The organism is Nakamurella endophytica (assembly GCF_014646215.1).
GTDB classification, from domain to species: Bacteria; Actinomycetota; Actinomycetes; order Mycobacteriales; family Nakamurellaceae; genus Nakamurella; species Nakamurella endophytica.
Genome location: NZ_BMNA01000003.1, coordinates 1 through 57,671, shown reverse-complemented (window position 1 = coordinate 57,671; position 57,671 = coordinate 1). Strand labels below are relative to the sequence as shown.

The 57,671-nt window shown below is 75.5% G+C and carries 48 protein-coding genes and 1 tRNA gene (1 of these 49 running past the window's edge); 30 read left to right on the top strand and 19 right to left on the bottom strand.

Features of this window, described 5'->3' with window-relative positions; translation table 11 throughout:
• Positions 1-2,089, bottom strand: partial view of a type VII secretion protein EccCb gene (eccCb, locus tag IEY37_RS07400; protein ID WP_188940929.1) — the start only. 2,099 nt of this gene lie to the left of the window's left edge; only the first 2,089 of its 4,188 coding nucleotides appear in the window; its start codon is at positions 2,087-2,089; its stop codon lies off the left edge, out of view.
• 164 nt (positions 2,090-2,253) lie between these two features.
• Here eccCb and IEY37_RS22525 point away from each other — a divergent pair, with 164 nt between their 5' ends.
• The 3 genes from IEY37_RS22525 to IEY37_RS07385 all read left to right on the top strand — a co-directional run bounded on the left by IEY37_RS22525 (position 2,254) and on the right by IEY37_RS07385 (position 6,928).
• A complete protein-coding gene (locus IEY37_RS22525) occupies positions 2,254-3,594 on the top strand; it encodes an EsaB/YukD family protein (protein WP_188940928.1) in 1,341 nt (446 codons plus the stop codon).
• A gap of 180 nt (positions 3,595-3,774) precedes the next feature.
• The gene (locus tag IEY37_RS07390) at positions 3,775-5,958 is read left to right on the top strand and encodes an Hsp70 family protein (RefSeq protein ID WP_188940927.1); all 2,184 of its coding nucleotides are present in this window, start codon (positions 3,775-3,777) and stop codon (positions 5,956-5,958) included.
• 172 nt (positions 5,959-6,130) lie between these two features.
• A complete protein-coding gene (locus tag IEY37_RS07385) occupies positions 6,131-6,928 on the top strand; it encodes a lipase family alpha/beta hydrolase (RefSeq protein WP_188940926.1) in 798 nt (265 codons plus the stop codon).
• A gap of 64 nt (positions 6,929-6,992) precedes the next feature.
• Here the strand turns inward: IEY37_RS07385 and IEY37_RS07380 are convergent, their stop codons facing one another.
• The 3 genes from IEY37_RS07380 to IEY37_RS07370 are packed head-to-tail and all read right to left on the bottom strand — an operon-like array spanning position 6,993 to position 9,834.
• Positions 6,993-7,802, bottom strand: a complete 810-nt coding sequence (locus tag IEY37_RS07380; RefSeq protein WP_188940925.1) for an ABC transporter permease — start codon at positions 7,800-7,802, stop codon at positions 6,993-6,995.
• Complete coding sequence (locus tag IEY37_RS07375; RefSeq protein WP_229674122.1) at positions 7,799-8,731, bottom strand: ABC transporter ATP-binding protein; 933 nt, start codon at positions 8,729-8,731, stop codon at positions 7,799-7,801. Before IEY37_RS07375 ends, IEY37_RS07380 begins: the two co-directional genes overlap by 4 nt.
• Positions 8,728-9,834: a sigma-E factor regulatory protein RseB domain-containing protein gene (locus IEY37_RS07370; RefSeq protein ID WP_229674120.1), complete on the bottom strand. Its 1,107-nt coding sequence runs from the start codon at positions 9,832-9,834 to the stop codon at positions 8,728-8,730. Before IEY37_RS07370 ends, IEY37_RS07375 begins: the two co-directional genes overlap by 4 nt.
• Positions 9,835-9,934: 100 nt before the next feature.
• Here IEY37_RS07370 and IEY37_RS07365 point away from each other — a divergent pair, with 100 nt between their 5' ends.
• Positions 9,935-10,885, top strand: coding sequence for a DNA polymerase domain-containing protein (locus tag IEY37_RS07365; protein ID WP_188940924.1), 951 nt, complete (start codon positions 9,935-9,937; stop codon positions 10,883-10,885).
• 129 nt (positions 10,886-11,014) lie between these two features.
• On the opposite strand, the gene IEY37_RS07360 is transcribed toward IEY37_RS07365, so the two are convergent.
• On the bottom strand, positions 11,015-11,272 hold the full coding sequence (locus tag IEY37_RS07360; protein ID WP_188940923.1) for a hypothetical protein: 258 nt from the start codon (positions 11,270-11,272) through the stop codon (positions 11,015-11,017).
• 131 nt (positions 11,273-11,403) lie between these two features.
• Between IEY37_RS07360 and IEY37_RS07355 the strand changes: the two genes are divergently transcribed.
• The 8 genes from IEY37_RS07355 to IEY37_RS07320 all read left to right on the top strand — a co-directional run bounded on the left by IEY37_RS07355 (position 11,404) and on the right by IEY37_RS07320 (position 25,092).
• On the top strand, positions 11,404-13,065 hold the full coding sequence (locus IEY37_RS07355) for a dynamin family protein (protein ID WP_188940922.1): 1,662 nt from the start codon (positions 11,404-11,406) through the stop codon (positions 13,063-13,065).
• Positions 13,066-13,182: 117 nt separating this feature from the next.
• Complete coding sequence (locus IEY37_RS07350) at positions 13,183-15,891, top strand: dynamin family protein (protein ID WP_188940921.1); 2,709 nt, start codon at positions 13,183-13,185, stop codon at positions 15,889-15,891.
• A gap of 123 nt (positions 15,892-16,014) precedes the next feature.
• Positions 16,015-17,796: a DUF6802 family protein gene (locus IEY37_RS07345; protein ID WP_188940920.1), complete on the top strand. Its 1,782-nt coding sequence runs from the start codon at positions 16,015-16,017 to the stop codon at positions 17,794-17,796.
• Complete coding sequence (locus IEY37_RS07340) at positions 17,793-18,221, top strand: hypothetical protein (RefSeq protein ID WP_188940919.1); 429 nt, start codon at positions 17,793-17,795, stop codon at positions 18,219-18,221. The genes IEY37_RS07345 and IEY37_RS07340 overlap by 4 nt, the downstream gene beginning before the upstream one ends.
• A 160-nt stretch (positions 18,222-18,381) precedes the next feature.
• Positions 18,382-19,650 (top strand): DUF6802 family protein, encoded by a 1,269-nt coding sequence (locus IEY37_RS07335; RefSeq protein WP_188940918.1) that lies wholly within the window; start codon positions 18,382-18,384, stop codon positions 19,648-19,650.
• A gap of 108 nt (positions 19,651-19,758) precedes the next feature.
• A complete protein-coding gene (locus IEY37_RS07330) occupies positions 19,759-21,321 on the top strand; it encodes a TldD/PmbA family protein (protein ID WP_188940917.1) in 1,563 nt (520 codons plus the stop codon).
• Entirely contained in the window at positions 21,318-22,763 is a 1,446-nt protein-coding gene (locus IEY37_RS07325) for a metallopeptidase TldD-related protein (protein WP_188940916.1), read from the top strand. The genes IEY37_RS07330 and IEY37_RS07325 overlap by 4 nt, the downstream gene beginning before the upstream one ends.
• 361 nt (positions 22,764-23,124) lie before the next feature.
• Positions 23,125-25,092, top strand: coding sequence for a phosphoenolpyruvate carboxykinase (GTP) (locus tag IEY37_RS07320; protein WP_188940915.1), 1,968 nt, complete (start codon positions 23,125-23,127; stop codon positions 25,090-25,092).
• Here IEY37_RS07320 and IEY37_RS07315 read toward each other — a convergent pair whose 3' ends face one another.
• Positions 25,093-25,812: an SRPBCC family protein gene (locus IEY37_RS07315; protein WP_188940914.1), complete on the bottom strand. Its 720-nt coding sequence runs from the start codon at positions 25,810-25,812 to the stop codon at positions 25,093-25,095. It abuts the gene before it with no gap.
• 324 nt (positions 25,813-26,136) lie between these two features.
• Between IEY37_RS07315 and pdhA the strand changes: the two genes are divergently transcribed.
• The 12 genes from pdhA to IEY37_RS07255 all read left to right on the top strand — a co-directional run bounded on the left by pdhA (position 26,137) and on the right by IEY37_RS07255 (position 38,023).
• Positions 26,137-27,417: a pyruvate dehydrogenase (acetyl-transferring) E1 component subunit alpha gene (gene pdhA, locus IEY37_RS07310; protein WP_188940913.1), complete on the top strand. Its 1,281-nt coding sequence runs from the start codon at positions 26,137-26,139 to the stop codon at positions 27,415-27,417.
• Positions 27,414-28,457 carry an alpha-ketoacid dehydrogenase subunit beta gene (locus IEY37_RS07305; protein ID WP_188940912.1) on the top strand — a complete coding sequence of 348 codons (1,044 nt, stop codon included), beginning with the start codon at positions 27,414-27,416 and terminating at the stop codon, positions 28,455-28,457. Before pdhA ends, IEY37_RS07305 begins: the two co-directional genes overlap by 4 nt.
• 31 nt (positions 28,458-28,488) lie before the next feature.
• The gene (locus IEY37_RS07300) at positions 28,489-30,105 is read left to right on the top strand and encodes a dihydrolipoamide acetyltransferase family protein (protein ID WP_188940911.1); all 1,617 of its coding nucleotides are present in this window, start codon (positions 28,489-28,491) and stop codon (positions 30,103-30,105) included.
• A gap of 39 nt (positions 30,106-30,144) precedes the next feature.
• Positions 30,145-30,993 (top strand): alpha/beta fold hydrolase, encoded by an 849-nt coding sequence (locus tag IEY37_RS07295; protein WP_188940910.1) that lies wholly within the window; start codon positions 30,145-30,147, stop codon positions 30,991-30,993.
• A 22-nt stretch (positions 30,994-31,015) separates the two neighbouring features.
• Positions 31,016-31,660, top strand: a complete 645-nt coding sequence (locus tag IEY37_RS07290) for a TetR-like C-terminal domain-containing protein (protein ID WP_229674118.1) — start codon at positions 31,016-31,018, stop codon at positions 31,658-31,660.
• 143 nt (positions 31,661-31,803) lie between these two features.
• Entirely contained in the window at positions 31,804-31,953 is a 150-nt protein-coding gene (locus IEY37_RS07285; protein WP_188940908.1) for a hypothetical protein, read from the top strand.
• Positions 31,954-32,340: 387 nt separating this feature from the next.
• On the top strand, positions 32,341-33,156 hold the full coding sequence (locus IEY37_RS07280) for a trans-aconitate 2-methyltransferase (protein WP_188940907.1): 816 nt from the start codon (positions 32,341-32,343) through the stop codon (positions 33,154-33,156).
• Positions 33,153-33,575 (top strand): pilus assembly protein CpaE, encoded by a 423-nt coding sequence (locus IEY37_RS07275; RefSeq protein ID WP_188940906.1) that lies wholly within the window; start codon positions 33,153-33,155, stop codon positions 33,573-33,575. Before IEY37_RS07280 ends, IEY37_RS07275 begins: the two co-directional genes overlap by 4 nt.
• Positions 33,576-33,687: 112 nt before the next feature.
• Positions 33,688-34,008, top strand: coding sequence for a GroES family chaperonin (locus IEY37_RS07270; RefSeq protein WP_188940905.1), 321 nt, complete (start codon positions 33,688-33,690; stop codon positions 34,006-34,008).
• A gap of 268 nt (positions 34,009-34,276) precedes the next feature.
• The gene (gene sthA / locus IEY37_RS07265; RefSeq protein ID WP_188941460.1) at positions 34,277-35,701 is read left to right on the top strand and encodes a Si-specific NAD(P)(+) transhydrogenase; all 1,425 of its coding nucleotides are present in this window, start codon (positions 34,277-34,279) and stop codon (positions 35,699-35,701) included.
• Between the two features lie 11 nt (positions 35,702-35,712).
• A complete protein-coding gene (locus tag IEY37_RS22520) occupies positions 35,713-36,660 on the top strand; it encodes a TerD family protein (RefSeq protein WP_268237985.1) in 948 nt (315 codons plus the stop codon).
• Positions 36,661-36,691: 31 nt separating this feature from the next.
• Positions 36,692-38,023: a vWA domain-containing protein gene (locus tag IEY37_RS07255; RefSeq protein WP_188940904.1), complete on the top strand. Its 1,332-nt coding sequence runs from the start codon at positions 36,692-36,694 to the stop codon at positions 38,021-38,023.
• 157 nt (positions 38,024-38,180) lie between these two features.
• Here the strand turns inward: IEY37_RS07255 and IEY37_RS07250 are convergent, their stop codons facing one another.
• Positions 38,181-38,780, bottom strand: a complete 600-nt coding sequence (locus tag IEY37_RS07250) for a GNAT family N-acetyltransferase (protein ID WP_188940903.1) — start codon at positions 38,778-38,780, stop codon at positions 38,181-38,183.
• A 167-nt stretch (positions 38,781-38,947) separates the two neighbouring features.
• Between IEY37_RS07250 and IEY37_RS07245 the strand changes: the two genes are divergently transcribed.
• Entirely contained in the window at positions 38,948-40,156 is a 1,209-nt protein-coding gene (locus IEY37_RS07245) for an MFS transporter (protein WP_229674116.1), read from the top strand.
• 102 nt (positions 40,157-40,258) lie between these two features.
• Here the strand turns inward: IEY37_RS07245 and IEY37_RS07240 are convergent, their stop codons facing one another.
• The 3 genes from IEY37_RS07240 to IEY37_RS22645 all read right to left on the bottom strand — a co-directional run bounded on the left by IEY37_RS07240 (position 40,259) and on the right by IEY37_RS22645 (position 44,008).
• On the bottom strand, positions 40,259-41,179 hold the full coding sequence (locus IEY37_RS07240) for a hypothetical protein (RefSeq protein WP_188940902.1): 921 nt from the start codon (positions 41,177-41,179) through the stop codon (positions 40,259-40,261).
• Positions 41,180-41,252: 73 nt separating this feature from the next.
• The gene (locus IEY37_RS07235; protein ID WP_373298296.1) at positions 41,253-41,933 is read right to left on the bottom strand and encodes a uracil-DNA glycosylase; all 681 of its coding nucleotides are present in this window, start codon (positions 41,931-41,933) and stop codon (positions 41,253-41,255) included.
• A 71-nt stretch (positions 41,934-42,004) separates the two neighbouring features.
• Positions 42,005-44,008, bottom strand: a complete 2,004-nt coding sequence (locus tag IEY37_RS22645) for an acyl-CoA dehydrogenase (RefSeq protein WP_308426367.1) — start codon at positions 44,006-44,008, stop codon at positions 42,005-42,007.
• A gap of 165 nt (positions 44,009-44,173) precedes the next feature.
• Here IEY37_RS22645 and IEY37_RS07225 point away from each other — a divergent pair, with 165 nt between their 5' ends.
• Positions 44,174-45,856: a bifunctional 3'-5' exonuclease/DNA polymerase gene (locus tag IEY37_RS07225; RefSeq protein WP_229674104.1), complete on the top strand. Its 1,683-nt coding sequence runs from the start codon at positions 44,174-44,176 to the stop codon at positions 45,854-45,856.
• A 54-nt stretch (positions 45,857-45,910) separates the two neighbouring features.
• On the opposite strand, the gene IEY37_RS07220 is transcribed toward IEY37_RS07225, so the two are convergent.
• Both IEY37_RS07220 and IEY37_RS07215 read right to left on the bottom strand, forming a co-directional pair.
• On the bottom strand, positions 45,911-46,945 hold the full coding sequence (locus IEY37_RS07220; protein ID WP_188940901.1) for a class F sortase: 1,035 nt from the start codon (positions 46,943-46,945) through the stop codon (positions 45,911-45,913).
• Positions 46,946-47,089: 144 nt separating this feature from the next.
• Positions 47,090-48,163 (bottom strand): hypothetical protein, encoded by a 1,074-nt coding sequence (locus IEY37_RS07215; protein ID WP_188940900.1) that lies wholly within the window; start codon positions 48,161-48,163, stop codon positions 47,090-47,092.
• Positions 48,164-48,335: 172 nt separating this feature from the next.
• On the opposite strand from IEY37_RS07215, the gene IEY37_RS07210 reads away from it, so the two are divergent.
• Positions 48,336-48,863, top strand: coding sequence for a DinB family protein (locus IEY37_RS07210; RefSeq protein ID WP_373298295.1), 528 nt, complete (start codon positions 48,336-48,338; stop codon positions 48,861-48,863).
• Positions 48,864-48,873: 10 nt separating this feature from the next.
• Here IEY37_RS07210 and IEY37_RS07205 read toward each other — a convergent pair whose 3' ends face one another.
• The 3 genes from IEY37_RS07205 to IEY37_RS07195 all read right to left on the bottom strand — a co-directional run bounded on the left by IEY37_RS07205 (position 48,874) and on the right by IEY37_RS07195 (position 50,836).
• Positions 48,874-49,770 carry a hypothetical protein gene (locus tag IEY37_RS07205; protein WP_188940898.1) on the bottom strand — a complete coding sequence of 299 codons (897 nt, stop codon included), beginning with the start codon at positions 49,768-49,770 and terminating at the stop codon, positions 48,874-48,876.
• 203 nt (positions 49,771-49,973) lie between these two features.
• Positions 49,974-50,047: transfer RNA gene (locus tag IEY37_RS07200), tRNA-Gly, on the bottom strand.
• Between the two features lie 42 nt (positions 50,048-50,089).
• Positions 50,090-50,836 (bottom strand): N-acetyltransferase, encoded by a 747-nt coding sequence (locus IEY37_RS07195; protein ID WP_188940897.1) that lies wholly within the window; start codon positions 50,834-50,836, stop codon positions 50,090-50,092.
• Positions 50,837-50,887: 51 nt separating this feature from the next.
• On the opposite strand from IEY37_RS07195, the gene dcd reads away from it, so the two are divergent.
• Positions 50,888-51,469, top strand: a complete 582-nt coding sequence (dcd, locus tag IEY37_RS07190) for a dCTP deaminase (RefSeq protein WP_188940896.1) — start codon at positions 50,888-50,890, stop codon at positions 51,467-51,469.
• A gap of 191 nt (positions 51,470-51,660) precedes the next feature.
• Here dcd and IEY37_RS07185 read toward each other — a convergent pair whose 3' ends face one another.
• From IEY37_RS07185 to IEY37_RS07175, 3 genes are all read right to left on the bottom strand, one after another.
• Positions 51,661-51,972: a winged helix-turn-helix transcriptional regulator gene (locus IEY37_RS07185; RefSeq protein ID WP_188940895.1), complete on the bottom strand. Its 312-nt coding sequence runs from the start codon at positions 51,970-51,972 to the stop codon at positions 51,661-51,663.
• Positions 51,969-52,373, bottom strand: a complete 405-nt coding sequence (locus IEY37_RS07180; protein ID WP_188940894.1) for a VOC family protein — start codon at positions 52,371-52,373, stop codon at positions 51,969-51,971. The genes IEY37_RS07185 and IEY37_RS07180 overlap by 4 nt, the downstream gene beginning before the upstream one ends.
• Before the next feature lie 354 nt (positions 52,374-52,727).
• Complete coding sequence (locus IEY37_RS07175; RefSeq protein ID WP_229674102.1) at positions 52,728-53,579, bottom strand: tryptophan 2,3-dioxygenase; 852 nt, start codon at positions 53,577-53,579, stop codon at positions 52,728-52,730.
• 388 nt (positions 53,580-53,967) lie between these two features.
• On the opposite strand from IEY37_RS07175, the gene IEY37_RS07170 reads away from it, so the two are divergent.
• Entirely contained in the window at positions 53,968-56,169 is a 2,202-nt protein-coding gene (locus IEY37_RS07170) for a (Fe-S)-binding protein (protein WP_229674100.1), read from the top strand.
• A 22-nt stretch (positions 56,170-56,191) separates the two neighbouring features.
• On the opposite strand, the gene IEY37_RS07165 is transcribed toward IEY37_RS07170, so the two are convergent.
• Positions 56,192-56,569 (bottom strand): CU044_2847 family protein, encoded by a 378-nt coding sequence (locus IEY37_RS07165; RefSeq protein WP_188940891.1) that lies wholly within the window; start codon positions 56,567-56,569, stop codon positions 56,192-56,194.
• A gap of 261 nt (positions 56,570-56,830) precedes the next feature.
• Here IEY37_RS07165 and IEY37_RS07160 point away from each other — a divergent pair, with 261 nt between their 5' ends.
• Positions 56,831-57,610, top strand: a complete 780-nt coding sequence (locus IEY37_RS07160; protein WP_188940890.1) for a magnesium transporter CorA family protein — start codon at positions 56,831-56,833, stop codon at positions 57,608-57,610.
• Positions 57,611-57,671 lie beyond the last annotated feature (61 nt).

Genomic DNA, 57,671 nt, shown 5'->3' with positions numbered 1-57,671 from the left:
GCGGCAGCTCGTAGGCGTCCGGCACGCCGAGCACCGTCCGCGACTCCGCGGCGTTGAAGGTGCGCAGGCCCAGCCGGTACGACAGGAACGACTCCAGCCCGCGCAGCCGGCCCTCTTCCAGGCGCTGGCTGGCGAGCAGCAGGTGGACGCCGATCGACCGGCCGACGCGGCCGATCGCCAGGAACAGCTCGATGAAGTCGGGCCTGGCGGTGAGCAGCTCGCCGAACTCGTCGACGACCACCAGCAGCGCGGGCAGCGGCGCCGCGCACGCCGGGTCGCCCCGGTCCCGGCGCCGCTGGTACTCCGTGCGGTGCGGCAGGTTGCCGGCGTCGGCCAGAACCCGTTGCCGCCGAGTGATCTCGCCGAACAGGGCGTCGTGCATCCGGTCCACCAGCCCGGCGTCCGCGGACAGGTTGGAGATCATCGCGGCGCAGTGCGGGAGCGCCTCCAGCCCGGCGAAGGTCGCACCGCCCTTGTAGTCGACGAGCACGGTGGACAACAGCTCCGGCGGGTGCGCACACGCCAGCGAGAGCACCAGCGTGCGCAGCAGTTCCGACTTGCCGGACCCGGTGGCGCCCACGCACAGGCCGTGCGGACCCATGCCGCCCTGCGCCGGTTCCTTGAGGTCCAGCACGATCCGCTCGCCGGCCGGGCCGCGCCCGATCGGCACCCGCAGCAGGTCCGCCGGGTCACGGGGGCCGGACCACCCGGCGCGGGGATCCAGCGTGCCGGGGTCGGCCAGGTCCAGCAGGTCGGCAACAGGGGTCGGCCGGGTCGGGGTCGGTCCCGACCCGGCGGCCGGCGCCGGGCCGGTGGACAGCCGGACCGCGGACAGCTCCGCGCGCAGCGCCTGGACCGCCCAGCCCGGCACCCGGTCCGGCGTCCCGGCGGTGGCGCCCGCCGCCCGGCGGCGGACGTCCGCCAGGTCCGGATCGGCCGCCCGCCGCAGGTCCTCGACGCGGACAGCGTCGCCGGCCACCGACAGCCGGACGTCGACCCGGCCCGGCTCGTCCTCCCGGCGGTGCACCAGCGTCAGGACATGCACGCCGAGATCCGCGGGTGAACGGGCGGCCGGGAACTCGGCGAACGGGTCCGGCGCGGGGCCCGCCGTGCCGTCCAGCAGGACGACCAGGGCGGGGCCGAGAGCGGCCGGATCCGCCGGGCGTCCGCCGCCCGACCGCGCGACGGCGGCGGCGCGGCGGCGCAGCTCCGGCCCGAGCAGGACGGCCAGGTCGTCCGGATGCTCGGTGGCCAGCCGGGCCGGGGCGGCGCCGTCCGTCCGGGACTCGGACAGCTGGTGCGGCAGCCATTTGAGCCAGTCGAGCCAGCCGGCCGCGCGGCGCGGCACGCAGGTGACCAGCCGCACCTCGTGCGGTCCGTGGGTGGTGACCAGCTGGGCGAGCGCGGCGGTCACGGTCGCCCGCAGCGGCTCCGGCGGACCGATCAGGCTGACCCGCCCGGCCAGCGGCAGGCAGACCGGCATGCCGGGGACCAGGCGGGAGCGGTCGACGAGACGGCGCAGCGCCGCGCCGGTCACCGGGTCCGGCTCGGCCACCGGGTCCCGCGTGGCGGCCGTGGTCACCCGGGCGAACAGCGGTGCGGTCCCGGTCCCGACCCGGACGACGAGGTGGTCGGGGTCGCCGGGACGGCGTTCCCAGAGCCGCCGGGGGTCCGCGGCGAGCAGCGGCAGGGTCTCCGGGTCGGGGTGGCGGTCGACCGCGGACCTGCGTTGCGCCGCGACCGCGGTGACCAGCTCGCCGCGGATCCGGTCCAGGTAGTCCAGGTAGCGGCGCCGCAGGTCGGCGGAGCGCCGGGCGGCACCCGTCCGCTGCGACAGGTACAGCACGACCGCGCCGAGCACGGTCGCGGCCAGCAGGACCCCACCGGCGATCAGCATCAACGGGCTGCGGTTGGCGACGACCACCACCAGGGAACCGGCCCCGCCGAGGACGGGCATGAGCACCTGCAGGACGCCCTGGCCCCCGCCGCCGGGCTGCGGGAGGACGGGCGGCGGCAGCACCTCCACCGGCCGGTCCGCCGGTGCCTCGGGCAGGCCGCGCGCCGGCCGGTGCACCAGCCGCTGGGTCACGTCCGCCTCCCGCCGGCTGTGTGGACAACGCCCCCGGCTGGGACGTCGCCCGGCCTACGCTACGGCCCGACGGCATCCCGCAACGGAACCCACTTCTCTTTGTGGACAACCTTTCTCGGGTCGCCGGCGCGGGCTCTGTGAGGTGCGGTCCGAGGACGGGAGAGGTGCGGGTGGGGACGCGGTTCACCAGGGTGACGGTCGTCGGCGACGGGCGGCAGGTCGACGTCTCGCTGCCCGCCGACGCCCGGTTGGGCACGCAGATGCCGTCGCTGCTGCGGCTGCTGTCCGTGGCGCCCGCGCACCGTCCGGTCGCCTGGCGGCTGGCCGGCCCCGAGTACGGGGTGTTGTCGCCGGGCCGCTGCCTGGACGAGTACGGCGTGCTCGACGGCGCGACGCTGCACCTGACGGACGGCGCCACCGGACCGGCGCCGCCCTTCCTCGACGACACGGACGGCGCGGCGGAGGACGACGTCCAGGACGGGATCGCCCGGGCGGTCGCGGAGATCGCGCCGTCCTGGTCCGGCGCCGCCCGGCGCTGCGGCGCTGCCGTGCTCGCGGCCGGGCTGCTGCTCGGGTGGATCGCCGTCGGCCTGGGCAGTGCCGGTCCCGCACGACTGTGGGCGCCCGCGGTCGCGCTGCTGGTCGCCCTGCGGCTGGCCGCGACGCCGGGAGCCGGCGGCTGGGTGGCCGGTGCCACGGCGGTACCGGCGGCGGCGGCGCTCGCGGTGGGTCTCGGCGCCCGGTTGCCTGCGGCGGGACCGGTCGTCGTCGCGGCCGCCGGCGCGCTGGCGGCAGTGGCAGCGATCCGCCGGTCCCCGCCGGCGCTCGCGGGTGCGGCCGTCGTGGCGGTGCAGGCGGTGGCGGCGCTCGTCGCCGACCGGGCCGGGATGCCGCCGGAGCGGACGGCCGGCATCACCCTGCTGGCGGCGGTGCTCTCGGTCGGCCTGGCCGGACAGCTCGCGGTCGGCGGTGCGGGGGTGCTACCTCTACTGGTCGCCGACGAATCCGGCGCCCCGGTGCTGCGACGGTCCGTCCGGTCGGCCGTCCGGCGCGGTCTCGGCGTCGCGACCGGGGTGCTGTGGGCCGCGGCGGCGACGGGCGGCGTGGCGGTGTGGCAGCTGGTCGCGCGCGGCAGTGGAGGCTGGGCGGCGATGGCCGGTGTGGTCGGCGGGGCGGCCTGCGGGTTGCGGTGCCGGATGTTCAGCCGGGCGCGTCACGTGCTTCCCGCGCTGGCCGTCGCGGCCGTCACCGCCGCCGCCGTGGCCGTCGCCCTTCCCCGGTGGTTCCCGGGCTCGCCTCTGGGCCCGGCCGGGTCCACGCTCGCCGGTCTGGCGGTGGCGACCGCGGTGGTCGTGGCGGCCGGCGCGCCGAGGCTCTCGGACGTCGGCCGCGCCCGGTGGGCGTGGCTGTGCGACCGGTTGGAGGTGGCGGCGCTGGTGGCGTTCGTGCCCGCGCTCGTGCTGCTGTTCCGGGTCGTGCCGGCGGTACAGGGGTGGTGGAGGTGAGCGCCGGGTCCGGCCGTGCGGGGGTCACCGGGCAGCTGCCGGGCGCCGCCCGGTCGTCCCCGTCCCGGCGCCGGTCCCCGTCCCCGGTTCCGGCTTGTGACGCGGCGCGCGGCGGTCCGGTGCGGACGGCGGTCGTCGGTCGGCGCGACCGCCCACGGGCGGTGACGGTGCCGTGTCACCATGGGCGGCCGGGCCGAGGGCGCCGGGTCACCGGCGGGACGGACGGGCATGCGGGTACTGGCGATCGACTTCGGCACCTCCAACACGGTGGCGGCACTCGCCGTGGACGGGCAGGCGCCGCGGACCGTCACCTTCGACGCGTCGCCCCTGCTGCCCTCGTGCGTGTGGCTGGCCGCGGACGGGGACGTCCACACCGGCCGGGACGCGCTCCGCCAGGCGCGGCGGGATCCGACCCGCTTCGAGCCCAACCCCAAGCGCCGGATCGACGACGGCGAGGTCCTGCTCGGCGACCGCGTCGTGCCCGTGGTCGAGCTGATCGCCGCGGTGCTGCGGACGGTGGCGCAGGAGGTGCGCCGGCAGTTCGGCGGGCTGCCGCCGGACGAGGTGCGGCTGACGCACCCGGCGCCGTGGGGAGCGAGCCGGCAGAACACCCTGGTCGCCGCGGCTCGGGCGGCCGGGTTGGGGTCGTCGCACCTGGTGCTGATCCCGGAGCCGGTCGCCGCGGCGGCGCAGTTCACCCGGCTGCCCGGCCGTGCGCTGCCTCCGGGCGGCACCGTGGCGGTCTACGACCTCGGCGGCGGCACCTTCGACGCTGCGGTCGTCGGCCGCACCGGCGACGTGCCGACCCGGCCGGGCGAGCTGCCCGGCGAGTTCCACGTGCTGGCCGAGGGTGGCCTGACCGACCTGGGCGGGCTCGACCTGGACCAGACCGTGCTGGACCACGTCGGTCGGGACGCCGCGGCCGTGGACGCCGACCGGTGGCAGGCGCTGCTGCACCCGGTCGATCCGCTGGGCCGACGGGCGGCCAGGGCCGTGGTCGAGGAGGTGCGCGCCGGGAAGGAAGCGCTGTCCCGGCACCCGCAGACCGACGTCGCACTGCCCGAACCGTGGACGGACGCGCACCTAACCCGGCAGGAGTTCGAGGCGCTGGTCCGCCCGCAGCTGTCCCGGTCGGTCGACGTCCTGCAGGCCACCCTGCGGGCGGCCGGGGTCGCACCCGATCGGCTGACCGGCGTCTTCCTGGTCGGCGGCTCCTCCCGCATCCCGCTCGTGGCGCAGCTGATCCAGGCCCGCACCGGCGTCACGCCGGTGGCGCTGGACCAGCCGGAGACGGCGGTGGCGCTCGGCGCCCTGCTGGTTCCGGTGCGCCGCGACGGCCAGCGCACCGTCGCCATCGTCGACCGTCCGCCGGCCGACCTGGCTCCGGCCGGCCGTGGCGTCACCGGCCCCCTGCCGGCGGCCGGTCCGCCGTCGACGGGATGGGCGCCCGGGTCGGTGGCGACCGGTCCGGGACCGGTGGGTCGCGGCGGGCAGCCGGGCGGGCAGCACGGTGGGCCGGTGCCGGGCCGTGCCGGCGCCGGCCCGGGCGGTGCAGCCGGTGCCGGCGCGGTGGGTGGCCGCGCCGGCCGGCGCGGACGGTGGGTGGCCGCCGCGGTCGCGGTGGTCGTGCTCGCCGCGGCCGGCGTGCTGCTGGTGTTGCGGCCGTGGGCCGCGCCCTCCACCGCGTCCACGGTGTCCACCGTGTCCTCGGCGTCCACGGCGTCCACGGCGTCCACGGTGCCCACAGGTGCGTCGGCATCCGGGTCACCGTCCGGCACGGCGGCGTCCTCGGCCGGCGGTACGGCCGCCGCCCCGGGATCCGGCGGCTCGCCCGGTGGTGCGGGCAGCTCCGCCGCGACGTCCGGACCGGCCGGGCAGCCGTTCACCGCGGGGGAGTCGGCGTTCCTCGGCGCCTCCGCCGCCCGCCTGGCCGACTGCGCCGACGTGACGTCGGGCTACAACTCCGCGGTGACGCCGACGCTGGCCGTGGACCGCGCCGTGCGCTGCTCCGTGCCCGAGGACTTCGCGGACCCGATCATCGACCGGACGCTGCTCTACGTCCTGACCGCCCGCGAGGCCGACGCGGCGGGCTGGGTGGACCGGGCGGTGAGCCAGCGCGTCGTCGACAAGGCCTACCCGGACGCCGACCGCGACCAGCGCTACCAGGACGGCGGCACCGCGGGTCGGGTGGTCACCGCCGTGGAACTGCCGGCGCTGGGGCGGACGTCGTCGGGTCGGGGCGTCTCGGTGCTGGCGTGGACCGCCGACGGGAAGCCGTACGTCGGCGTGGTCTCCGCGCAGGGCTACACCGGCGCCGCGGACCTGATGGGGTTCTGGTCCGCCCGGTTCGAGCCGCGCGGCTGACCCCGTCGGGCGCCGACCGGTCACCGGACGCGCCGGCCTGCGCGGCGCAGCGGGTCGCATCGAACCGCGCAACGCGGCGCACCGGGTCGTGACGAACCGCGTGACCCGGCGCACCGGGCCGTGACGAACCGCGACGAACCGCGCGACCCGGCGCACCGGGATAGTGGACGGGGTGTTCGCCGGCCTCGCTCCCGCCCGCCGGCGACTGCTGCTGGCCGTGCTGGGGGTGGTCGTCGCGGCCCTGGTGACGGTCGGGGTCGTCGCGCTGGTCCCGCGGCACGCCGCGGTCGCCGACCAGTCGCGGCCGGGTCCGGTGCTCTTGGTGCCGGGCTACGGCGGGTCGACCGGCTCGTTGCAGCAGCTCGCCGACCGGATCGGCGCCACCGGTCGCGACGCCACCGTGGTGTCGCTTCCCGGCGACGGCACCGGCGACCTGCGGGCATCCGCGGCGGTGCTCGGCGACGCGGTCAGGGCGGCGATCCGCCGGACCGGCGCCTCGAGCGTGGACGTCGTCGGCTACTCGGCAGGCGGCATCGTCGCGCGGCTGTGGGTCGCCGACGGCGGCGGCGCCGCGCTCGCCCGCCGCGTCGTCACCCTCGGCAGCCCCCACCACGGGACCGAGCTGGCCGACCTGGCGGTCAGCGTGGCCGCCGACCCCTGCCCGGAGGCGTGCCGGCAGCTGGCCGGCGACAGCGACCTGCTGCGCCGGTTGAACGCCGGCGACGAGACCCCGGCCGGACCCACCTGGGTGTCCATCTGGACCACCCAGGACCGCACGGTCACGCCACCGGACTCGGCGCGGCTGGCCGGCGCGGTGAACCTGCCGGTGCAGTCGGTGTGCGCGGACGCGTCCGTCGACCACGGCGGGCTGCCGCGGTCCCCGCTGGTGCAGGCCATGGTGCTGGCCGAGCTCGGCGCGGGGGAGCCGGTGGCGCTCACCCCGGCCGACTGCCGCCGGCTCCGGTCCTGACCCGGACCTCCAGCACCCTCCGACCACGCGCCACCAGAGCCGCCGCGCGCCCCCGGCGGGAACCTCAGCTCTTGACGTCCTTGGTGGCGAAGTTCGCCCAGGACGCGGCGAGCAGCACGCCGACGTAGACGCCCTGCAGGCCCAGTCCCCGGCTGACGTCCCGCCACAGGATCGGGTCCCGGAAGAGGTCGACGAAGGCCAGCCAGTAACGGGTCGGCAGGTACGGCGCGATCGGCGCCGCGGCGTCCAGGGTCAGCAGCAGCGACGAGGCGATCAACACCGCGAGCGCACCGAGCGTTGCGCCCAGCGGCGAGTCGGTGAGCGTGGAGAAGAACAGCGCGAACGCGGCCACCCCGCACATCGACACGACGACGTAGCCGATGGCCAGCGCGGTGCGGCCGGCCAGCTGGCCGGCGGTCAGCGTGGTGCCGGACACCGAGGTGCCGGCCAGCGGCTGCGCCTGGAACAGCGTCGTCCCGAGCAGGAACCCGACCGCCGCCACGATGAGCACGGTGACCAGCACGAACACCAGGACCGCGACCAGCTTCCCGACGAGCAGCCGGGTCCGCCCGGCCGGCCGGGCGAGCAGGTACCGCAGCGTCCCGGCCTGCGCCTCGCCGGCCACCGAGTCCCCCGCAACGACCGCGACGGCGATCGGCAGGAACAGCGGCAGCACGATGCCCAGCGCGGCCAGCGGGAACAGCGCGCCGTTGGTGAGCACGGCCGACAGGAACGCCGGGCCCTGCCCGGGTCGCGGCGCCAGGTCGGTGACCGCCAGCAGCACCGCGACCACGATGGGCAGGGCGTTGAGCACGCCGATCGTGGCCCACGTCCGCGGGCGGCGGAACAGCTTGCGCAACTCCACGGCGATCACGGCGCCTCCACCCGGTCGGTGCTGGTGCCGGCCGCCGCCAGCACGACCTCCTCCAGCGTCGGCCGCTCCAGGGCCAGCCCGGTCACCGGCACGCCGGCGGCCACCAGCCGGGCGTTGACCTCGGCCGGGTCGTCGCCGCGGACCACCACGCGCTGCCCGTCGACGGCGCGCACCCGCCCGTCCAGGGTGGCGGTCACCCGCTCCGGCTGCGGGGTGGTGACCACCGTGGCGCCCGTGGGTGCGGTCAGCACGGACAGCTGCTCCTGCAGCACCAACCGCCCGCGGTCGAGCACGCCGACCCGGGTCGCCATCTGCTCGACCTCGGCCAGCAGGTGGCTGGACAGGAACACCGTCGTCCCGTCGCGGTGCAGGTCCAGCAGCAGGGCGCGCATCTCGGCGATGCCCTGCGGGTCCAGCCCGTTCGTCGGCTCGTCCAGCACGAGCAGTTCGGGTCGGCGCAGCAGGGCACCGGCCAGCCCGAGGCGCTGCCGCATGCCCAGCGAGTAGGCCCGCACCGGCCGGCGGCCGACGCCGGCCAGGCCCACCTGCTCCAGCACCGTGTCGACGCGCGACCGGCGGGTGCGCCGCACGCCGCCCGGACCGGAGGCGTCGAGCAACGACAGGTTCTCCCGGCCCGACAGGTGGCCGTAGAAGGCCGGACCCTCGATCAGCGCGCCGACCCGCGGCAGCACCCGCCGGCCGGCGCGGGGCATGCGCTGACCCAGCACGTGCACCTCACCGCGGGTGGGCAGCACCAGCCCGAGCAGCATCCGCACGGTGGTGGTCTTGCCGGAGCCGTTCGCGCCGAGGAACCCGTAGACGTCGCCGGGCCGCACGTCCAGGTCGATGCCGTCGACGGCGTGCACCCGCCCGTAGGTCTTGGTCAGCCCGCGGGTGGCGATCACGGTGGCCCCGGTGGCGGCGGTCATGCCGCGGCCAGCCCGGGCAGCGCGCGCGCCGCCTGCGCCAGCGCGTCGGTGGTCACGGTGCCGGTGAGCAGGTATGCCGGGACGCCGCTGTCACCGGCCAGCAGGATGCCGAGCGGGCCCGCGGTGAGCCGGACGCCGAGCTGGTCGCGCACCGCGTCCGGGTCCGCGGCCGCCGCCCGCGACAGGTCCACCGCCACCCCGTAGGGCAGCGGCACCACCGCGAGCAGGGTGACGCCGCGGCCGTACAGCCCCACGGCGGGCGGCGCGCCGGCGACCGTCCGGCGCGGCAGCCCGGCGAGCGTGCCGGGGAAGCTCACCGACGACAGCCGGCGTCCCGCCTCGTCCAGCACGTCGTCGCCGCTGCCGGCCCGGACCCGGGCGTCGGCGGGCGGGGCGAACGCGGTGACGGCGGCACCCGGGTCGCCGAGCGCGACGTCCAGGAACCGGGTGTCGACGGCGGGCCGGCCGGCGCCCTTGCCCCAGACCTGGACCTGCAGCGGCAGGCCGCTGCCGGCGTCGACCCAGACGTCGACCCGGGCGACCGACGCGGCGGCGTCCGCGGGCACCACCCGCAGCGCCAGGGCGTCGCGGCCGGCGACCCGGTCGGCGCCGGCGCGGGACAGCTCCGCGGGCCGTGCCTCGGACAGCAGCCGCCGGGCCAGGGTGGTGGGCAGCAGGTCACCGGCGGCGGGCAGCGCCAGCCCACCGGCGGAGACGTCCCGCACCGCCCGGTCGGCCTCGAAGTCCCAGGTCCAGCGGCCGTCGGTGTCCTGGTGGACGTCGGTCTCGCCGGCCGGCGTCAGCACGTCGACCCGGTTGTCCGCCGGCCCGCGCCACCACACCCGCATCCGGGTGCGGCTGCTGAACAGGTCCGCCACCGAGCCGAGCTGGTCGGTGGCCGGGAGTGCCAGGCCGCCCGCGGACTCGGCGTACCCGGAGAAGTCGACGTCGGTGCTGGACAGGGCGGCGGCCCGCAGCTCCGCCGCGGACCGGTCCGCGTCCGGTGCCGGCCACGCCCCGATGACCACGGGCAGCGCGACCAGGACCGCGACCAGACCGGTCACCAGGGCCCAGCGCCGCGCGGCACCGCTCCCCTGTGCCATGCGGACCACGGTACGGAAGCCGTCCGGGTCGCCCCCGGGCCACACCCGTGGTACCCACAGGTGTGCCAGGCGACGGCAGGGACCCGCGGGTGGCTGGGCGGTGAGCGGCCGCCCCGACGAGGTCCGCGACGGCGTCGAGCTCACCCATCTCGACGCCCCGCTCGCCGAGGGACCGGAGACCAAGCGCGACCTGGTGGACTACCTGGACGCCATGTCCGACCGACTCGTCCCGGTGCTGTCGGGACGGCCGCTGTCGGTCATCCGGGTCCGGCCGGGGCAGCCGCCTTTCATGCAGAAGAACGCCCCGCGGTACCTGCCGGACTGGGTGCGCACCACGACGGTGTGGGCGGAGGCCTCTCGCCGGGAGCTGCACTACCCGCTCTGCGAGGACCGGCGGACCCTGCTGTGGTTCGCCAACCAGCGGGCCGTCGAGTACCACCCGACGCTGTTCCGGGTCCCTGACGGCGTCGCCACGGATCTCGTGCTGGACCTCGACCCGCCCGCCGGCGCGAACTGGCCGGCCGTGGTCGCGGTCGCCCACCTGGTGCGGCAGGGACTTGCCGACTCCGGCCTGTCCGGCGCCGCCAAGACCAGTGGCGCCAAGGGCGTCCACGTCTTCGTGCCGCTCGACGGGTCGGCCGGCCCCGACGAGGTCGCCGCCGCCACCCGGGCGCTGGCCGCACGGGCGGAGCGGCTCGACCCGTCGATCGCCACCACCGCGTACCTCCTGGAGGACCGGGCCGGCAAGGTGTTCGTGGACGCCACCCGGTCCGGCGGCGCCTCCGTCGCCGCCGCCTACAGCCCGCGGCTGCGACCCGGGCTGCCCGTGTCGTTCCCGGTGGCGTGGGACGAGCTGGACCGGGTCACGCCGGCGGAGTTCACCGTCCGCACGGTGCCCGGCCTGCTCGAGGGCGGCGACCCCTGGCGGGACGCGCGGCCGGCGCCGCAGCCGCTGCGCGCGGACCTGGTCGAGGAGGGCAGGGCCATCCCGGTCGCCCGGGTGCAGGCCATGCACGAGGGCAAGCGCCGCGCCCGGGCCCGCCGCGGCTGACCCGGGCCGGTCCCGGTGCCGAATGCCGCCGGGGCACCGGCCGGCGGGACCCGTGGCAAGAACGAAGGGTCGGCTCCGCCGCCGCGCGGACGGCCGCGCACCGGGGAGCGATGCGGTCCGGGCAGGTGCTCAGGAGGGGCTCAACCACTCGCCCACGAGGTTGGCGACGATCAACGTGCGGTCCTGCGCGTCCCACAGCAGCACGGAACCGGCGCGGCACAGCTCGACGAGTGCCGTGGCGGCGGCCGCGCTGACGGTCAGGACGTGCCGTTCTTCGTCGTCCGTGACCACGAGGAAGCTGAACCGGCCGTCCGATCCGTCGGCCCCGGCCTGCCAGTTCGCGGTCACGTACCGGACCCGTCGGGGGGACGCATCGACCGGGTCCATGGACGCCTGTCTACTCCGCCCCGGCCCGCGCGGCTCCGCCCGACCGGCCGTCCTGCGGCCTGCGCCACGGCACAATGAGCCGGGCGCGCCGGGCCGGCCGCCGGGCGGCGCGAGGCGGAGGGGCGGTCGACATGCAAGGACCCCTGTCCCAGGCGGTCGCCGGGATGTGCGCAGCGCTGCTGCCGCAGGTCTCGCCCGGCACCGCCCGCGGGGTGCAGGACGTCCTCGACCGGCTCGACACCCCGCTGCAGCTGGCCGTGGCCGGGCGGATCAAGTCGGGGAAGTCGACGCTGGTCAACGCGCTGATCGGGCGGCGGGTGGCGCCGACGGACATCGGCGAGTGCACGCGGCTGGTGACCCGCTTCCAGTACGGCACGGTGGACCGCATCGAGGTGGTGCGGACGGACGGGCGGCGCACCGTCGTCCCGTTCGCGGCGGACGGCGGCATCCCCGCGGACCTCGGGCTGGACCTGGTGTCGGTGTCGCACCTGGAGGCGTTCCTGACCAGCGCTGTGCTGGCGGACATCACCGTCATCGACACCCCCGGGCTGGGGTCGATGGACGCCGCGTCGGTGTCCCGGACCGAGGCGCTGCTCGGCGGTGGCGCGGCGCGGGCCGCGTCGGACGGCGCGGCTGCAGGTACCGGCGCGGCCGGCACCACGGTCCCGGCGAGCAAGAGCGGACCGGGGTCGGCCGAGGGCGGCGACGACCTCGACCCGGTGTCGCGGTTCGCGGTGGCCGGCGCCGAGGCCGTCGTCTACGTCTTCACGCAGAGCGTCCGGGCCGACGACACCAAGGTCCTGGAGTCCTTCGCCGCGGCCACCGCCTCCCGCGAAGCGGGCCCGGTCAACGCCCTGGCCGTGCTCAACAAGGCCGACACCGTGCCGCCGGAGTCCGTCGCCGGGTCGGGCGGCTCCGCGCGGCGGGCCGCCCAGCTGCTCGCCGCCACCCAGGCCGACGTGCTGCGCCCACGGGTGGCCGACGTGCTGCCGATGATCGGTCTGCTCGCCGAGACCGCCGAGACCGGTGCCTTCACCGCCGGGGACGCCGAGGCGCTCCGGTCGCTGGCCGGTGTCGACCCGGACCTGTTCGGTGCGATGGTGCTGGCCGGCGACCTGTTCACCGCCATGGACGCCCCGGTCGACCGGGCGACGCGGGTGCGGCTGCTGCAGCTGCTGGACCTGTACGGCATCGCCCTGGCCGTCGACCTGCTGCGTGCGGAGCCGGAGCTCTCCGCCGGCGAACTGCGGCGCCGGCTGCTCGACGCCTCCGGGCTGGACGCGCTGCGCGTCCGGCTCGGCGAGGTGTTCCGGTCCCGCGCGGACGGCATCAAGGCCTCCGCGGCACTGGCGTCGCTGGCCGCGCTGGCCGGTGCCTCCCAGGACTGGGCGGAGCGGCAGCGCATCCACGACGCCATCGAGGTGCTGCTGCAGCGTCCCGAGGCGCACCAGCTGCGGCTGCTGGAGGCCTTGACGCTGGTCAGCAGCGGTGCGGTCGACATGCCGGAGGACCTGGCGGCGGAGATCGTCCGGCTCGGCTCGTCCACCAGGCCCGAGGACCAGCTCGGGATGCCGCAGTCGCCGCCGCAGGACATGCAGCAGGCAGCGCTGGACCGGGCCGGCTGGTGGCGCTCGTTCGCGTCCTTCGGCGCGACACCCGCCCAGAGCCGGGTGGCGCACGTGGTGCACCGCGCGTACTTCCTGCTGTGGCAGGAGCTCAAGGGCGACATGCCGTCGGGCCCCGCCGGGGGCCTCGGCCTGCCGCCCCGGCCGCCCGGACACGACTGGCGCTGACCCGGCAGCCGGTGCCGGTGCGGTGGTACACCGACCTGCCGCGCTGACGGTCGAGGGCCGCCGGCCCGACCGGCGAACGGGCTGCCCGCACGGGGTGCCGGCCGGTACTTTCACGCCATGACCAGCCCGGCCTCGGCCGCGAGCGCGCTCGGCGCGCTGACCGCCCGCAGCGTCCCGCCGCGCCCGGCCACCGGGCCGCTCCCGCAGGCGGTGAAGCAGTGGCGCGAGGCCACCGCGGGCTGGCTGCGGGTCGACGACCCGGACACGGCGGGCACGCTGGCCGCCCGCACCGCTCCGACCACGCCGCCCCGGATGGTCGTCGTGGGGGAGACCAACCGCGGCAAGTCCTCGCTGGTGAACGCCCTGCTCGGGGCCCCCGAGCTGTCCCCGGTGGCGGCGGGCACCGCCACCAGCAGCTATCTGGTGTTCGTGCACGCTCCGGAGCCCTACACCGTCGCGCGGTTCGGCGGCGGCATCGCAGACGTCACCTTCCCGGCCGCCGACCTGCGGACCTGGGCGACCGTCGACGGTGAACCGGACGCCGACCTGCCGCCGCCGCGGTGGATCGAGGTGGGCCTGCCCTCCGAGTTCGCCCGGTCGCTGGTCGTCGTCGACACCCCGGGCGTCGGCGGGCTGGTCGCGGCGCACGCGGAGCTGGCGGCCGAGGCTGCCGCCGCGGCGACCGCGCTGCTGTTCGTGGTGGACGCGTCCGCGCCGTTCACCCGGGGCGAGCTCGACTTCCTGGCGCGGGTCGCCGACCGGGTCGACTCCGTGCACTTCGCGGTGACCAAGACCGACGCGTACCGCGGCTGGCGGGAGATCGTCGAGGCCGACCGGCAGCTGCTCGCCCGGCACGCACCGCGGTTCGCCGACGCGCCCTTCCACCCGGTGTCCGCCCGGCTGGCCGAGGCCGCCGAGGCGCAGGCGAACCCGGCGGTGGCCACCGTGCTGCGCGACCAGTCCGGGGTGCCGCAGCTGCGCCGGCTGCTCGTCGCGGAGGTCGGCGCCGCCGCCGCGATGCTGGCCGAGGCCAACACCGTGCGCACCACCGTGACCGTGCTCTCCGGCGCCGTCGAGCGGCTGGCCGCCAGCCGCCGCGCGCTGACCGCGGGCGCCGCGCAGGCCGACGTGCTGCGGGCCCGCCGCGAGGAGCTGCTCGGGCGCCGCAAGTCCGGCGGCCGCGGCTGGCAGGTCATGCTCCGCGCCGAGATCCAGCGCGCCCGCGTCGACCTGACGCACGAGACGTCGCGCGAGGTCCGCGAGGCCAGCGCCATGTTCCGCGGCGCCATCGACGGCGCGGACTCGGCCGAGCTCAAGAAGCTGCCGTACCACATCGACGCGTACGCCCAGGCGATGACGCAGCGCGCGCACCACCGGCTGGCCGAGGCCATGGACCGCATCTGCCGGACGGTGCTGTCGGAGCTGTTCTCCCCGGAGGAGCTGACGGTGCTGGCGTCGCAACTGGCGACCAAGCCGTACGAGGGGCTGACCACCCGCGGGCCGGAGAAGGCCCGCAACCTCGACGAGTCGATCATGACGTTGACCGGCGCGAGCATGGGCTTCTCGCTCTCGCACCTGGTCGTCGGGCTGCCGTTCGCCGCGCTGCCGGCCGCGTTCGGCATCGCCCTGACGCCGATCTCCCTGGTCGTCGGCGGTGCCGCGGCGTGGTATCTGATGCGGTCCCGGCGCCGGATGGCGGACAAGCAGCACCTCAAGCAGTGGCTCGCGGAGATGCTCGGGGAGGCCAAGGCGCAGATCGACCAGGGCATCGCCGAGCAGTTCGTCGACGCCGACGAGCAGCTGACCCTGGCCCTCGACGACGCCCTGACGCGGCAGGTCGCCGCGCTCGACGCCGAGATCAAGGAGGTCGACGGCGCGCTGAAGCTGGACGCGACGGAACGCGCCGGGCGGCTGCGGGTGATCGACGAGCGGCGCACCGCCGGTCTGGCGCTGGTGCAGTCCGGCGAGCAGCTGCTGCAGCGCATGCGCGGCAGCCGGGTGGCCGCGCTGCCGGCGGTCGGCTTGACCCAGGCCGCCGCCGCCCTGGCGCCGCTGGCCGGACCGGCCGTGCCGGGCGCGCCGCCGCCGGTCTCCCCGCTCGCCGGACCCGCGGTCCAGCCGGCGGCACCGGGAGTGTCGCCGGGACCGGTCCTCCCGCCGGCCGGACCGGTCGGACCGGCCGCCGGGCCCGCCGTGTCACCGGCGTCGGGACCGGGGACGCCGCCCGGTCCGCCCGGCGGGCCGGGCCCGGCGCGCAGCATCCAGCTGCCGCCCGGGTTGCTCGAGCGGATGGCCGCCGACCGGCAGCGCCCGGCACCGGCCGCCCCGGCCGGGTACCCGCCCGTCGCCGCGCCCGCCGTCGGGCAACAGCCGGCCCCGGGAGCGGAGCCGTCAGCAGCCGTGACGGGCGAGGGACCGCCGTCCACAGCGCCGGTCGAGCCCGTGCCGGTCGAGCCCGCGCCGGTCGGGCCGACCCCGTCCCCGTGGACCCCGCCGGTCCCGGACGGGCTGCGGCCCGTGCCGCCCCGGACCGCGGGTCTGGCGCTGGCCGGCCTGGCGTCGCTCGTCCCATCCGCCCCGGTCCCATCCGCCCCGGTCCCATCCGCCCCGGTCCCATCCGCCCCGGTCCCATCCGCCCCGGTCCCATCCGCCCCGGTCCCATCCGCCCCGGTCCCATCCGCCCCGGTCCCATCCGCCCCGGTCACTGCGTCCGGCGCACCGGCCGAGGGGTCGGACACCACCGCCACGGACCCCCGCCACAACGAGGCGACCACGCCGGCATCCCCGGCCGACCCGGACGGAGCCGCCCCCGGCGCATCCGGGTGACCCGGGGAACCGGTCACCGTCCCGCGGGGTCAGAACCGGCACACAGACCTGCCGGCACGGCTCCCGCCGTCCCGGACCGCGACCGGTGCCGACGGCCCGGCGCAGCGATCGAGAGGAGGACCTGTGTTCCTCGACCACGACCCGGCCGATCCCGCGACCTCCGCGACCGACGCCGGCCACGACGGCACGGGCGTCACCGGACCGGACCAGCTCGACGACGACCGGTACACCGGCGTCGGGCACGACACGGCGTTGCACGCCGACCACGGCGTCGACGTCAGCGGCGGTCCCGGCGACGGCGCCGCCGCCGACGGTGCCGACGGTGCCGACGGTGCCGACGGTGCCGACGGTGCCGACGGCGCCGACCTGGTGCTCACCACCACCGGCGGCGACCGCATCGAGCTCGGCGAGTCGACGACCAGCTACGGCGGCGCGGACGCGCTCGTCGTGCGCTCGGCGGACGACAGTCTCGAGGTGTACGTCGACAGCGACCACGACGGCGAGGTCGACGAGGCCATCCGCATCGCGCCGGACGGCCGGTTCGCGGTCTGGACCTCGGACGAGAACGGCCACTGGACCGTGCACGCCACCGGCGAGCTCGACGGGTCGGGTCACGCCACCGTCGACCCGCACGTCGACGCCGGCACCGCGCACCTGCAGCCCGCCGCCATCAGCAGCCCGGTCGGCGACGACGGGCAGCCGCAGCCGCCGGCCCACCCGACCTACGCCGACGACCGCGACACCTACCCCGGTGTGCCGGACGGCGACATCGCCGTCGCCGCGGGCGACCACTACATCGACGCCGGCCCACCCACCCACGACCTGGACGGCGACGGACGCCCGGAGACCAGCGTGGTGCGCTCCGACGGCCGGGTCATCCAGGTGTCCGACACCGACGGCGACGGCCGGGCGGACGAGATGCTCGAGGTGGACAGCCGCACCCACGCCGCCACCCTGCTCACCGACGACGGCACCGGCACCTGGACGGTCGCGGCCACCGGATCCGTGGACTCCTCCGGCGCGTTCGTCGCCGACCACTCCGGACACCACGGGGAGCCGGACCACGCACCGGCGACCGATGCCGCGGCCGGCGGCCCGGCATCCATCACCTACACCAGCGACTCCGGCCAACGCACCGACCTGGGCACGCCGACGCAGGACCTGGACGGCGACGGCCGCCCGGAGACGGTGCAGGTCCGCTCGGCCGACGGCGCGGTGCTCTTCGTCTCCGACGTCGACGGCGACGGTGACCCGGACCAGATCGTCCACGTCGACCCGGACACCGGCCGGGCGCAGTGGGGCGTGCCGGACGGGCACGGCGGCTGGACCGTCGTGCAGACCGGCCACATCGGTGCGGATGGCAGCATCACCGTGGACCACCGGGCGGGCGGTGACGACGGCGGCAGCGACACGGCCCACCCGGCCGATCCGGCCGGCACGGCCGCGTCGCAGCACGCTCCGGACAGCGGGCCGCAGTCGGACGACGCCGGCGGCAGCCGGCCGGACGGCGACCACCCGGCGACGGGCAGCACCGGCCCCGGCGGCACCGCCGGCGAGGACACGGTGAGCGTCTCGGTCGACGGCCGCACGTTCGACGCCGGCCCGGCCACCATCGACAGCGACGGCGACGGCGTGCCGGACACCGTGCAGGTCGAGGGCCCGGGCCGGAGCACGCTGTTCTACCAGGACAGCGACGGCGACGGGGTCGCCGACCGCGCCTGGACCACCGACGCCGACGGCCGCGTCACGGCCGTGTACCAGCTGGCCGCCGGCCAGTGGTCGCCGGTCCAGCCGGACGCCGGGTCCGGCCCGGCCGGTACGCCGGACGGCGGATCCGCAGCGCCGACCGCCCCCGCGGAGCCCGCGCCCGCCGCCCCGGCGGACCAGGCCGGGATCCCGGTATGAGCGCGGCCGGCGGGGGACTGCCCGACCTGTCGTCCCCGGAGCGGCTCCGTGCCGCGCTGGAGGCCATCGCGGCCGCCGTGGCGGCGTGCCGCCCGGCGGGCGGCACCGCCGCCGCAACGGGCGGCCTCGACGGACCCGGGGCGGCCCCGGCGGGTGGCACCGCCGGCACGCCCACCTCGACTGCGTCGGCGTCGGGTCCCGGCAGGTCCGGCCCGGTGATCCGGCGGGTGGCCGATCCCGCGCTCCGGCCCGCCGTCCCGGCGCCGGCGCTGCACCCTGCCGAGCCCGGGACGGTGCTGCCCCCGGCGCTGCGTCCGGCGCTGCCGACCGTGCCGCCGACCGGGTCGCCGTCGGCGCTGCCGACCGTGCTGGTCGTCCCGACCCCCGCGGTGCACGCCGGGAACAGCGGCGTCGCCGAGAGCTGACCGGCGCCCGGAACCGGTCGCCCGCCGCCGCCGTCCCAGTCACGACAGCCCCGCCGACCCCCTGGGCGTGACGGCGGCCGGTGGCCGACACCGCCGCAGCACGGACCGGCGTCGAGCGCCTCCACCAGACCAGAACTTCCACACCCTCGAGGAGCAGGACATGCAGTACGACGACGGCTCCGGTGACGTCCAGCCGGGCCACGACATCGCCATCTCGGGCAACGGGTCCAGCGAGGACCTCGGCCCGGCCACGTACGACTCGGACCACGACGGCGTGGCCGACTCCGTCGTCATCGGACAGGACGACCACTCCTACGTCGTGACCGACTCGGACCACGACGGCCGGGCCGACTCGATGCGCGCCTTCGACGAGGACGGCAGGCGCGTCGACCCGAAGACCGGCGAGCCGCTGCCCGACGACACCGCCGGCCAGCAGACCGGCACCGACGGCCACGACGACACGGCCAGCAGCCACGGCAGTGATGGCACCGCGGGCGGCCACGGCGGCGACGGGAGTGCCGGCGACGCCGCCGGCGCCATCCACACCTCCGACACCGGCGCCGACGCCGCGGGCCAGGCCGGCGCCGGAGCCCCGGACGCCGCCGACGGCACGACCGGTACGGGCACGGATGCGGCGGCCGGCGGGCTGAGCGTCGCCGGTGCCGACGGCGGCGCCATCGAGCTCGGTGACCCGACCGTCGACCTGGACAAGGACGGGCACGCCGACACCGCCGTGGTCCGCGGGACCGACGGCTCGGTCACCGGCTTCACCGACCGGGACGGCGACGGCGTCGCGGACCAGATCACCCAGATCAACCCGGACCACCAGGTCGTCATCGCGGTCAGCGACGGGCAGGGCGGCTGGCAGGTGGTGGCCACCGGCCACATGGACGCCGACAACACCATGGTCGAGGACCCGACGCCCGCGCCCGGCGCCGAGATCCACCTGCCCACCGGCGAGGCCGGAACCAGCGGGACCGACGGGACCGATGCGCCCGACGCCGGTGTCCCGACGGACACCACCGACACCACCACGGACACCACGACCGTCCCGGCCACGGACGGCCCGGCGACCGGCGGCCCGACGCCGGACGCCGGCACCGACCCGGGTGGCGCGTCCCCGGCCGGCGACATCACGTACAGCGCCGGCGGCCACGAGTACGACCTCGGCGCGCCGACGCACGACATGAACGCCGACGGCACTCCGGACACCGTCGTGGTGCACCAGGCCGACGGCACGGTGATCGGCTACACCGACACCGACGGCGACGGCCAGGCGGACCAGATCACCCAGGTCGCCGCGGACGGCTCGGTGGTCATCGGGGTGTCCGACGGCCACGGCGGCTGGTCGCAGGTGGCCTCCGGGCACCGGGCCGACGACGGCTCCTTCGTCGCCGACCAGCCCGCACCCGCCGCCAGCGCCGGCTGAACCCTGCCTCGAAGCCGGCCGGGGCCTGCGTGACGCCGGCGGATCTCCCCGCCGGCATCACCAGCCCGCCCGCCGGGGTTGCTTCCGGGCCGGGGTTAGGGTCGGGTCATGTCACAGCCGCCCGGACCCGCCGGCCGGCAGGTCCGGCCCGCCACCGTCCCCACCGCGCCGCACCCGGTCGACCCGGAGTTCCTGGCGCTGCCGCTGCGGCCGCTCGCCGACGCGGCGCTGTCCGCGGCCACCGCGGCCGGCGCCTCGTGGGCGGACTTCCGCATGCAGCGCCTGCTCTCCGCGGATCTCGTCGTCCGGGACACCGCCGTGCAGACCGAGACGGACGACGTCACGGTCGGCTACGGCGTCCGGGTCATCGTGGACGGCGCCTGGGGGTTCGCCTCGTCGGTGGTGCTGGCGCCCGAGGCCGCCGCCGCGACCGCCCGGCGCGCCGTCCAGGTCGCCCGGGCGGTCCGGCCCGTCGCCGGCGAGCAGGTCGAGCGGGCGGACGAGCCGGTGTACCGGGACGTCACCTGGGTCGGCGGGTACGACGTCGACCCGTGGAGCGTGGACGGCGCCGAGCGCGCCGCGCTGCTGCTCGACCGCTCGGAGCGGCTGCTGGCCCACGACGGGGTGGCGCACACCGTGGCCGCCCTGCAGCAGGCCAAGGACTGCACCTTCTACGCCGACACCGCCGGGACCACCGTCACCCAGCAGCGGGTGCGGGTCTACCCGTGGCTGGAGGCCGTCGCGGTCGACACTGCGGGCGGGTCCTTCGAGACCATGCGGTCGCTCGCGCCGCCGGTCGGCCGCGGCTGGGAGTACGTGCTGTCCGGGTGCGGCCACGACGGCGAGATCTCTGTGCTGGCCGAGTCGCTGGCCGAGAAGCTCAAGGCGCCGTCGATCGAGCCGGGCCGCTACGACCTGGTGATCGACCCGAGCAACCTGTGGCTGGTCATCCACGAGTCGGTCGGCCACGCCACCGAGTACGACCGGGCGATCGGCTACGAGGCCGCCTACGCCGGGACGTCGTTCGCCACCCCCGACCGGCTGGGCAGCCTGCAGTACGGCTCCCCGGTGATGACGGTGACCGGCGACCGGACCACCCTGCACGGGCTGGCGAGCGTCGGCTGGGACGACGACGGCGTCGCCGCGCAGAGCTTCGAGCTGGTCACCCGCGGCATCCTCACCGGCTACCAGCTCGACCGGGTTTTCGCCCGGCGGCTGGGCCGGGACCGGTCCAACGGCTGCGCCTACGCCGACTCGCCGGCGCACGTCCCGCTGCAGCGCATGGCCAACGTGTCGCTGCAGCCCGATCCCACCGGTGGGTCCACCGACGACCTGGTCTCCGGGGTCGAGGACGGGATCCTCGTCGTCGGGGACAAGTCCTGGTCGATCGACATGCAGCGGTACAACTTCCAGTTCACCGGGCAGCGGTTCCACCGCATCCGCAACGGGCGGATCGAGGGCCAGGTGCGCGACGTCGCCTACCAGGCCACGACGACGGACTTCTGGGGGTCGATGGATGCGGCCGGCGGTCCGGACACCTACCTGCTGGCCGGCGCGTTCAACTGCGGCAAGGGCCAGCCGGGTCAGGTCGCCGCGGTGTCCCACGGCTGCCCGTCGGCCCGCTTCCGCGGGGTCAACGTGCTGAACACCGTCGCGGAGGGAGCGGCATGACCGGGGCCGCGGGGCTGCCCGACCTGGCCGGCATCGTCGACCGCGCACTGGCCGCGGCGTCGGCGGCCACGGCGGTGCCGACCGACGACGTCGTGGTGCTGGCGTCGACCACCAGCGAGGCCAACCTGCGCTGGGCGAACACCACGGTCACCACCAACGGCACCAGCGAGAGCCTGTCCTGGACGGTGGTCTCGGTGGTCGGCGGTGCCACCGGCACCGCGTCCGGGTCCGTCGTCGACCTCGGTTCGCCGGACGGGATCGAGGCCGTGGTCCGACGCTCGGCGGAGGCCGCCCGGGCCGCGGCGGCGGCCGGACCCAGCCGGGACGCCGCCTCGCTGGTGCGTCCCGAAGAGGCCGGCGGCAGCGACGCCGGCTGGGACGCCGCGCCGGCCCGCACCGACTTCGACGTCTACCGCCCGCTGCTCGACGGGCTGGACCGGGCGTTCGACGCCGTCCGGTCGGCCGACCAGGTCCTGTACGGGTTCGCCCGGCACGAGGTCTCGACCACCTGCCTGGGCACCTCGACCGGCCTGCGCCGCCGGTGGGTCCAGCCCACCGGCACGCTGGAGCTGAACGCCAAGTCCGCGGACCTGTCCCGGTCGGCGTGGTCGGGGACCTCCACCGCGGACTTCGCCGACGTCGACGCGGCTGCGGTGGTCGCCGCGACCGCCGCGCTGCAGCAGCGGCTGGACTGGGCGCGGCGGCGTATCGAGTTGCCCGCCGGCCGGTACGACACCGTCCTGCCGCCCACCGCGGTGGCCGACTTCATGGTCTACCTGCTGTGGTCCGCCGGAGCCCGGGCCGCGGCGGAGGGTCACTCGGCGTTCTCGGCGCCGGGCGGTGGCACCCGGATCGGCGAGCGGCTGACCGGGCTGCCGCTGACGCTGTCCAGCGACCCCGCGCTGCCGGGGCTGGAGACCGCCCCGTTCGTGCTCGCCGGCGCCTCGGGCGTGGACATCGCGGTGTTCGACAACGGTGCCCCGGTCCCGCGGCTGGACCTGGTGCGGGACGGGACGGTCGCCGGCCTGGCGACCACCCGCCGGTTCGCGGCGGACGCCGGGCTGCCGTTCACCCCGGCGACGGACAATGTCGCCCTCACCGGTGGCGAGGACGGCTGCACCGCCGCGGACCTGGCCGGCTCGCTGGACCGCGGCCTGCTGGTCACCTCGCAGTGGTACCTGCGGGAGGTCGACCCGATGACCTTGCTGCTCACCGGCCTCACCCGGGACGGCGTGTTCCTCGTCGAGCGTGGCGAGATCGTCGGGGCGGTGACGAACTACCGGTTCAACATGTCGCCGCTGGATGTGCTGCGGCAGGCGGCCCGGGTCGGCACGACGGAGCGGACGCTGTCGCGGGAGTGGAGCGACTGGTTCACCCGCAGCGCGATGCCGCCGGTGCTGGTCGAGGGCTTCAACATGTCGTCGGTGTCGCAGGCGCAGTGACGCCGGCCGGACCCGTCCGGCGCTCCGACCGCACCGGTGTCCCCTCCGGAACCGGACCTCCTGCCGCACCGGCGGCGCGGTACGCCGACCTCGGCGGTCGAGCTTCCGGACCGGACCCGTCCGGCCAAAACCGAACAATTTTCACCACGTGTGTGGTGGATCACGACGGCTGAATCGGTCCCTGACTCGATCCAGTGACCCAGCCGACAGCCGGATCAGTGTCGTCATCCGGCCGGTGGCCGTAGTTTCGTCGGCATTCCACGCCCCGGACCGCGATCCGCCGTCGATGTCGCCATCGCACACCCGTCGATCTCGTTCGACACCCGGGCGCACTGTCGCACAGAATCGAACAGGAGCACAGATGACGGCACTGATCGATCCGCCCACCCGCCTGAACCGCCGGGCCCCCGACGACCGGGTACCCGGCCGCCCGGACGCCGAGCCGGAACGGAGCTGGACACCGGTCCGGGTCACCGCCCGGCCGCGCTGGGCCACGCTCGGACCGGCGCCGACCCACGACCCGGCGCTGCTGCGCTGGGTCGCCGAGGTCGCCGACCTGACCCGCCCCGACCGCGTGGTCTGGGTCGACGGCTCCGACCGGGAGTGGGCCGAGCTCACCGACCGGCTGGTCGAGGCCGGCACCTTCACCCGGCTCACCGCCTACCCGGACTCCTACCGGTGCGTCTCCGATCCGGGGGACGTCGCGCGGGTCGAGGACCGGACGTTCATCTGCTCGCCGGACCGGCGCGACGCCGGCCCGACCAACAACTGGGTCGACCCCGTGGCGATGAAGGCCACCATGACCGCCCTCTACGACGGCAGCATGCGCGGCCGCACCATGTTCGTCGTCCCGTTCTGCATGGGGCACTGGGATGCGCAGCCGCCGATGCTCGGCGTCGAGATCACCGACACCGAGTACGTCGTCGCGTCGATGCGGATCATGACCAGGGTCGGGCTGCGGGCGCTGGAGCTGATCGACGGCGGGGCGCCGTGGGTGAAGGCGCTGCACTCGGTCGGTGCGCCGCTGGCCCCCGGCGAGGCCGACGTGCCCTGGCCGTGCAACGAGGTCAAGTACATCAGCCACTTCCCGGCCGAGCGGGCCATCTGGTCCTACGGCAGCGGGTACGGCGGCAACGCCCTGCTGGGCAAGAAGTGCTACGCCCTCCGCATCGCGTCGGCCATCGCGCGCGACGAGGGCTGGCTCGCCGAGCACATGCTGATCCTGAAGCTGACCTCGCCGCAGGGACGGGTGCACCACCTGGCCGCCGCGTTCCCCAGTGCCTGCGGCAAGACCAACCTCGCCATGCTGGCTCCCACCGTCCCGGGCTGGACGGTCGAGACGCTGGGCGACGACATCGCCTGGATGCGGTTCGGCCCGGACGGGCGGCTGTGGGCCAGCAATCCCGAGTACGGGCTGTTCGGTGTCGCGCCGGGCACCGGCTGGCGGACCAACCCCAATGCCATGCGAGCCATCGCGCAGGGGCACACCGTGTTCACCAACGTGGCGCTCACCGACGACGGCGGCGTGTGGTGGGAGGGAATGACCGACGAACCGCCGGCGCACCTGACCGACTGGCGCGACCGGGACTGGACGCCGGACGGCACCGACGCCGACGGCCGGCCGCTGGACTCCGCGGGATCTCCGGCCGCGCACCCGAACTCGCGGTTCTGCACGCCGATCCGCCAGGTGCCGGTCCTCGCCCCGGAGTACGACTCGCCGGAGGGCGTGCCGATCTCGGCGATCCTGTTCGGCGGCCGCCGGCGGACCACCGTGCCGCTGGTGCTGCAGGCCCGCGACTGGACGCACGGCGTGTTCCTCGGGGCGACCATCTCGTCGGAGACCACGGCCGCCGCCACCGGCCAGGTCGGCGTCGTCCGGCGGGACCCGATGGCCATGCTGCCGTTCCTCGGGTACGACGCCGGCGACTACTTGGCCCACTGGCTGTCGATCGGCGCCGCCACGGCGCCGGACCTGCTGCCCCGGGTCTTCCACGTCAACTGGTTCCGGCGGGACGCCGACGGCGGCTTCCTCTGGCCCGGGTTCGGCGAGAACGCGCGGGTGCTGGCGTGGATCGTCGGCCGGCTGGAGGGCACCGCCGGTGCCGTCGACACGGCGGTGGGTGCGGTCCCCGGGCCGGCCGACCTCGACCTCACCGGTATCGACCTGGACCCGGACCGGCTGGCCGCCGCGCTGGCCGTGGACCACGACGAGTGGCGCGCGGAGCTGCCGCTGCTGCGGGAGTGGTTCGACCGGCTCGGCCCGTCCGTACCGGCGGCACTGCAGCAACAGCTGCGGGCGCTGGCCGACCGGCTCGAGGACGGGAGCTGATCAGTCGTCGTCGCGGTCGCGCGTGCGCCGGCTGAAGATCTTGCGCAGCAGGACCAACGCCACCACGCCCAGCACCGCCGGGAGGGCCTTGCGGAGCAGCGGCACGCCCGCTGCCTGCAGGGCGTCCACCGGCTGCGCACCGCCGACCACCCGCCGCACGCCGACGGACGGCGGCGCGGACGGTGTCGCCTCGACCGTGGAGGTCCCGGCGGCCATCTCCGCCGCCACGTCGTCGGGGTTGACGACGTCGACCAGCTCGGCGCCGCCGGCCGGCCGGCCGGTCAGCTCGCGGGCCAGGCAGTCGGCGAACCGGCTGATCGACTCGTTGCCCACCGCCACCATCGCGGCGCGGCCCAGCCGCGCCGGCCGGCCGGTGATCGACAGGGTCGTCACCAGGTCGACGGCGGTGCGGCCGAGGGTCAGCGGGGTGGCGGTCATGGACACCAGGACGGCGGCGTTCGACTCGTCCTTGGCGGACGTGCCGCTGGCCTCGAGCCGGGCGCGGTGGGTGGCCGGATCCCGGTCGGCGATCCGGCCGCTGCCGTGGATCGTCAGCGGGCGGCGGCCCAGCTTGACGGTGAGCGAGCCGGAGAAGTCGTCACCGTCCACCCGGTCCAGGTGGGCGCCGGGGAAGCAGGCGGCGACCCGTTCCATGTCGAGCAGGGCTTCCCAGGCCGTGTCGATGCCGACCGGAATCTCGAAGCGGTGCTCGAGCTCCATGCCACCCTCCGTCTGCGGATCCGGCTGCCGGCGGCGGCCGGCTGGCTCGATCGTAGGTGGCGGCCCCGACGGCGGCCCACCCGCCGCCGTTCCGACTCTCGGAGTCCCGACGGTCGGACGTGGCGCAGGTCACGGGCGCCGGCCGTTCGTGCCAGTATCGGTGGATCGAGCCGCCGCCGCCCCGACCGGGCGCCCGGCGGAGCGTCCCAGAGGTCGGTGTCCGCGAGCGGGCCGGCTCCTCCACCCCGGAGCCCGGCGGTCGCGGTGCCGCCCCGCGTCCGGTGATCCCGGCCACGGGGTGCCAGAGCAACAGGGAGGTACGCCATGACCGCATCCGGCGGGGACGGTGCCCCGCACGCCACCGCCACCCGGACCGGTGACGCGCCGCCCGACGAGCACCGCAGGGGCGCGCTGGGTGCGGGTGCCAGCCCGGTCGCCGGGGCGCCCACGCCGCGCCAGGTGGTCGCCGGGCTCAAGGCCACCGCCAGCGCCGAGGACCCGGTCCAGCTGCTGTCGCCGGAGGGCGAGTTCACCCCGCACCCGGACTACCCGCTGGACGTCGACGCCGACCTGCTGCGCGGCCTGTACCGGGACATGGTGCTGGTGCGCCGGTTCGACCGGGAGGGCAACGCCCTGCAGCGGCAGGGGCAGCTGTCGATCTGGGTGCCGCTGCTGGGTCAGGAGGGCGCGCAGATCGGCGCCGGCCGGGCGCTGGCGCCGCAGGACATGGCCTTCCCGTCGTACCGCGAGCACGGCATCGCCTGGTGCCGCGGCATCGACCCGACCGAGCTGCTGGGCATCTTCCGCGGCACGGACCACAGCTCGTGGGACCCGGCGGCGACCCGCTTCCACAGCTACACCATCGTCATCGGCAACCAGGTGCTCAACGCCGCGGGCTACGCCATGGGCCAGGTGCTCGACGGCGTCGTCGGCCGGCACGACCCGGAGCGCCCGGACGAGGCGACCATCGCGTTCTTCGGTGACGGCGCCACCAGCGAGGGCGACATCCACGAGGCCATGGTGTTCGCGGGTTCGTTCGACTCGCCGGTCGTCTTCTACTGCCAGAACAACCAGTGGGCGATCTCCGAGCCGGTCGAGGTGCAGTCCCGGGTGCCGCTGTTCCACCGCGCCCGCGGCTACGGCTTCCCGGGCATCCGGGTGGACGGCAACGACGTGCTGGCCTGCCTGGCGGTGACCCGCTGGGCGCTGGACGAGTGCCGCTCCGGCAACGGCCCCGTGCTGGTCGAGGCCTTCACCTACCGGATGGACGCCCACACCACCTCGGACGACCCGACGCGCTACCGCACCGCCGACGAGGGGCAGGCCTGGAACCTGCTGGACCCGATCGAGCGGGTCCGGGTGCACCTGGTCCGGACGGGTCAGGCCGACCAGGCCTTCTTCGACGGCGTCGCCGCGGAGGCGGACGCGCTGGCCGCCCGGTTCCGGGAGCACTGCCTGGCGATGACGCCGCCGCCCCCGGACCGGATCTTCTCGCACGTCTACAGCGAGCCGCACCGCCAGCTGGACCGGCAGCGCGCCGAGTACCTGCAGTACCTGGCCGGCTTCGCGGACACCCCGGACGCCGGTGCGCAGGTGCACGCATGACGGCCCTCGACGACGCCCGCACGGCCGCTGTGTTGCCGGACGACGCGCCGTCCCAGGCCCGGCCGACCACGCTGGCCAAGGCCTTGAACATGGGCCTCCGCGCCGCCATGGAGGCCGACCCCAAGGTGCTGCTGATGGGCGAGGACGTCGGCAAGCTCGGCGGCGTCTTCCGCATCACCGACTCGCTGCAGAAGGACTTCGGCGAGCACCGGGTCATCGACACCCCGCTGGCCGAGTCCGGCATCGTCGGGACCGCGGTCGGCCTGGCGCTCCGCGGTTACCGGCCGGTCGCCGAGATCCAGTTCGACGGCTTCGTCTTCCCTGCCTTCGACCAGATCGTGTCGCAGGTGGCCAAGGTGACCTACCGGACGCAGGGCCGGGCCCGGATGCCCTTGGTCATCCGCATCCCGTTCGGCGGCGGCATCGGTGCCGTCGAGCACCATGCCGAGTCGCCCGAGTCGCTGTTCTGCCACGTCGCCGGGCTGCGGGTGGTCGCCTGCTCGTCGGCCGCCGACGCCTACTGGATGATCCAGGAGGCGATCGCCTGCGACGACCCGGTGATCTTCTTCGAGCCCAAGCGCCGGTACTGGGAGAAGGCGCCGCTGGACGCGCGGCCGGCCGCCCGCCCGGCCGGGTCGACCTTCACCTCGGTCGTCCGACGGGCCGGCTCGGACGTGACCGTCGCCTCCTACGGCCCGTCCCTGCCCGTGCTCGAGGCGGCCGCCGACGCTGCGGCCGCGGAGGGCCGATCGCTGGAGGTCATCGACCTGCGGGCGCTGTCGCCGCTGGACCTCGACCCGGTGGTCGAATCCGTCCGCCGCACGGGGCGCCTGGTGGTGGTCTCCGAGGCGCCGCTGGAGTCCTCGATCACGGCCGACATCGCCGCCCGGGTCACCGAGGAGGCCTTCTACTCGCTCTCCGCGCCGGTGCTCCGGGTAGCGGGCTTCGACACCCCGTACCCACCGTCCAAGGTGGAGGGCTACTACCTGCCCGATCTCGACCGCGTGCTGGACGCCGTCGACCGGGCCATCAACTGGTGACCGGCCGCCGCCGGCAGGAGGACCACCGAGGATGAGCAGCGTCCGGACGTTCGCCATGCCCGACGTCGGGGAGGGGCTGACCGAGGCGGAGGTGCTGTCCTGGCGGGTCGCCGTCGGCGACCTCGTGACGGTGAACCAGATCTTCGTCGAGATCGAGACCGCCAAGGCCGCCGTGGAGCTGCCGTCGCCGTTCGCCGGCCGGGTGCACGCCCTACTGGTCGAACCCGGGGTGACGGTGCCCGTGGGCACGCCGATCCTGTCGATCGACACCGACCCCGCGGCGCCCGGGCAGGGCGACGGCCCGGTGGCGGCTGGGGCCGGGGCGCAGGGGTCGGCCGCCGCGCCGCCGGACGGCGGCGCCCCGCACGCCGGGGCGTCGGCCGCTGCCGAGCCGGCCGGCGCGAAGATCGGCGAGCAGACCGCCGACGGCCGGATCGCCACGCTCGTCGGCCACATCTCGCCCGGAGCCGGCGTGACCCGCCGTCCGCGGCGGTCCGCGGCGGCCGCACCGGGAGCGGCGGCACCGTCCGCACCGGCAGCTGCGGCGCCGTCCGCACCGGCAGCTGCGGCACCCGCACCGGCACCCGCACCCGCACCCGCACCGGCAGCTGCGGCGCCGGCCCCGGCGCCGGACGTCGTGCCCGGTCCGGTGGCGCCGGCCGACCTGCCCGAGTCCGGCGTGCCGTCGGCGCTGCTCCCCGCCGCGCCGCGGGCCGCACCGCCGGTCCGGCTGCTGGCCAAGGAGCTGGGCGTCGACCTGCGGGACGTGACGCCGTCCGGTCCGGACGCGTTGATCACCCGGACCGACGTCCTCGCCGCCGCCGGTGCGCCGGAGAGCGGGGTCCGCACCCCCGGCCGGGACGCCGCGGACGGCCTTCCGGACGGCGCCGCGCCGACGACGGCCGCGCCGGTGACGTCGACGGTCCCGGCCGGTTCGGGGACGCGGGAGCGCCGCGAGACCCGGGTGCCGATCCGCGGCGTCCGGCGGGCCACCGCCCGGGCGATGGTGGAGAGCGCGTTCACCGCCCCGCACGTCACCGAGTTCCTCACCGTCGACATCACGCCGACGATGGAGCTCCGCGACCGGCTGCGCCGCCGCCCGGACTGGGCCGACGTCAAGCTCACCCCGCTCGCCTTCGCCGCCCGCGCCGTGTGCCTGGCCGTCGCCCGGACGCCCGAGGTGAACGCGGTGTGGGACGGCGACCGCGGCGAGATCGTGCACAAGCACTACCTGCACCTGGGCATCGCCGCGGACACGCCGCGCGGGCTCACCGTGCCGGTGGTGCGCGACGCCGACCTGCTGGACCTGCGCGGGCTGGCCGTCGCGGTCGCCGAGCTGGCGGCCACCGCCCGTGCAGGGCGCACCGCCCCCGCCGACCTGGCGGGCGGGACGTTCACGATCACCAACGTGGGCGTGTTCGGTGTGGACACCGGCACCCCGATCCTCAACCCGGGGGAGTCGGCGATCCTGGCCCTCGGGTCCGTCAAGGACGCCCCGTGGGTGGTGGACGGCCAGCTCGCCGTCCGCAAGGTCTGCCAGCTGGCGCTGTCCTTCGACCACCGGGTCGTCGACGGGGCGCAGGGTTCGCGGTTCCTCGCGGACGTCGGGGCCCTGCTCGCGGATCCCGCGATGGCCTTCGTCGGATAAGGGTTGACCGCTGTAGCTAGTGGGATTAGCTTTGTGGCTATGACTACTAGCTACTTGCCGCTCGACGGCGGCCGGATCGCCTACACCGTCGACGGAACCGGACCGCTGGTGCTGTGCCTGCCGGGCATGGGCGACGTCAAGGAGGTCTTCCGGTTCACCGTCCCGGCGCTCACCGCGGCCGGGTACCAGGTGGTGTGCGCCGACCTGCGCGGCCACGGCGAATCGGACGCCACCTTCGACCGGTACGACGACGAGACCGTCGCCGACGACGTGCTGGCCCTGATCGACGCGCTGGACGGCGGCCCGGCGGTGCTGGTGGGCAACTCGCTCGCCGGGGCCGTCGGCGCGCTGGCCGCGGTCCGCCGGCCGTCCGCGCTGGCCGGATTGGTGCTGCTCAGCCCGTTCCTGCGGGACGGCGCCGGCGGTCGGCTGGCCCGGTGGGTCACGGCCGCCGCGCTGGCCCGGCCGTGGGGACCGCGGTTCTGGACGTCCTGGTACCGGCGGCTGAACGCCGGGGCGCAGCCGGTGGACCTGGACCGGCACCGGGCCGCGCTGCACGAGGCGGTCACCCGGCCCGGCCACTGGCGGGCGCTGCAGCGGCTGGCGGGCACGTCGCACGACCCCGCGACCGCCGTCCTGGACCGGGTGCGGGTGCCGGCCCTGCTGGTGCAGGGGGCGCTCGATCCCGACTTCCGCGATCCCGAGGCGGAGGCGCGCTGGGGGGCGACCCAGCTCGGTGCCGAGGTGGTGATGATCCCGGACGCCGGCCACTACCCGCAGGCGCAGCAGCCCGGCCCGACCAACGAGGCGGTGCTGGCCTTCCTGCGGCGCGTGCACCCGGCGGACGGCACGCCCGGCGCGCGGACCCTCGAGGCGCCCGGTGCCTAGGGCGGGGCTGACCCCGGACCGCGTGCTGGCGGTCGCCGGTGACCTGGCGGACGAGGTCGGGCTCGACCGGTTGACCCTGGCCATGGTGGCGGAGCGCTGCGGCGTGGCGTTGCCCAGCCTCTACAAGCACGTCGCCGGGCTGGACGCGGTGCGGCGCGGGCTGGCCGTGGCCGGTGCCGTCGAGCTCGGCAACCGGCTGGGCGCCGCGGCCGTCGGACGCTCCGGCCGCGCCGCGCTGCACGCGGTCGCCGACGCGTACCGGGCCTTCGCCCACGAGCGGCCGGGACGCTACGCCGCCTCCGTCCGCGCCCCGGCCGACGGCGACCAGGAGCACGCCGCGGCGGCCCGCGGGCCGTACGAGGTGGTGCGCGCGGTCGTCGACGGGTACCCCGTCCGGTCCCGGAGCACGGTGGACGCCGTCCGCGGCCTGCGATCGGCCGTCCACGGGTTCGTCGCGCTGGAGGCGGCCGGCGGCTTCGGGTTGCCCGAGGACCTCGACCGCAGCTTCGCGGAGCTGGTGGCGGTGTTCGACCGGGCCTGGAGCGCGGCGCCCGGGGACGGCTCGGGCCAGGACGTCTCGGTCGAGGACGGCGAAGGCTGGGACGACCGTGGGGGCGTCAGGGCCGTCGACGGTGCTGCCGGCCTGCGTGGCGCTCCGGTCCGGTGATTCGTCGGCTCTAGGGATATGAAGCCTGGGAATCGTGTGCCTGTGAGGCACCTCACCGACGATCGTGGCATCGTCGAGGGGTCCCGGTGCGTCTGTGGTGGTGGACCGAAAACCACCACGACCGCAGTAAGGACTGATCAGCAATGAGCCGCCTCGCGAAGGCCTTCCGCAGCCACCGTGAGATCACCCGCAACCGCCGCGCGTTCGACCGCGCGATGGAGCACGCCGTCACCCCCGCCATGCGCGACGAGTTGATCATCATGGCCCAGCGGCAGGCCCCGCTGTCCAAGTGACGCCGGCCCGGGCGCGAGCCCGAGCCCGCCGATCGGCACCTCCACGGAGATCTCCCGGGGCAGGACGCCCCCACCACGGCCCGCGACCACACCGGTCGCGGGCCGTTCTGCGTCCGGAGCCGGAAGGCCGTGCCGGATGTGGTGCGGGACACACCGCGCCGCCCGAAGATCCCGCAGGATCCTGAGTGCCCGCGCTGAACTGCGACAACACCGTCCCGGCCGGACCGCTGCCGGCCAGGGCGCCGCTGCCGCCGGGCAGGTCGGGGAAAAAGTTGGCCGGGGCTGTAACGCCCCCGGACGGCCCGGCGAAACACCAGTCGACCCCGGTTGCTGTCAGACCCCCGACCTGACAGCCCCCGGGGTCCTTTGCGTTCTACGGTGGGGACCGTGCCGGCAGCGACGACCTGGGACCCGCAGCAGTACGGCCGGTTCGCCGGCGAGCGGGGCCGCCCGCTGGTGGACCTGGTGCACCGGATCGGCGCCGACCGTCCCCGCCAGGTGGTCGACCTGGGCTGCGGCCCGGGCGAACCCACCCTGCTGCTCGCCCGCCGCTGGCCGGAGGCCACCGTCGTCGGGGTCGACTCGTCGCCGGAGATGATCCGTCGGGCGCTGGCCGTCCGCGCCGAGCAGCCCGCCGACGTCGCCGATCGGGTGTCCTTCGTGCTGGGCGACCTGGCGGACTGGCGGCCGGGACCGGAGACGGACGTCGTCGTCAGCAACGCGGCCTTGCAGTGGGTGCCCGGACACCGCGCGCTGCTGGCCGGCTGGCTCGACGCCTTGCCGGACGGCGCCTGGTTCGGCTGGCAGGTCCCGGGCAACTTCGACGCCCCGTCGCACCGGCTGCTCCGCGAGATCGCCGCCGGGGACCGTTGGCGAGAACGGCTGCGCGGCGTGCTCCGGCACGACCCGGTCGACGACGGCCCGGGCTACCTCGAGCTGCTGCTCCAGCACGGCTGGCGGGCGGAGGCCTGGGAGACGACCTACCTGCACCTGCTGCCGGGCGCCGACCCGGTCCTGGAGTGGGTGCGCGGCACGGCGTTGCGGCCGGTGCTCGACGCCCTCGGCAGGGACACCGACGACACCGGGGACACGGCGAGCTTCGAAGCCGAGTACGCCGCCGCGCTGCGCGCCGCCTACCCGGCCACGCCGCACGGCACCGTCCTGCCGTTCCGGCGGATCTTCGCGGTCGGCAGCCGCGGATGACCGCGTTCCGCGAACTGGCGCTGGCCCTGCGTGCCGCGGGGGTGCGGTGGACGCCGCGGCCGGGCGACCGGTTCACGCTGGTGGACCCGGCGTTTGCCGACGACGTCTACACGATCGCCGAGATGGTGGTGGAGCTGCAGGACGCCACCGACGCGCAGGTGCTGGGGTTCAACGGCACCACGGAGTGGGCGCTGGATTCGGTCGACTTCGCCGATGCGGTGTGGTTGCCCCGCGAGGACCAGTTGCGGGACCTGCTCGGGCCGATGTTCCGGCGGCTGGAACGCACCGCGGACGGCTATGCGGTCACCGTGCACCTGCCCGGCCGGGCACCCGAGGACATCCCCGCCGGCAGCGCCGAGGACGCCTACGCCCTCGCGGTGCTGGCTCGGCTCGCCGCCGCCGACGCCGCGGCGGGGTGACGCCGGACCGGGCTGCGGCGGGACACCTGTCCGATCGCGGTCGCGGTACTGGCGGGGACCGTGGCGGCGCACTGCGGGCTGCCGACCGGCGGGCCGGATCTAGGCTCGGTCGATGCCCGACCATCCCCTGTCGATCCAGATGCTCCACGACCGGATCCTGATCCGCCTGCCCGGCAGTCCGGGCGAACGCACCAGCCGCGGCGGCATCCTGATCCCGGCCACCGCCGAGGTGGCCAAGCGGCTGGTCTGGGGCGAGGTGCACGGCACGGGCCAGCACGTCCGGTCCGTCAAGACCGGCGACAAGGTGCTGTTCAGCCCCGAGGACCAGTACGAGGTCGAGATCGCCGGCGACACCTACCTGGTGCTGCGCGAGCGCGACCTGCAGGCCGTCGCCCACGAGACCACCTCCGGCGGGACGGGGCTGTACCTCTAGTACCTCCAGGCGGGTCCGGCACCTCGGCTGCTGTCGCCGGCGCCGACGACCGCCCGAGCCGCAGCGGGGTCGACCGCGACACCGCCCGCGACCCCGACCGCCCGCACCACCGTGACAGCCGGGCCCCGGGCGGTCCACCCGGAGGCCGTGCCCGGGCGGGTCCCGCGGGCGCCGGTCCCGGTCCGGGACGATGATCGGCACGCGCACGGCACCACGCTCGCCCGGCCCGGCTCCCGCCGTGACCGGCCACCCGGTGAGGGAGACCTACGTGGACTACGACCTGATCGTCATCGGCTCCGGCCCGGCGGGGCAGAAGGCGGCCATCGCCGCCGCCAAGCTGGGGCACCGGGCCGCCGTCGTCGAGCGGCGCAACATGGTCGGCGGGGTCTGCATCAACACCGGCACCATCCCGTCGAAGACCCTGCGCGAGGCGGTGCTGTACCTGACCGGGCTGAACCAGCGCGAGCTGTACGGCCAGGCCTACCGGGTCAAGGAGGACATCACCGTCGCGGACCTGTCGGCGCGGACGCACCACGTCATCGGCCGGGAGATCGACGTCATCCGCAACCAGCTGGCCCGCAACCACGTGCCCCTGATCGCCGGCACCGCCCGGTTCGTCGACCCGCACACCATCGAGGTGGACAGCGAGCACGGCATCCCGCAGCCGATCACCGCGGACAAGTTCGTCATCGCGGTCGGGACGCGGCCGGCGCGGCCCGCGTCGGTCGACTTCGACGGGCAGACGATCGTCGACTCCGACCAGATCCTTGACCTGCACCACGTCCCGTCGTCGATGGTCGTCGTCGGCGCCGGGGTGATCGGCATCGAGTACGCGTCGATGTTCGCGGCCCTCGGCACCAAGGTGACGGTGGTGGAGAAGCGGCCGCAGATGCTCGAGTTCTGCGACCTGGAGATCATCGAGGCGCTCAAGTACCAGCTGCGGGACCTGGCGGTGACCTTCCGCTTCTCCGAGTCGGTGCGCACGGTGGAGCGCCACACCGGCGGCACGCTGACCGTCCTGGAGTCGGGCAAGAAGATCCCCGCCGAGACCGTGCTGTACTCCGCCGGGCGGCAGGGCGTCACGGACACCCTGGACATCGGGGCCGCCGGCCTGCAGGCGGACGCCCGGGGCCGGATCGCCGTGGACGAGAACTTCCGGACCGACGTGCCGCACATCTACGCCGTGGGCGACGTGATCGGCTTCCCGGCGCTGGCCGCCACGTCGATGGAGCAGGGCCGGCGGGCCTCGTACCACGCGTTCGGCGAGGCGGTCGGCGGCAAGCTCGGCGACCTGCAGCCGATCGGCATCTACTCGATCCCGGAGATCTCCTACGTCGGGCGCACCGAGGACGAGCTGACCACCGAGAACGTGCCGTTCGAGGTCGGTGTGTCCCGCTACCGCGAGCTGGCCCGCGGGGCGATCCTCGGCGACTCCTACGGCATGCTCAAGCTCCTGGTGCACGCCGAGTCCCGGGAGCTGCTCGGCGTCCACGTGTTCGGCACCAACGCCACGGAGCTGGTGCACATCGGCCAGATGGTCATGGGTTGCGGCGGCACCGTCGACTTCCTCGTCGACGCGGTGTTCAACTACCCGACGCTCGCCGAGTCCTACAAGGTCGCGGCGCTGGACGCGGTGAACAAGATGCGGGCCATCGCTCGGGTGACCGGGCGGCCGCAGCTGTTCGCGGAGTAGGGGGACCGGCGGTGGCGGAGCTCTCCCGCGGCGCGAACGCGCCGCTGGCCGGCGGCCGGCTGGAACTGGCCGTCGCCGGCGCCCGGCAGGGAGCGGTCGACCTGCTGGCGTTCCAGCTCGGGTCCGACCGTCGGGTCCGCAGCGACGCGGACATGGTGTTCTTCAACCAGCCGGCCTCGCCGGAGGGTGCGGTCCGGCTGACCGCCCCGGACCGGATGACCGTCGACACCGGTGCCGTCCCGCCGGACGTCGAGACGCTGGCGGTGGCGGTGTCGCTGGACGACGCCGTGCCCGGCTCGCTGGCCGGCGTCGCCGGGCTGGGCGTCACCGTCTCCGGCGCGGACGGCCACCGCGCACCGGCGGTCGGGCTGACCACCGAGCGCGCCGCGGTGCTGGTGGAGATCTATCGCCGGGCCGGCGCCTGGAAGATCCGGAACGTCTCGGCCGGGTGGGCGGCCGGGCTGGCGGCGCTGGCCCGCGAGCACGGGGTCGAGGTGGACGAACCGGCGCCGGCCGCATCTACACCCGCGCGCACCGCACCGGCCGTGCGCGACGAACTGCCGCCCCCGGTGCTGCCCGCCCCGGCCGGATACGCCGGCGGCACCGCCGCGGCCGCGTACCCCGGTGTTGCCCCCTCGGCCGGGTACCCCGGCGGCACTGCACCGGCCGGGTATCCGGGCGGCACGGCACCGGCCGGGTACCCCGGTGCGCCCGCGCCGGCCGGCTACCCCGGGGCCGCACCGCAGGGCCGGCCCGCCGCCGGCCGTCCCCCCGCAGCGCCGCCGCCGGCGACGCCGGGCGGGTTCCCGCCGCCCGGCGGCAGCCTGCCGCCGGCCGTGCCGCCGGTGCCGACCGGCGCTCTGCCCGCCCCGGGCGGGTTCCCACCGCCCGGCGGGGACCTCCCGCCGCCGGTCGCCGGTCCCGTGCCCCGCGACGTCGGCGGCTGGCCGCCACCCTGACCCGGCCGGCACCCTCTGGCAGGGTGAGGTCATGGCCGATCTCTCCCGAGGGGCGAACACCTCCCTGGCCGGCACCGGCCTCGAGCTGGCGGTCAGCGGCGCCGCGCAGGGCTCGGTGGACCTGCTGGTCTTCCAGCTCGGCCCGGGGCGGGTGGTGCGCTCGGACGCCGACTTCGTGTTCTTCAACCAGCCCGTCTCGCCCGAGGGTGCCGTGCGGCTGACCGGGGCGGACCGGGTCGCCGTCGACCTGGCCGCCGTGCCGGCCGGCGTCGACGTGCTGGCCGTCGCGGTCACCCTGGACGACAGCGTGCCCGGTTCGCTCGCCCGCATCCCGGGGCTGGTCGTCCGGGTCCAGGGGCCGGCCGACGACCATTCGGCGCCGGCGCTCGGGCTGACCACCGAGCGGGCGGCCGTGCTCGTCGAGGTCTACCGGCGGGGCGACGGCTGGAAGGTGCGCAACGTGTCCGCCGGCTGGTCGCAGGGCCTCCCGGCGCTCGCCCGCGCGCACGGGGTCGAGGTCGACGACGAGCCGGCCGCCGCCGCCGCGCCGCCCGTCGCGGCGCCCGTCCCCGCGCCGCCCCAAGCCCCACCCGCAGCGCCGCAGCAGTCGACCGCGCCGCCGGCCGCGCCGCCCGGTCCGCGGTCGGTGCCGGGCGAGGCGTCGTTGTCGCTGGTCAAGCGGCAGCAGCTGGACCTGCGCAAGGCCGCCGTGCACCGGGTGCTGCTGACCAAGGGCGCCGCCGAGGAGCGGGCCAGGGTCGTGCTGGTCCTGGACAAGACCGGGTCGATGGCCGACGAGTACGCCAGCGGCCTGGTGCGCCGGGTGGTCGAGCGGATGGTGCCCGTCGCCATCCAGCTCGACGACGACGGGGCGCTGGAGTGCTACCTGTACGCCGTCCACTTCGCCCGGTTGCCGGACCTGCGGGTCGAGTACCTGGACCGGTGGCTGGACGACTTCGTGCACCTGACCGGCGTCCACCAGGGCATCGACTACGGCCGGATCGGCGGCTACAACGACGAGATCCCCGTCATGCGCGAGGTCATGGCGACGCTGCACGGGCGCCCGGATCCCACGCTGGTGCTGTTCTTCACCGACGGCGGGTTCAGCAAGAAGCGGCAGATCACCGAGCTCGTCCGGGAGGCGTCCTCGCTGCCGGCGTTCTGGCAGTTCGTCGGGATCGGCGACAACAATTTCGGCGTCCTGGAGCGCCTGGACGAGCTGACCGGCCGGGTGGTCGACAACGTCGGGTTCTTCCCGGTGACCGACATCGACCGGGTGGACGACGCGGAGCTCTACCGGCGACTGCTCTCGGAGTTCCCGGACTGGCTGCGGGCGGCGAGGGGTGCCGGCATCTTGCGCTGACCGGACCGCACCCGACTGCGCAGGACTGCACCGGACTGCACCGGACGACACCGGTCTGCTCAGGGCATCACCGGACTGCGGCCCGACCGCACCCGAGGCCGCCGGGCTCGGCCGGCCGGCGACGTCCTGTGCGGTACCGGGCCGGCATCCGCGCGGGTCAGCTTGCGGCGACCTCCGTGCTCATCACGCAGTTGCCCTTGCCCTTGCTGCGTTCGTACCGGAACCCGAGGCCTTCGTACATGGTCCGGGTGGCGTTGTAGAGGAACGAGGCGGAGGTCCGCTTGCCCGGCGGCAGGTCGTGCGGGTACGACTCGACGAGGCCCCCACCGGCCCGGGCGATGAGCACCAGCGCGCCGCGGACGGCGACCGCGGCCATGCCGTGCCGGCGGTACCTGCGGTCGACGAACAGGCAGGTGATCCGGTAGTCGGGCACCCGGGTGACGCCCTGTTCCCACTCCTTGCGGTGGTGGATGTTCGCGACCTCCGCGACGGGCCCGTACTGCGCCCAGGCCACGGCCTCGTCGCCGTCGAACACCAGCGCCGCGTGGGTGCGGCCCTGCTCCACCAGCTGCCGCTTGAACTCGCGGTTGCCCAGCTCCCGGCGCTCCGGCGGGTCCGGGTACAGGTGGAACCAGGTGCACCAGCACCCGCCCCACACCCCGTTGTGCCGCTCCGCCAGGCCGGCGAACGCGTCCCACGTCTGCGGACCGAGCGGTTCGATGCGGTGGCCGTCGACGCTCAGCGGTGAGCTGTCCATGGCGGCACTGTAGGCCGGGTTGCGGACGAGCGGCGTCCTGGTCTCGTCGGCCGGGCAGGCGCGGTACCGCCGGCAGGCAGGTCGACGCGGACGGTCCGGAGCGGTGGCGGAGCTGCGTCGGGTCTATCGTCGTCCCTACCAGTGAGACGACTGTTCCAGGATGTGAGATGACTGTTCTGCGCGGCGACACCCCGGACGGTCGCGCCGCGTCCGTCGCGGGACATCCGTGGCGGATGCTCGGGCTCGGGCTCGGCGCCCAGGTCGTCAGTGCCACCGTGGTCAACGGGGCGGCGTTCCTGATCCCGGCGCTGCAGCAGCAGCGGGGCCTGTCGCTGGCGACGGCCGGCCTGGTCGTCGCGCTGCCGACGTTCGGCGTCATGGCGACCCTGATTCTGTGGGGTGCGCTGGCCGACGCGATCGGCGAGCGGGTCGTGCTCGCCGCCGGGCTGGCGCTGACCGCGCTGGCCCTCGGTGGTGCGTCGCTGTCGAGGTCGCTGCCGGTGCAGGCGGGCTGCCTGCTGGTGGCCGGCATGGCGGCGGCCAGCTCGAACGCCGCGAGCGGGCGGGTGGTGATCGGCTGGTTCCCGCCGCACCGCCGGGGTCTGGTGATGGGCATCCGGCAGATGGCACAGCCGCTGGGTGTCGGGCTGGCGGCGGTGACGCTGCCGCAGCTGGCGGCGGCCCACGGCATCCGGGCGGCGCTGCTGCTGCCCACGGTGCTCGCCGCGGCCGCGGCCCTGGGGTGCGCGCTGGGCGTCGTCGACCCGCCCCGCCCGCCGCGCGGTCAGGCCCCCGCCGGTCTGACCCGCAATCCCTACCGGCACAGCAGCCTGCTCTGGCGCATCCACGCGGTGTCGGTGCTGCTCGTCGTGCCGCAGTTCCTGGTCTGGACCTTCGCGCTGGTGTGGCTGGTCGGCGACCGCGGCTGGGCGCCCGGTCCGGCGGGCGTGCTGGTGACCGTGGCGCAGCTGGTCGGCGCGGCGGGCCGGCTCGGTGTCGGGTGGTGGTCGGACCGGTGGGGCAGCCGCATGCGGCCGCTGCGGCTGGTGGCCGTGGCCGCCGCCGTGGTGATGGCCCTGCTGGGGCTGACCGACGCCCTGGACCTGTCGGTGTCCGTCGTGCTCCTGGTGGTGGCGACCGCCGTGACGGTGGCCGACAACGGCCTGGCGTTCACCGCGGTCGCCGAGATCGGCGGCCCGTTCTGGGCCGGCCGGGCCCTCGGCGCCCAGAACACCGCCCAGTTCCTCGCCGGGTCCCTCGTGCCGCCGCTGGTCGGCGCCGTGGTCGCGGGCGTCGGATACCCGGCGACGTTCGCGCTCAGCGCCCTGCTGCCCGTGCTGGCGGTGCCGCTGGTGCCGCGGCGGGACGGCGGCTGACCCGCCCGCGGGAGCACCGATCCGCGGCGGACCGCCGGCCCCCGCGGGTCGGCGGGCGGGGCCGACGCACCGGTCCGCGGCGGCGCGGCCGATACCGGCGGGTCAGCCGACGGGCAGCGAGGCCTGGCCGAGGCCGATGACGGACGCGGTCAGCCGGGCGGCGCCCCGGATCTCGACGGCACAGCTGACGTGGTAGGCCACGTAGGAGGCGCCGACCGTGGCCGACCGCTCGGCGGCCGCGGCGGAGGTCCGGATCCCCAGGCCGTAGTCCCGGCCGGACACCACGGCGGCCAGCCGGCGGCCGTAGGTGGCGTCCGTGGCGCCGGTGCGGTTCCGGGCGATGGCCCTGCACTGCGCCGCCAGCCGCGGGTCGTCCGCCGGCTCGGGGTCGCCGTCGGGGACCCGGACGTTCTGGATCGCCAGCAGCTCACCGGCGTGCGGCTGGTCGCACGGCGTCGTGCTCATCACCTGGCCGGCGCGCGCGTAGCAGGACCGCAGCAGCACCGGCCGGTCCTGGGTGGTGTTGATACCGCGGGCCGTCCCGGTGTACGACCCGACCGGTCGGTTGCCGACGGTCGGCCGGACCAGGCACACCTGCCACGAGTAGCCCGGCACCAGGTCGGCGGTGGGCCCGTGGGCCAGCTCGATGGCGAAGGTCAGCGCCGGTGGTCGCCAGCCGGTGGCCACCTCGGTGTCGTCGGCCGTGGGGGCAGCGGTGTTCGACACGTCCGCCCCGATGTAGGCGGAAGCCGCGGAGGTGCAGGCGGCGTAGGCGTCCTTGCCCGGTGGCCGCCCCAGTCCCGCGGACCAGGCGAGGGCCACCTCGGCGGTGTGCGGCCGGTCGCACGGCGTCGACACCAGACCGGATGCCTCGCGCGCCATGCAGGAGCCGGTGTCGGGCGGGTCCGGCACGGGGCCACGCACCGCACCGCCGGTGACCGCCGGGCCGAGAACCACCGCGGCGGCGAGCATCCCGACGACGGTGAGCACCACGACCCACCATCCCGCCACCCTGCGGTCCACACCCGTCATGGTACGGAGCCGGCGGCCGCCGGCACAGGGTCGCGAGGCCGGACGAGCACTGCCCGGCCCTCGATCAGCTGCCGGCCAGCTCCCGGGCGCGGGACAGCACGGCGTCGAGCATGTCCGGGGTCAGCCGTCCGGTGAAGGTGTTCTGCTGCGACACGTGGTAGCAGCCCAGCACGGTGACCGGCCGGCCGAGCGGATCGACCACGGTCGCCTCGCCGCCGTGCCGGAACGCGGGCCGCGGCACGGGCACCGACCAGCCGAGGGCGGGCAGCTCGGACAACAGCGCCTGCCAGCCGAACCCGCCGAGGACCAGCAGCACCCGCAGCCGGGGACCGAGCAGCTCGAGCTCGCGCCGCAGCCACGCGCCGCAGGTGGTGCGCTCCTGCGGAGTGGGCATGTTCGCCGGCGGCGCGCAGTGCACGGGCGCCGTCATCCGCAATCCGGTCAGCCGCATCCCGTCGCCCGCGGACGTCGAGAGCGGTTGCGACGCCCAGCCGGTGCGGTGCAGCGCGGCGAACAGCACGTCGCCGCTGCGATCCCCGGTGAACATGCGTCCGGTGCGGTTGGCGCCGTGGGCCGCCGGGGCCAGCCCGACGACCAGCACCCGGGCGTCCTCGGGTCCGAAGCCCGGCACCGGGCGTCCCCAGTAGGTCTGGTCGCGGAAGGCCGCCCGCCGGGTCGCCGCCACCTCCTCGCGCCAGGCCACCAGCCGCGGGCACGCCCGGCACGCGGTGACGACCACGTCCAGTTCGGCCAGGGTGCGGGCGGCCGCGGCCGCCGCGGCGGGTGTCCCGGCGCGGGTGGGGTCGCTGTCGACGGTCAGAAGGCGGACTCCGGGATGTCCATCAGGTTGCTGTCGGCCGCCTCGACGACGGCCCGGCGCGCGGCCAGTTCCGGCAGCACGGTACGCGCGAACCACTGCGCCACGGCCACCTTCCCGGTGTAGAAGTCCACGTCGCCGGGCCGCAGCGCGGCGCGGTCGGCGTCCAGCGCCCGCTGCGCGACGACGGCCTGGCGCAGCAAGAGGTAGCCGATCAGGGCGTCGCCGGCGCTCAGCAGCAGGGTGACGGCGTGCTCGCCCACCTTGTAGACGGCGGCCGGGTCCTGCAGGGACGCCACCGCGTCGCCGACCAGCGTGGTGACCATGGCCTGCAGGTCGCCGAGCGCCGCACCCAGCTGGACCACGGCGTCCTTGAGGCGCCCGTCCTCCGCAGCCTGCGTCGCGACGAACCCGGTCATCTCCCCGGCCAGCACGCCGAGCGCCGCACCGCCGTCCTTGACGATCTTGCGGAAGAAGAAGTCCTGTGCCTGGATGGCGGTGGTGCCCTCGTAGAGCGTGTCGATCTTGGCGTCGCGGATGTACTGCTCGATCGGGTAGTCCTGGGTGTACCCGGACCCGCCGAACACCTGCAGCGACAGCGCCAGGTTCTCGTACGCGCGCTCCGACCCCACACCCTTGACGACGGGCAGCAGGAGGTCGTTGACACGCTTGGCGGTGGCCAGGTCGACACCTGCCGGCGGGCCTGCCTTCTCGACATCTGCCGGTGAGCCGGCGTTCTCGACACCGTCCAGCGGGCTCACGGTCCCGGGATCGGTGACCGGCGCGGCGTCGGCGGAGCCGGTCCCGGCCGCACCCTCCGCGGTGAGCGCACCGGCGGAGGCGTTGCCCAGCACCGCGATCCGGTCCTGCCAGGTGCCGGTGTACAGGTACACCGCCCGCAGTCCTTCCGCATAGGCCTTCTGTCGCAGCAGCATCCGGCGGACGTCGGGGTGGTGGATGATCGTCACCCGCGGGGCGTCCCGGTCGCCGGCCCGCGCCAGGTCCGCGCCCTGCACGCGCTGCTTGGCGTACTCCAGGGCGTTCAGGTAGCCGGTGGACAGGGTGGCGATCGCCTTGGTGCCGACCATCATCCGGGCGTACTCGATGATGTGGAACATCTGCGCGATACCGTCGTGCACGTCGCCCAGCAGCGTCCCCACCGCGGGCACGCCGTGCTGGCCGAAGGTGAGCTCGCAGGTCGTCGAGACCTTGAGCCCCATCTTGTGTTCCACGCCGGTGACGAAGACGCCGTTGCGCTCGCCGAGCGCCCCGGTCTCCGGGTCGAAGTGGTGCTTGGGGACCAGGAACAGGCTCAGACCCTTGGTGCCGCGGCGGGTCTCGACGCCGGGCCCCTCGGGACGGGCCAGCACCAGGTGGACGATGTTCTCCGTCATGTCCTGGTCGCCGGAGGTGATGAACCGCTTGACGCCCTCGAGGTGCCAGCTGCCGTCCGGCTGCAGGACGGCGCGGGTGCGCCCGGTGCCGACGTCGGAGCCGGCGTCCGGCTCGGTGAGCACCATGGTCGAGCCCCACAGCCGGTCGATCATCAGTGCCGCGGTGCGCCGCTGCTCCGGCGTGCCGAGCGCATGGACGACCTGCGCGAAGTTGGGCCCGGCGCCGTACATGAACACGGCGGGGTTGGCGCCCAGGATGAGCTCGGCGGCGGCCCAGCGCAGCGTCGGCGGGACGCCGTAGCCGCCCAGGTCGGTGGGCAGCTCCAGCCGCCACCAGTCGCCGTCCATCACGGCCGCGAAGCTGGCCTTGAAGCTCTCCGGCAGGGTGACCGAGTGGGTCACCGGGTCGAAGACCGGCGGGTGGCGGTCGGCGTCGGCGAAGGACGCGGCGATCGGGCCCTGGGCCACCGCAGCCAGCTCGGCGAGCACGCCTCGGGCGGTCTCGACGTCCATCTCGGCGAAGGGGCCGCGACCGAGCTGCTCGCCGGTCCGGAAGACCTCGAACAGGTTGAACTCCAGGTCGCGCAGGTTCGGGCGGTAGTGGCTCATGGGAACTCCCGGTGTCCGTCGCCGGGGATCGGCGGTGTCCGTCCGGCGCTAAGTTACTGGCCAGTAGGGCCGTGGCTGCAGGGTATTACCCGCCGGTAACCGGATCAAGGCCGGTCCCGGGTGCCGGCTCGGGACGGTGTCGGTGCGGCCCGTCAGACTGGCCGGGTGCTCCACGTCCTGGCCGCCGGCCGCGCTGCCGGTGCGACGCGGCGCTGGGTGCTGCGGCCGCTCGGCGATGACGGCGTCGCGGCACCGGACCGCGAGGTGGACGCCGCCGACCTCGCCGCCCTCGACCGCGCGGACCCGGGCGCCCGGTGGGTGGTCGACTCCGTGGCCGGGCTCTACCCGGCGGTGCTCGCGGCCGGTGCCCGGTTGTCCCGGTGCCACGACGTCCGCGCCGTGGAGCGCATCCTGCTCGGCCGCGAGGCCCTGCACGGGCGGCCGTCGTCGGCGCGGGCGGTGCTCGCCCGCCGGGCCGGCCTGCCCGAGCCCGCCGACCCGCCCGAGGGTGACGACGTGCAGGCCGCGGCCGACCGGCCCGAGCAGGCCCTCTTCGAGACCGCACCCCCGGTCCCGGCCGTCTCGGTCGGCGAGGTGGCCGGGGCGCTGGCCGACCAGCAGCAGCGGCTGGGTGACGACGGCGCGCTGCGGCTGCTCGCCGCGGCGGAATCGGCCAGCTGGCTGGCAGCGGTGGAGATGTCCGCGACGGGGTTGCCGTTCGACGCCGAGGTGCACCGGGCGCACCTCGGGCGGCTGCTGGGGCCGCGGCCGCTGCCCGGCGCCCGGCCGGCGGTGCTGGCCGACCTGGCGTCCCGGCTGGCCGCCGCGCTCGGCACCGCGGTGAACCCGGACTCGCCGGCCGATCTGCGTGCGGCCTTCGCCCGGCTCGGCCACGCCGTGGCCACCACCCGGTCCCGGGAGCTGCAGGGCATCGACCACCCGGCGGCGGCGCTGGCCGTCGAGTACCGGGAGCTGGCCCGGCTGTGGACGGCCAACGGCTGGACCTGGCTGGACGAGTGGGTCCGGGACGGCCGGTTCCGCACCGAGTACCTGCCCGGCGGGGTGGTCTCGGGCCGGTGGGCCACCCGCGGTGGTGGGGCGCTGCAGATCCCGCGGTCGGTGCGCGGGGCGGTGCGGGCCGAGCCGGGCCACCGGCTGGTCGTCGCGGACGCCGCGCAGCTGGAGCCCCGGGTGCTGGCGGCCATCTCCGGCGACCCGGCGCTGCAGCTGCTGGCCGCGGACGCCGACCTGTACGCCGGCATCGCCGCCGACGGCTTCGGCGGCGACCGGGCCCACGCCAAGACCGCCATGCTGGGCGCGCTCTACGGCGCGACCACGGGGGAGTCCGGCCGGCTGCTGCCGGCCCTGCGGCGTCGCTACCCGCAGGCGCTGGCCTACGTGGAAGCGGCCGCCGACCGGGGCGAGCGCGGGCTGCCGGTGCGCTCGGTGCTGGGCCGGGCCAGCCCGCGGCCGGGCGGGGACTGGCGGGACGCCGTCGCCCTCGGCGCCTCGGCCGACGCCGACCCCGCCCAGGAGCGGCGCGGCCGCAGCGCCGCGCGGGCCTGGGGCCGGTTCACCCGGAACTTCGTGGTGCAGGCGAGCGCGGCCGACTGGGCGGCTGTGTGGCTGTCCACGGTGCGAACGGCGCTGGCCGGGCTGCCCGGCGTCGAGCTGGTGTTCTTCCAGCACGACGAGGTGGTGCTGCACGCGCCGATCGCGGCGGCGGGGGACGCCGCCGCGGTCACCGAGCGGGCCGCCGCCACCGCCTACGGCCTGGTCTTCCCCGGCGCGCAGGGCTCCACGCCGGTGCAGGCGCACGTCGTCGACTGCTACGCCGACGCCAAGTAGCGCTGCCCGGGCCGGCCGGGCCCCGGCGCGCGCGTTCGGGGTGGACGCCGAGGGTCAGGCGCGGTGCGAGGACACCAGCGAGGCGAAGGCCACGATGTTGCTCTCGTAGCTGCCCTTGTCCGGGTCGAACACCCCGCCGCAGGTGATCAGCCGCAGGCCGGCGTGGTCGAGGTTGCCGTAGACCTGCAGCGTCGGGAACGCGTTCTTCGGGTACGAGCGCACCCCGTCGATCTTGAACACCGCGACCGTCCCGTCCTTGCGGGTGATCTGCACCTGGTCGCCGGGCTGCAGCTTGCCCAGGTCGTAGAAGACGCCCGGCCCGTACCGCTTGGAGTCGATGTGTCCCAGGACGATCGCGGGGCCGAGCGCACCGGGCGTCGGCGAGTCGTGGAACCAGCCGGCCTTGGAGTCCGGGTCGTCCAGGGACGGCACCTCCACCGTGCCGTCGGGGTTGCGTCCCAGGTCCAGCAGCGACGACCGGACGCCGATGGCCGGGATGGACAGCGAGACCGGGACCGACGCCGGCAGGATCGGGCCGACGGTCGGCGGTGCCGGAGGTCCGGGTGTGCCGGTCGGCCGGGCGGGCGTGCTGGGGCGGGCGGGGGACGTGGCGGCACTGCTGCGGCTCGGCGTCCGTGCCGCGGTGCGGCTCGGGGTCCCTGCTGCGGTGCGGCTCGGGGTCGCCCCCGCCGAGGCGCGCGACGGCGCGGTCGCAGTGCCCGTTGCAGTACCGGTTGCAGTGCCGGTTCCAGTGCCGGTTGCAGTGCCGGTTGCAGTGCCGGTTCCAGTGCCGGTTCCGGTGCCGGTCGACGTCGCCGACGGTGGAGCGGTGGTCGGGGCGGTGCTGGGCTCGGTGGCCGCCGGTGTGGAGGAGGGGCTGCCGGACGGTGCTGCGCCGGCGGCGGTACCGGTGGTGGGATCGCCGTCGACGGTGCCGGCCGCGGCGGCGGACGGCTGGGGTGGCCCCGACCGCGACGAGCACGACGCGACCGTCACCAGCACCAATCCGAGGACCAGCAGGATCACCGCGACGAGCATCGGCAGCCGCCCGCCGCGGCGGTCGGGTCGCTCTCGCACCGAGGGCTGCACGACGGTCTCCTCACCCGGCCCGCCGCGCGGCGGCCGTCCCCCGTCCTTCGGAACCCGGCCGGGCAGGGGTTGGTGCGACGAGCGGTCGGGAACGTGGCGGTGCGGGCCACGGCGGCGTCCGCACCGGCCGACGCGGTCGCAGGGTCAGGACTTCGCGGTGATCAGCACCCGCCCTCCGGTGTAGTCCCACGCGACGCGGTGCGTGAAGAAGAACGCCAGCCCGGTGTTGAACTGCGTCTGGCCCAGGGCGTCGATGCTCATCTCGTTGTCGACGGGGGTGTCACCGGCGGTGAACGTCCACAGCGCGGCGCCGTCCGGTGTCGAGACGCTCACCGCCTCGCCGCTGGGCACACGCGTGCCGTGTCCCGCGGCGGCCGGTTGACCGCTGTTCACGATGCCGCGAGGCGCCCCGGTGTCGAAGTCGGTGTCCCCGCACGACCGGCCCGCGCTGCCGATCGTCCAGCAGAGTTGGACGTCCTTGGCCCAGCCGGTGCCCGCGGACCCGCCCGAGGACCCGCCGGCCCGCTCGAGCGGCACGGCCACCGCGCCGGTGTCCTGCTGCACCGGTCCGAGCGTCCAGGTGCCCGCGCCGTCGGCGGCGACGTCCAGCGTGGACCCCGCGTCGTAGGGCGCGGGGAGGCCGAGCTGGAACGCCGACGCGCCGGCCTGGGTGCCGCTCCCGTCGGCGGTCGCGATGCCCAGCACGCCGTGCAGGCCCGGTGGGTAGGGGCCGGCCTGGCCGGCGTCCAGCACGTTGACCGGTACGGGGCTCGTGGTGGTCAGCCCGTCCACCGTGACGGTCGCCGTCGCGACGTGACCGCTGGAGGTCGAGCCGACGAAGTGCTCGCTGAAGGTGGCGCCGGTCAGATGGGTCTGCGGGCCGACCGCCGAGGCGTCGACCAGCAGGCCCGACGATCCGGTGTCGAGCAGGACGTCGACGGGCGCGCCGCCGCCGACGCTCACGGCGACCACGACCCGGACGTCGCCCGTGCTGTACCGCACGGTGCGCACCGGGATGGCCCGGCCGGTGGTGCTACCGGCGACGACCGCTTCGGCCGGTGCCGTGCCGACGTCCGCGCTGGTGATGGCGGGCACGCTCGGCGCGGTGGACCCGGCCGGCGCAGCGGCGGGCGCCGGACCGGCGGAGCAGGCGGCGAGCGAGGCGAGCGCACCGGCAGCCGCCATGGCCAGGACGGAGGTGCGGAAGGAACGGATCACCGAGGGCTCCATCTACCGTACGTGACGTATCGCAACCAACAGTAACGAACCACGATGGGTGGGGGGCCGGTTCTCTCGAGGTCGTCGCCTGCGGCTCACCCGGCCACTCGCGCGCGGCTCGGTCGGTCCGATGCTCGGACGCCGCGAGCCCTACGGTGACGACGTGAACGCCCTGGATCCTGTCGCGCCGCCGCCGGACGACAAGGACTGGACCTGGGTGGTCCGGGACCGCTGCCCGGCGTGCGGCTTCGACGCGGCGGTGGTGGCGCCGACCGCACTGCCGGCAGCCTTGCTGGCCGCGGCCGACCGGTGGGTCGCCGTCCTGTCCCGCCCGGACGTGCGGCGGCGGCCGGACCCACAGGTGTGGTCCCCGCTGGAGTACGCCGCGCACGTCCGGGACGTCTTCGTGCTGTTCGCCGCGCGGGCGCAGTCCATGCTCGACCAGGACGACCCGGGCTTCGCCAACTGGGACCAGGACGCGGCCGCCGTGGACGGCCGGTACTGGCAGCGCGACCCCGGGACGCTCGCCGGGGACCTCCGGGCGGCGGCCGCAACCGCCGCGGCGGTGTACGCCGCGGTGCCGGATTCGGGGTGGGATCGGCCCGGGCACCGGTCCAACGGGTCCGTCTTCACCGTCGCGACGCTGGGCGTCTACTTCCTGCACGACGTCGTGCACCACCTGCACGACGTCGTCGGGTGACCCGCCCCGTTCACCCGTACGGCAGCGGCTGGCTGCCCAGCCCGATCAGAGTGCCGACCAGCGTCCGGCTGTCCGCGGTAGTGGCGGTGCACAGCACGGCCCCCTCCTCCGGCACGTCCGGGTCGCGGACCGCGGCGATCACCAGCCGGCCGTCGCGGGTGGGGTCGTCGGCGCCGAGCAGCCGGGCGGCCTGCCGCTGGCACGACCGGCGGACGTCGGGAGCGGTCGCGGCCGTGGGGTCGAAGGTGCCGCGGGCCAGGACCTGACCGCGGTGCTGCTCGACGCAACTGGGCGGTCGCACACCCGCGACGCGGGGGCCGCCCAGGTAGCAGTCGCCGAACTCGGCCGGCGCGGCCCAGTCGAACGGGACGGTGCCGCCGGCCGCCCGCGGGTCGAACGGCCGGCCGCTGCGGGTGGTCAGCAGGCAGGCGAGCCAGACCTGCCCCGCGGCTCGGGCGAGAGCGGCAGGGCCGACGAGGTGGAGCTGCCCGGTGACCGCCGGGTACCAGGTCAGCGCGCCGTCCCGGCGGACCGAGCCGGCGGCCGGCGCCTGCGCCGAGGCGCAGGCGTCGACGTCGCGCACCCACAGGTCCGGGGAGAGCAGCAGGCTGGCGGAGGTGTCGGGAAGCACGGTGACGAAGCGGCCCCAGACGCCGGCGTCGCAGGCGCCGACGGTGACGCCGGGGATCTGGGTCGACGGGTACTCGGGGCCGTCCGGTCCGGCGCCGGGCGGTGCGGTGTCCACGCAGCGGTCCGGGGCGGCGGCCGGGGGTGGGGCGGGCAGCGCGGGAGTGCCGGTGACGTGCCGGCCGATCAGTCCGGGGAGGGCGACGGCGATGCAGAGCACGGCCGTGAGCACCGCCCCGCCCAGCGCGCGCCGACCCATGCCGACACGGTCGCCCGTCACGCCGTGCACCACACCCGGCAGGGCAGGGCCGTCATGAGCGGCCGGGGCGTCCGGGCGGGCCGTGCCGTCGCCCAGGGGCACCGCAGGCGCCCGGCGGACAGATCGGGAACGCCGTCGTCGGGGGGACCCGGACCAGCGGGACGGCTCGAGCGAGAGGGGCCCGCGCGGTGCGGGCCGGGACCGGACCCCGTCGGGCCGGTGCGTGGAGCGGGTGACGAGAATCGAACTCGCGCTATCAGCTTGGGAAGCTGAAGTTCTACCACTGAACTACACCCGCGGGGACTGCGCGGACCATCATACGGGTGTCCCCGCGGTCCGGTCACCCTCCGCCCGCGACCGGGTGGTGCATCCAGACGTTCGGTTCGACGTACGCGGCGTGGTCGTGCTCGACGCTCACGTGGACCGGGACGAGTGCGTCCGGCACCACCAGCGGCCCGGACCGGTCGAAAGGGAGCCCGGTCCACCGGCGCCAGCTCGCGAGGTCGCCGGCCACGGTCATGGATGCCGGGCACACGGACACCACGCGGGCGCCGAGCCGGGCGTGGGCCCGGATCCACGGGTCGGCGGGCAACCCGTCGTCGCGGACCTGCCGCACGTAGTCGGCCATCGGGACCAGCGGCTGCTCGGCCTTGCGGGTCGGCCGGACGGGACCGAAGAGTGCTCGCAGACCTAAGCGGCCGACGGTCTCCCGGGCGGCCGTGAGCAGCGTGGCCGCCAGACCGGTCCCGCGGTGTTCCGGGTTCACCCGGGCTTCGAGGAGCGACGCCGCGGTCGGCGGAGTGCCGGCCGCGCGCTCGGCGAAGCCGCGCTGGAGGATCCCGTCCCACCCGCTCGCGGGCAGGTCGTCGTCCGACCCGGACCAGGCGAACGGCAGGGCGTTGACCTTGCCGACGACCGATCCGGCGTCGTCCACGGCGACGAGCTGGTACTCCGGGAAGGCCTCGGGCAGGCGGGCGAACAGCAGGACGCCGAGCGGGTCCTGGAGCAGGAACGGGGGCCAGAGGTTGGGCATCGCCCACATGGCGTCGGCGAGGTCCGGCCGCGCCGCGAGGTCGTGGATCCGCACCGGCCGACCGTAGCGGCGGGACCGCCCGGTGCCCCCCGATACGCTCGGGCCATGTTGCTGTCGGACCGGGACCTGCGCGCCGAGATCGACGCGGGCCGGCTGGCGGTGGACCCGTTCGACGAGACCCTGGTGCAGCCCGCCAGCATCGACGTCCGGCTGGACCGGCTGTTCCGGGTCTTCAACAACTCCCGGTACACCCACATCGACCCGGCCGTGCAGCAGGACGAGCTGACCGCGCTCGTCGAGGTGCCGACCGGCGAGGCGTTCGTCCTGCACCCCGGCGAGTTCGTGCTGGGCTCGACGTTCGAGACGGTGACGCTGCCGGACACCCTGGCCGGCCGCCTGGAGGGCAAGTCGTCGCTGGGCCGGCTCGGCCTGCTCACCCACTCGACGGCCGGGTTCATCGACCCGGGCTTCACCGGTCACATCACGCTGGAGCTGTCGAACGCGGCGAACCTGCCGATCACGCTCTGGCCGGGCATGAAGGTGGGGCAGCTGTGCATCTTCCGGCTGTCCTCGCCGTCGTTGCACCCCTACGGGTCCGACGTCTACGGCTCCCGGTACCAGGGCCAGCGGGGGCCGACACCGTCCCGCTCGTACGTCAACTTCCGGCGCGACCACACCGGCGGGTGACCGCTCCGGCGTCAGTGGCACCGCCCACGCGTCGTCGAGAACGCAGAGCCTGCAAGAGATCCGGCCGCCGCATCGCCGGCCGCGACCACGGAGCGGACGGCCCCCTCGCGCGAGGACCACTCCCGGCGGCCCGCACGCGCCCCGACCGCGGCGCAGCGCCGGCGCCCGCCGAGGCCGCGACGACGGGATTGTCACAGCGCCTGCCCGTCCTGCGCGCCGCCGACCCCCTGGGCGGCGCCCCAGCGACGGAGGGCGACGACCGCCTCTCGCAGGGCGAGCCCGCGCTCGGTCAGCGCGTAGGCCCGGGTGTTGTGTCGCAGGGGCAGACGGGACAGGACGCCGGCCGCTTCGAGCTCGCGGAGACGCGTGGCGAGCATGTTCGTCCCCACGCCCAGGTCGCGCTGGAGATCGCCGTAGCGCTGCGGCCCGTCGAGCAGCCGCTCCACGATGAGCAGTCCCCACCGCGCTCCCACGATGTCCAGGGCGGCGCCAAGGTCGCTCACGCGGTCGGATCGGCGTCCGGCTTCATCCAGAACGGCGAGTAGTGATAGCCGTCGAGGTCGTCGAACTGCCGCTGGTACATGAACGGGTAGTCGTCCGTGTCGCCCGTCCGTCCGCCGGCGGCACCGGCGCGCTCGACCAGCTCGTCGACAGCCTCGCGGCTGCCGAGGTCGAACGAGACCGTCACCTTCGACGGCGTGTCGGGTCCGCCGACCAGTTCCTCGGTACCGCCGACGCTCGCGTACATCTCACGGCTGCCGAGCATGACGTACTGCTCCGGGGCGATCGCGAAGCACGACACGTTGTGGTCCGACATCTCGGCATTGAGGGTCCAGCCGAGGGCGGTGTAGAAGGCCGTTGCGCGCTCGACGCTCTGGACGGGGCAGGTGATGAAGAGGCTCATGGACCTGATACTTCCAAAAGTGAAGTACGACGGTCAACCCGGGACTCGGCCGCCAGGACACAAGGGACCGGCACCGGCGAACGGGATGCCGTCGGAATGGACGCCCGGGACCGTCCCCCGGCGGCACGGTTGTGGTGGGACTGCGTCGACGGGTCCCCGGGCGAGATGCGGAACCGCCACGGTTCTGGTGCCGCGGCAGCGGTGGCGGCGTTCAGCCGTCTCGGCGACACCCGACCGGGACGCATGCGCGGCAACTGACCGGCGTCGCCAACGCACTCGCGGCGTGGACCGGCGCTACCGCGAGTGCCGAGAGAACGGGGTGACGCCGGCGAGGAGCCGTCGCTCACCCGGCTCTCACCGGCCGATCTCGGATCGGACGGCGTACAGCTCGGGGAAGAACGTCAGGTCCAGGGCGGCCCGCAGGAAGGCGACGCCGCTGGATCCGCCGGTCCCGCGCTTGGCACCGATGATCCGTTCGACGGTCTTGAGATGGCGGAACCGCCACACCTGGAAGTTCTCCTCGACGTCGATCAGTTCTTCGCAGGCTTCGTACTCCAACCAGAACTCTTTCGGATTCTCGTAGATCCGGCGGAAGACCGGGACGAGTTCCTCGGCGAAGGTGTGGGCGAGCGTGACGTCCCGGTGGAGTACCTCGTGCGGGACGGCGTGGCCGTGGCGGGACAGGTACCGCAAGAACTCGTCGTACACCGAGGGCGCCTCGAGCAGTTCGGTCAGCAGCGCCCGGGCGGCGGGGTCCTGTTGGAAGACGGTCAGCATCCTGGCGTTCTTGTTGCCGAGGGAGAATTCGACGGCTCGATACTGGTAGGACTGGAAACCCGACGAGGTGCCGAGCTGGCTGCGGAATTCGGCGTACTCGGAAGGGGTGAGCGTGGCCAGTACGGACCACTGCTCGGTGAGTGATCGCTGGATGTGCTTCACGCGGGCCAGGCTCTTGAGAGCGGGCGCCATCTCGTCGTCGGCCAACCAGGCGCGGATCGCAGCCAGCTCGTGCAGGACGAGCTTGAGCCACAATTCAGAGGTCTGGTGCTGGACGATGAACAGCAGTTCGTCGTGGTGTACCGGGCGGCTGATGGGCCGCTGCGCGTTCAGCAGGTCGTCGAGGTCCAGGTACTGCCCGTAGGACAGGTTGACCGTGAAGTCTCTGACGATGCCCTTCTCGAGTGGACGCGTGTTCGCCGGCTCCATGTCGGTCATTGTGTCGCCTCGCTGACGTCGATCACGGTGCCCGGGCGCGGAGAGGTCGGACCTGCGTGTCGGCGGTCCACCCCACAGCGCTGAGCCGCCTGGCGCGCCCCGGCTCTTCGGCTCGGTGCTCGGTGCTGGAAGTGCCGACGGTGCCGACGGTGCCGACGGTGCCGACGGTGCCGACGGTGCCGGCGATGCCGGCGATGCGGACGGTACGGGCGACGGTGGGTCGTCGGGAGTGCCGCCTACCATCGGCCGTGCCGGTGACCTGAGTGCTCCGGGCGGAATGCTACTGGCCAGTAACATCGGCTCCGGACGCCGTCGGTCGCCGCGCGCGGACCGCCGGGCGACGGTGCCGGATGAGGGTTGTGGAAGGGATGGTGGCCCGGTGACGGTGCTCAACTGGATCACCGGGCCGGTCGCCGCGGTCTTCATCGTGGTGGGCTTCGCCCTGCTCGGCCGCGCCGCGGTGCAGATCTACCGCACCCTGCAGCTGGGCCAGCCGGACCCGACGCGGTCCGGCCCGGTGGGCCGCCGGCTCGCCACCGTGGCGCGGGAGACCCTGGGCCACACCCGGATGCTGCAGTGGGGCGTGGTCGGCGCCGCGCACTGGTTCGTCATGGTGGGCTTCGGCGCGCTGATCCTCACCCTGGTCGAGGCGGTCGGCGAGACCTTCGACCCCGGGTTCGCGATCCCGTGGCTGGGTCACCAGGCCTGGTACGGGCTGCTCGTCGAGATCATCGCGGTGACCACGCTGGTCGGCATCGCGGTGCTGATCGCCATCCGCCAGCGCGAGCACCCGCGCCGCCCCGGGCGGCGGTCCCGGTTCGCCGGCTCGAACTTCCCGCAGGCGTACTTCGTCGAGACGGTCATCGCCGTCATCGCGGTGTGCATCTTCCTGATCCGCGGGCTGAAGTTCGCCACCGGCGAGGCGCCGTTCCCCGCCTGGGCCGCGCCCGTCTCCTGGGCGCTCGGCCGCGTCCTGCCGGACTCGCCGGCGCTGCTGTCCGTCGTCGCGCTGGTGAAGGTCATCGTCTCGATGGTCTGGGCGATCGTGATCGCCCGGAACCTGACCATGGGTGTGGCCTGGCACCGCTTCCTGGCGTTCTTCAACATCTACTTCAAGCGCCGGGACGACGGCCGGGTCGCCCTCGGCGCGATGAAGCCCATGCTGTCCCGCGGCGAGCCGCTGAACCTCGAGGAGGCCGACCCGGACACCGACGTCTTCGGCGCCGGCAAGGTCGAGGACTTCTCCTGGAAGGGCTGGCTGGACTTCTCCACCTGCACCGAGTGCGGCCGCTGCCAGTCGCAGTGCCCGGCGTGGAACACCGCCAAGCCGCTGTCGCCCAAACTGTTGGTGCTGTCGCTGCGCGACCACGCGCACGCCAAGGCGCCCTACCTGGCCGCCGGCGGCGGGCTGTCGGCCGAGGGCGAGGAACAGCTGTCCGACGAGGCGCGGGCCCGGCTGGCGCACGAGAGTCCCCTGGCGCTGCTCGAGGCGCAGCGGCCCTTGGTGGGGGACCCGGAGTCGAACGGTGTCATCGACCCCGAGGTGCTCTGGGACTGCACCAGCTGCGGCGCCTGCGTGCAGCAGTGCCCGGTCGACATCGAGCACGTCGACCACATCATGGACATGCGCCGCTACCAGGTGATGATCGAGTCGGAGTTCCCCACCGAGCTCGGCGGGCTGTTCCGGAACCTGGAGAACAAGGGCAACCCCTGGGGCCAGAACCAGCGCGATCGGATGGCCTGGGCCAAGGACCTGCCGTTCGAGGTGCCCGTCGTCGACCCGACGGAGGGCGGCGAGCTGACCGACGAGCACGAGTACCTGTTCTTCGTCGGCTGTGCCGGCGCCTTCGACGACCGCGCCCGCGGGACCACCAGGGCGGTCGCCGAGCTGCTGCACATCGCCGGGGTCGGCTATGCGGTGCTCGGCGGAGCCGAGACGTGCACCGGCGACCCGGCGCGGCGGGCGGGCAACGAGTTCCTGTTCCAGATGCTGGCGCAGCAGAACGTCGAGACCATGAACGCGGCGTTCGGCGAGCGGCAGCGGCGCAAGGTCGTCGTGACCTGCCCGCACTGCTTCAACACCCTGTCGAACGAGTACCCGGACCTCGGGGGCCGCTACGAGGTGGTGCACCACACGCAGCTGCTGAACAAGCTGGTCCGCAGCAAGCGGCTGGTCACCGTCGCCCCGGTGGACCGCGACGTCACCTACCACGACCCGTGCTACCTGGGCCGGCACAACCAGGTCTACACGCCGCCGCGCGAGCTGATCGGCGCGTCCGGCGCCCAGCTGCGGGAGATGCCCCGCAGCCTCGAGCGGTCCTTCTGCTGCGGCGCCGGCGGCGCCCGCATGTGGATGGAGGAGAAGATCGGCAAGCGGATCAACCTCGAGCGCACGGACGAGGCGCTGTCCGTGCTGCCCGGCGCCACCGCACCGGCGGTTGCCACCGGGTGCCCGTTCTGCCGGATCATGCTGAATGACGGCATGACGGCGCGCGCGGGCGAGCCGGACAGCGCGGCCGAGGACGTCCAGGTCCTCGACGTCGCGCAGCTCCTGCTCGCGGGGGTCAAGGGCGAACGCTGAGCGCCCTGAGCGCCGGTCGCGCTCAGACCTCGGTCGCCGGGCGGGCAGTGCTCGGGCCGGGTCCTGCGGCCGTCCGGCGGAAGGTGACCGTCACCTCGAGCGTGCTCTCCACGGACCCGCGGGCCAGGATCACCCCCGCCTGCGCGGTGAGGGTCAGCCCGAAGGAGCCGGTCACCTCGGCGAGCTCCCAGCCAGCGGCGGCCGGCACGTCGGTCAGGCTCTGCGCGACGGTCCTGGCGCCGTCGGTGATGGCGGCCCGGACGTCGTCGAGACGGTCCGCGAGCCGTTCCACCAGCTCGCCGGCCACCGCCGGCGACCGGTCCCCGACGGCCGGGACGACCCGCACCAGGATCTGGTGCCCGCCGTCCCGGCTGCTGCCCGCTGCGTCCTGGCCGTCCACGTCGCCTCCGCTGCCGTTGTGCCACCGGGTCCGCCGCCCTGGCCCGGTCGCGGTCCCGCGTCGTCAGTAGACGCCACCGGTGCGGGCGCCGCGCGTCGGCGGCGTCGGTCCTGCGGTGTCGGTCCTGCGGCGTCGGTCGTGCGGCGTCGGCCCTGGGGCCAGGGGACCCGGCGGGCGACCTGCGGCGCGGCGCCCCGCCGGGTCGCTGCCTAGGCTGGCCCCAGCGACGGGCCGCACGGGCCGGTCGACTGCGGAGAGCGGGTGGCCATGCGCATTCCGGGACCGGCCGACATGATGCGCATCGCCGGCCAGGGGTACGAGGCGGTGGAGCAGGCGGTCGGCCTGGTGCCCCGCGTGGTCGCGCTGCTCGCCGAGGCTGAGGTCCTGGTCCGGCGCGTCAGCGGGCTGATCTCGTCGATCGACGAGGTCCGGGAGGGCGCCGCCGACGCGGTCCGCCGCACCGACGCGGTGATCGGCCGGGCCGACGCGCTGACCCGCCGGCTGCAGCCGATCGTCGACGGGTACGTGCCCGTGCTGGAGAAGCTGCAGCCCACGGTGGACACGCTGGAGCCGATGCTCCGGCGGATCGCCGACACCACGGACGGCGTCGAGGTGGAGGCCGTCGTCCGGTTGATCGACGTGCTGCCGACGCTCGTCGACAAGTTGGACGCGGACATCCTGCCGGTCCTGGACACGCTGTCCACGGTCGCGCCCGACCTCCGCGACGTCCTCGACGTCGCCCGCGAGATCAACGCGATGATCGGCTCCGTGCCGGGCCTCGGCCGCGTCAAGCGGAAGATCGAGGACCAGCAGGCGGCGGAGGACCAGTCCCGCGAGTACCGGGCGGCCGAGGAGCCGCCGGCCGCGCCGGCCCGCCGGGCCGCCACCGGGGACGGCGAGGCCACCGCGGCCGACGGCTCACCTCGAGCGGGCGCGCCCGCGGCCGCCACGTCGGGATCGGACGCTCCGGCGGGCACCGCCGCAGTCGCAGGCGCACCGTCGGCGCCGGCCGTCATCGGGAGCGACGGACCGGTGCGCTAGATGTACTGACCGGACAGGTTGGTTAAGCGGGTGACCGGGGCCTGGTTCCCGATTGCGGTGT

Coding starts and splice junctions, on each gene's coding strand:
- pdhA (WP_188940913.1), top strand. CDS start 26,137: ATGACCGCATCCGGCGGGGACGGTGCCCCGCACGCCACCGCCACCCGG.
- IEY37_RS07320 (WP_188940915.1), top strand. CDS start 23,125: ATGACGGCACTGATCGATCCGCCCACCCGCCTGAACCGCCGGGCCCCC.
- IEY37_RS07305 (WP_188940912.1), top strand. CDS start 27,414: ATGACGGCCCTCGACGACGCCCGCACGGCCGCTGTGTTGCCGGACGAC.
- IEY37_RS07335 (WP_188940918.1), top strand. CDS start 18,382: ATGCAGTACGACGACGGCTCCGGTGACGTCCAGCCGGGCCACGACATC.
- IEY37_RS07285 (WP_188940908.1), top strand. CDS start 31,804: ATGAGCCGCCTCGCGAAGGCCTTCCGCAGCCACCGTGAGATCACCCGC.
- IEY37_RS07330 (WP_188940917.1), top strand. CDS start 19,759: ATGTCACAGCCGCCCGGACCCGCCGGCCGGCAGGTCCGGCCCGCCACC.
- IEY37_RS07325 (WP_188940916.1), top strand. CDS start 21,318: ATGACCGGGGCCGCGGGGCTGCCCGACCTGGCCGGCATCGTCGACCGC.
- IEY37_RS07295 (WP_188940910.1), top strand. CDS start 30,145: ATGACTACTAGCTACTTGCCGCTCGACGGCGGCCGGATCGCCTACACC.
- IEY37_RS07255 (WP_188940904.1), top strand. CDS start 36,692: ATGGCCGATCTCTCCCGAGGGGCGAACACCTCCCTGGCCGGCACCGGC.
- IEY37_RS07315 (WP_188940914.1), bottom strand. CDS start 25,812: ATGGAGCTCGAGCACCGCTTCGAGATTCCGGTCGGCATCGACACGGCC.
- IEY37_RS22645 (WP_308426367.1), bottom strand. CDS start 44,008: ATGAGCCACTACCGCCCGAACCTGCGCGACCTGGAGTTCAACCTGTTC.
- IEY37_RS07245 (WP_229674116.1), top strand. CDS start 38,948: ATGACTGTTCTGCGCGGCGACACCCCGGACGGTCGCGCCGCGTCCGTC.
- IEY37_RS07270 (WP_188940905.1), top strand. CDS start 33,688: ATGCCCGACCATCCCCTGTCGATCCAGATGCTCCACGACCGGATCCTG.
- IEY37_RS07370 (WP_229674120.1), bottom strand. CDS start 9,834: ATGGCACAGGGGAGCGGTGCCGCGCGGCGCTGGGCCCTGGTGACCGGT.
- IEY37_RS07355 (WP_188940922.1), top strand. CDS start 11,404: ATGCAAGGACCCCTGTCCCAGGCGGTCGCCGGGATGTGCGCAGCGCTG.
- IEY37_RS07350 (WP_188940921.1), top strand. CDS start 13,183: ATGACCAGCCCGGCCTCGGCCGCGAGCGCGCTCGGCGCGCTGACCGCC.
- IEY37_RS07275 (WP_188940906.1), top strand. CDS start 33,153: ATGACCGCGTTCCGCGAACTGGCGCTGGCCCTGCGTGCCGCGGGGGTG.
- IEY37_RS07250 (WP_188940903.1), bottom strand. CDS start 38,780: ATGGACAGCTCACCGCTGAGCGTCGACGGCCACCGCATCGAACCGCTC.
- dcd (WP_188940896.1), top strand. CDS start 50,888: ATGTTGCTGTCGGACCGGGACCTGCGCGCCGAGATCGACGCGGGCCGG.
- IEY37_RS07180 (WP_188940894.1), bottom strand. CDS start 52,373: ATGAGCCTCTTCATCACCTGCCCCGTCCAGAGCGTCGAGCGCGCAACG.
- IEY37_RS07375 (WP_229674122.1), bottom strand. CDS start 8,731: ATGACCGCCGCCACCGGGGCCACCGTGATCGCCACCCGCGGGCTGACC.
- IEY37_RS07340 (WP_188940919.1), top strand. CDS start 17,793: ATGAGCGCGGCCGGCGGGGGACTGCCCGACCTGTCGTCCCCGGAGCGG.
- IEY37_RS07390 (WP_188940927.1), top strand. CDS start 3,775: ATGGGCGGCCGGGCCGAGGGCGCCGGGTCACCGGCGGGACGGACGGGC.
- IEY37_RS07175 (WP_229674102.1), bottom strand. CDS start 53,579: ATGGAGCCGGCGAACACGCGTCCACTCGAGAAGGGCATCGTCAGAGAC.
- IEY37_RS07300 (WP_188940911.1), top strand. CDS start 28,489: ATGAGCAGCGTCCGGACGTTCGCCATGCCCGACGTCGGGGAGGGGCTG.
- IEY37_RS07360 (WP_188940923.1), bottom strand. CDS start 11,272: ATGGACCCGGTCGATGCGTCCCCCCGACGGGTCCGGTACGTGACCGCG.